This window comes from Rathayibacter sp. VKM Ac-2762 (assembly GCF_009866585.1).
In the GTDB taxonomy this organism is placed as follows: domain Bacteria; phylum Actinomycetota; class Actinomycetes; order Actinomycetales; family Microbacteriaceae; genus Rathayibacter.
Genome location: NZ_CP047419.1, coordinates 3,044,467 through 3,099,631, shown reverse-complemented (window position 1 = coordinate 3,099,631; position 55,165 = coordinate 3,044,467). Strand labels below are relative to the sequence as shown.

The following is a 55,165-nucleotide window of genomic DNA, read 5'->3' as shown; positions in this document are numbered from 1 at the left end:
CGCGGAGGCCGGACGCGTAGCGCTCGAACGCCTCGCACACCTGCAGCGCGAGCTCGCGGGTCGGGGCCAGCACGAGGGCCTGCGGCGTCTTCTGCGAGACGTCGAGGCGCGAGAGGATCGGCAGCGCGAACGCCGCGGTCTTGCCGGTGCCGGTCTGGGCGACGCCGAGGACGTCGCGGCCGGAGAGGAGGGACGGGATCGTCGCGGCCTGGATGGCCGAGGGCGTCTCGTAGCCGACCTCCTTGAGGGCCTTGAGGACCGGGTCGGAGAGACCGAGGTCGGAGAAGGTGAGCGTGGGGGCGCTCTCGGAAGCGGTGTCGGCTTCGGGGGCGGAATCGGGGGTATCGGTGGACGCCATGGTGCAACGGTAGTGCTCCGGCGGCACCGCCGTCCGAGGGAACCCCGAACGCTCGGGCGATCCCGACCCTCCGGAGGCGCCTCGAGCGCCCGTCACGGGGTGAAGTCGAGCAGCACCTTGCTCGAGCGCGAGGCGTCGCGGGCGAGCTCGAAGGCCTCGAGCGCGCGCTCCAGCGGCACCACCTGCGTGACCACCGGCGCCACGGCGAGGCTCCCGTCGGCGAGCGCCGCCAGCACCTCGTCGATCTCGTCGACGAAGCGGAAGGAGCCGATCAGGCGCAGCTCCCGGGTGATCGCGAGCGAGATCAGGGCCGGCTGCTCGCCCGAGGGGAGGAGTCCCACCATCACGACGGTGCCGCCGCGGGCGGCGCCCCGGACGGCCGAGGCGAGGCCGCGCGGGCTGCCCGAGGACTCGAAGACGACGTCGGCCGCGACCTCGGCGATCGCGTCGGCGTCGGTCGCGCGGATCGTCCGGGTCGCGCCGACCGCCCGGGCGATCGCGAGGGGCTCCTCGGCCAGGTCGACGGCGACGATGTCCGCCGCCCCCGCCCGCTTCAGCACGGCGACGATCAGCGCTCCGATCGGGCCGCTGCCGATCACCAGCGCGCGCCGTCCCGACACTTCACCCGCGCGCGACACCGCGTGCCAGGCGACGCTCGCCGGCTCCGCGAGCGCCGCCTCCCGGAGCCCGAGACCGGCGGGCAGCTCGCGGAGCATGCGCGCCGGCAGCACCGCGTGGCGGGCGAACGCGCCCTGGGTATGGGGCATCCGCGCGGCGCTGCCCAGGTAGGTGCCCTCGGTCGCGAGGTTGGGGCGCCCGTCGGGCCACTCGCCGCGAGCGGTCGCGGGGTGCACGGCGACGGCCGCGCCGACAGGGGGTCCGGAGCCGTCCGCCGCTGCCTCGACGACCGTGCCGACCACCTCGTGGCCGAGCGTCAGCGGCTCGCGGAGGATCGACTCGCCCGCGGCGCCGTGCGTCCAGTAGTGCAGATCGGAGCCGCAGATCCCGCCGTACGCCACGGCGACGAGGGACTCGCCGGGGCCGCGCGGCGCGAGCGGCGCCTCCTCGACGCGGAGGTCGCCGGCGGCGTGGACGACGACGCGGGTGGTGGAGGCGGGGACGAGCGCGGTCATGCGGGTTCCGTTCGGTGGGTCGAGGGGTGGCTCAGACGACGACGGTCATGCCGCCGTCGATGAAGACGACCTGCCCGTTGACGTAGTCCGAGCCGTCGGAGGCGAGCCAGACGGCGGGGCCGATCAGGTCCTCGACGCGGCCCCAGCGCGCGGCGGGCGTGCGGCCGAGGATCCAGGCGTTGAACGCCTCGTCGTCGACGAGGCCCTGCGTCATCTCGGTGTGGATGTACCCCGGAGCGATCGCGTTGACCTGGATGCCGTGCTGCGCCCACTCCGCCGTCATCGCGCGGGTGAGGTTGCGGATCCCGCCCTTCGAGGCGGTGTAGGGCGCGATCGTCGGCCGCGCGAGATCGGCCTGCACCGAGGCGACGTTGACGATCTTCCCGGCGCCGCGCGGGATCATCCGCTTCGCCGCCGCCCGGCCGACCACGAAGGCGCTGGTGAGGTTCGTGCGCAGCACCCGCTCCCAGTCGGCGACCTCGAGCTCGAGCAGGGGCACGCGGTGCTGGACGCCGGCGTTGTTGACCAGGATGCGCAACGGACCCACCGCCTCCTCGATCCAGGCGACGCCCGCCTCGGCGGCCGCGTCGTCGGTGACGTCGAAGGCGCGGGCGTGGATCCGCGGGCGGTCGTCCGTGCCGGGGAACCGCTCCGCGAGCTCGGCGCGGGCGGCCTCGAGGCGCTCGGGGTCGAGGCCGTTCAGGACGACGGTGGCGCCCGCCTCGGCGAGGCCGGTGGCGACGGCGCGGCCGATGCCGCGGCTGGATCCGGTGACGAGCGCCACGCGGTCGGTCAGGTCGAAGAGCACAGTTCCTCCAGAGGGTCGGAGCGGGTGTCAGGGCTGCGGAGGCGCCGCGCGCGGAGGGCCCGCGACGGTGCGGCTCGCGAGCGCGCCGATCCCGTCGAGGGCGATCAGGACCTCCTGGCCGGGCCCGACCTCGACGGCCGTGCCGGGCGAGCCGGTGAGGACGACGTCACCCGGGTGGAGCGTGAGGTGGGAGGTGAGGTGCACCAGGATCTCGGCGGCGCGCCAGCCGAGGCGGTCGGTCGAGGAGACGGCCCGCACCTCCCCGTCGACGCTCACCGTGATGCCGACCGCGTCGACGTCGACTCCGGTCTCGATCCACGGTCCGAGCGGCGTCCAGCCGTCGCCGTTCTTGCCCTGGAGGAAGAGGCCGTCGGCGGCGATCATCCCGGGAGCGGTGACGTCGTTCGCGACCGTCGCTCCGAGCACGTGCGCGAGCGCGTCCTCGGGCGTGAGGTGCCGCGCGGTGCGGCCGATGACCAGGGCGAGCTCGCCCTCGACGACCACCGGGCCGATGCCCTCGTCGAGGACGATCGGATCGCCGGGCCCGGCCAGCGTGTGCGCGGTCTTGTGGAAGGCCTGCGGCGGCAGCAGCCGGTCGGCCGCGGAGCCGTTGTGCGCCATGCCGAGGATGACGCGGGGCTCCACCGGGGCCAGCAGCTGCGCGCCCTCGACGGGCCAGCGGCGGCCCGTTTCGACCGGCTCCGCGGCGAAGGCGTCCTCGATCTCGCGCCACTCCCCCGCGACCTGGAGGACGACAGCCGGTCCGTCCTCGGCCCGGATCCGCGCGAGGCGCATCAGCGGACGCCCCTCGGCTCGACGCCGGTCGTGCTGGTGCTGCTGGTCGCCACGGTGCCTCGCTCACTCCGGCCCGTAGAGGCGGGATGGGCCGAGCGTAACAGCCCAGTGAACGGCATTCAACAGAATGGACGGCGAGGCGTCAGGCGGGTGCTCCGGCGACGAGGGGCGGGCGGCCGAGCGCCGCGGCGGCCTCGCGGAGGGCCGCGACGACCTCCTCCTGATCGTCGCCGACCGGCCGGACCAGTGAGACGCCGACCGCGACCGAGAGATCGGAGCGGGTGGCGGCCGGGACCGCGACGGCGACGCCCAGGACGCTGGGGTGCAGCTCGCCGTCGTCGATCGCGTAGCCGCGCACGCGCGCCGCGGCGACCTTGCGGAGCAGCTCGCGGGTCGAGGACGTGGACCGGTCGGTGAAGACGACGATGTCGCGGTCGTCGGCGAAGCGCTCGGCGATCTCGCTGTCGTCGAGCTCGGCCAGGAGCGCCGTTCCGACGGCCGTGGCGGAGGCGGGGTACCGGTCGCCGACGCTCGCGGAGAGCGCGAACCGCTCCCGCCCCTCGTGCACCGCCAGGTAGAGGACCCGCGTGCCGTCGAGCAGCGCGATCTGCACCAGCTGACGCGAGAGCACCGGCGACTCCTCGCAGAGCCGGTAGAACTCGCGCACCGGGTCGAAGCCGGCGAGGTAGTGGCTGCCGAGCTCGACGGTGCGCCGGCCGAGGAGGAAGCCGGAGCCGACACGGCGGATCAGCCGGCCCTCCTCGAGCGCGGCGCAGAGGTTCGAGGTCGACGACTTGGCGATCCCGAGCTCGCGGGCGATGTCCGTCAGCGTGCGCGGGCCGCCCGCGTCGGCGAGGAGGTCGAGGATCCGCATGGCGCGCGACACGGCCGGGGCGCCCGAGCCCCTGTCGGAGTCGACCGTCGTCGGGGGCGCATCGGGGCGGGCCATGGCGTCCTCTTCCGGGGGCGGGATCAGTAGAACTCCACCGTATCGACTCGGTTGATCAGGGGCTCCCCGTCGAGGAAGCGGGTGGCGTTGCGCGCGAAGAGCTCGGCGATCAGGCGGTCCTCCGCGACGTTCAGCGCCGCGGTGTGGGGGCTGATCAGGACGCTCGGGTGGCTCCAGAGCGGGCTGCTCTGCTCGAGCGGCTCCTCCGCCACCACGTCGAGCGCGGCGAAGCCGACGCGGCCGTCGTCGAGGGCGGCGAGCAGCGCCTCCTCGTCGACGACCGTCCCTCGGCCGACGCTGACGAACGAGGCGCCGGGGCGCAGTGCGGCGAAGAACTCTGAGCCGACCAGCTTCTCGGTGGCGGCGGTGCCGGGGAGCGTGACGACGACCCCGTCGATCCGGCCCGCCACCTCCGCGATCGCGTCGGGGGCGACGATCTCGTCGACGTGCTCCACCTCGGTCTCGTGGCGGCTCGTGCCGATCACGCGGGCGCCGAGCTGCTGGAGCTTGCGGGCCGTCGCGCGCCCGATCGTGCCGAGCCCCACGATCAGGACCGTCTGCTCCGAGATCAGCCCCATCGTCCACCGGCCGCCCCAGACGCGCTCGCGCTGGAGGGACTGGAGGCGCGGGAGGGACTTGGCGCCGGCCAGGAGTCCGAAGACCCCGAACTCGGCGAGCGGCTCGGAATGGACTCCCGCCGAGGTGGAGAACGCGATGCGCTCGAGCTGCGCGTCGTCGAGCCCCGCGGCCCGCACCTGCGCGCCTCCGCCGGCGGGCATCGTCTGCACCCAGCGGAGGCGCGGATTCGCGGCCGCCGTGCGCGCGAGGGCGGCGGGGGTCTCGTCCGGCACGCCGTAGAGCACGTCGGCGGAGTCGACGAGCTCGTCGAAGGCGCGCTGCTGCTCCGGGGTGCGCCGGAAGGAGGGGTCTCCGCCGTGGTCGCCGGGGTGGCGCATCGGAGGGAGGAGGCTCTGGTCGGCGATGACGTCGAGGCGCGGCTCGAGCTCGACGATGCGGGCGATCAGCTCGGGGCTGAGCGGCGAGGCGATGACGACGCGGAGGCGATCGGTCACAGGTGTCCCTTCGCGGGACGGGGCGGGAGGCTCTCCCCCGGATCGGCCCGCGCCCACCCTACTTCACTCCTGTGAACCCTGTTCGATATGCTGGGCGCATGCCGGACACCACGACCGCCGCCCTCCCGCCCGTGCGCACCGGCTTCATCGGGCTCGGGAGCATGGGCGCCCCGATGGCCCGGCGCCTCGTCGCCGCCGGCGTCCCGCTCGGGATCACGGCGCGCCCCGCGTCCGCCGACCGCGCCCGCCGCGCCGTCCCCGAGGCGCAGTGGCACGACTCCGCCCGCTCGCTCGCCGCCGCCTCGGACGTGCTGATCGTGATGGTGCCGGACCTGCCGCAGCTCGAGGAGGTGCTCGAGGGAGAAGAGGGAGTGCTCGCCGCGGGGTCGGACCTCGTGCTCGTCGTCTGCTCCAGCGTGTCCGCCTCCGGCCTGCGCGAGCTGGCGGGGCGCCACCCGCGGCTCCGCCTCGTCGACGCCCCCGTCAGCGGCGGCACCGAGGGCGCCGAGGCGGGGACCCTCTCGATCATGGTCGGCGGGGCGGAGGAGGACGTCGCCCGGGTGCTGCCCGTGCTGTCCGCCTGCGGGACCGCCGTCCGCCTCGGGCCGCTCGGTGCCGGCGAGGTGGCGAAGGCCTGCAACCAGCTCGTCGTCGCCGCGACCATGACCGCGATCGCGGAGGCCGCCGTCATCGCCGAGCGCTCCGGCCTCGACCTCGACACGCTGCTCGCCCTGCTGGAGGGCGGCTACGCGGGCAGCCGCGTGCTCGAGACCAAGCGCGCCGCCCTGGTCGCCCGCGACTACACGCCGACCGGCGTCGCCTCCTTCATGGACAAGGACCTGCGGGCCGCGGCCGACGAGGCGGAGGCGACGGGCACCTCCGCTCCGCTGCTCGGCACGCTCCGAACCGTGTTCCGCGACCTGGTCGACGCCGGCCTCGGCGACGAGGACCTCGCGGTGGTGCACCGCTTCGTCGCCGAGCGCTGAGGCGGGGAGCGTTCGCGAGGAGGCCGGGCGGAGACGTCCCGCTGCGCGCCGAGACGCCGGCGAGGGGCGGTGTCTCGGCGGAGAGGCGCCCGCGCGAGAGCAGCCTCCGCGCGTCGGCGCAAGGGCCCCCGCTCCGGGCGTCCCCGACCTAGCGTCGGAGGAACGGCATCATCGAGCGAAGGAGCACGACATGGCATCAGGAGTCGCAACGGTCTGGGTCCCCGTCACGGACATGGAGCGGGCGGTCGCGTTCTACCGCGACACGCTCGGCCTCGAGGTCAAGGACACCTCGGACGACTGGTCGGAGCTGGACGCCGGCGGGCTGATGATCGGCCTGAACGCCCGCGAGTCGGCCACGGTCGCGGAGCAGGGCGGGGCGGTCATCTCGTTCCAGCCCGAGGGCTCGATCGAGGACGAGCTGGAGCGCCTCACGGCGCGGGGCGCGTCGATCGAGGGTGAGATCAGCGACCACGAGTGGGGCCGCATCCTCCCCTTCAAGGACTCGGAGGGCAACGACCTCCAGTTCTACTCGCCGCCGCAGGGCTGAGCGGAGGACCGCCGTCGAGGCGGCCGCGACGAGCGGCGGGCGGGCCGGAGCCGGAGGGCTGCGGTCCGCCCGCCGCTGTGCGTCGCGCGGCCCGTCGGTCCTCGCGCAGGCGCGTCGCCCGGCCGGTCCGATCCTCGGATCGTCTCTCCGCCGCACGTGAGGCCCTCCTCCCAGCTCGGCTCCGCACCTGAGGTCTTAGGATCAGCTGTCCGCCGCATCTGCGGACTCCTGATCCGGAGGTCCCCGTGCGTCGTCGCCTGCTCCCCCTCGTCCCGGCCGCTGCCGCGCTCCTCCTGCTCGCGGGCTGCTCCGCTCCGTCGACCCCCGCCGGCGATGCGGCCACCGGCGGCGCGACGTCCTCGGCCGGCGGCTCCATCACGGTCTTCGCCGCCGCCTCGCTGAAGGGCGCGTTCACCGAGCTCGTCACGGGGTTCGAGGCCGCCGAGCCCGGAGCCGAGGTCGAGCTCTCCTTCGCCGGCTCCTCCGATCTTGCGACGCAGATCGTCAACGGCGCCCCGGCCGACGTCTTCGCCTCCGCCGATGAGCGCACCATGTCCACCGTCGCCGAGGCCGGGCTCGTCGACGGGAACCCGGTCGACATCGCCACGAACACGCTCGAGATCGCCGTGCCTCCCGGCAACCCGGCGCAGGTCGCCTCGCTCGCCGACCTCGCCCGGCCCGGGACCGCCACCGTCGTCTGCGCGCCGCAGGTGCCGTGCGGAGCAGCGGCCGTCGCGGTCGAGCAGGCCGCCGGGGTCGACATCTCCCCCGTGAGCGAGGAGTCGTCGGTCACCGACGTGCTCGGCAAGGTGTCCTCGGGCGAAGCGGACGCCGGGCTCGTCTACGCGACCGACGTCCGCGGGGCCGCGGGCTCGGTCACCGGCATCCCCTTCGCCGAGGCCTCGGAGGCGGTGAACACGTACCCGATCGCGGCGCTGACCGGAGCGGGCGACCCGGCCACGGCGGCGGCCTTCGTCGCGTACGTCGCCTCCGACGCCGGACGCGCGGCGCTCGCGGCGGCCGGGTTCGGAGCGCCGTGAGAGGCGTCGCGGCGTCGGAGGAGGCCTGCAGGGCGGTCGGCAGGTCGGTCATAGGAGGGTCGTAGGACGGTCATCGGAGGCGCAGAGCCCCGGCCGCCAGGGTTGCCCGCGACGGACACCACGATCGACGAGGAGCACGACCATGACCCGCATCCCGGAGCCCCGCAGCACGCCCGACGGACCGGCCTACGAGGGCCGCCGGCTCGACCGCCCCGAGGAGGAGGTGGTCGACCAGGGCCTCCCGTTCGACGTGGGGACCCTCTTCTCGCGGCGCGGCGTGCTGACGCTGGTCGGCGCGGGGGCGGCGACCCTCGGGCTCGCAGCATGCGCCACCGGAGGATCGGGATCCGCCTCCTCCGCCGCCGCGACCGCCACCGCGACTCCCACCGCGACCGCCACGGCCGGGGCCGGCACCGCGGTCGCCGGCGAGATCCCCGACGAGACGGCCGGCCCCTACCCGGGCGACGGCTCGAACGGGGTCGACGTCCTCGAGCGCTCCGGGATCGTCCGCAGCGACCTGCGCACCAGCATCGGCGGCGGCGCGACGGCCGACGGGGTCCCCCTGGCGCTCACTCTGACGATCCTCGACGCGGCGAGCGGGGGCGTGCCGTTCGCCGGAGCCGCCGTGTACGTCTGGCACTGCGACGCGAACGGGGACTACTCGATGTACTCCAGCGGCGTCGAGGACGAGACGTACCTCCGCGGCGTGCAGGTCGCCGACGCGTCGGGCGTCGTCTCCTTCGCCTCGATCGTCCCGGCCTGCTACTCCGGCCGCTGGCCGCACATCCACTTCGAGGTGTACCCGGGAGTGGACTCGATCACCGACGCGTCGAACGCGATCGCGACCTCGCAGGTCGCCCTGCAGGAGGAGGCGTGCACCGCGGTCTACGCCCTCGAGTCGTATGCGGGCTCGGCCGCGAACCTCGCCCGGGTCGGCCTGGACACCGACTCCGTCTTCGGCGACGACGGCGGAGCCCTGCAGCTCGCGACGATGTCCGGCAGCCCGGCGTCCGGCTACTCCGCGGCACTCACGGCGAGCGTCGACACCCGCACCGCGCCGACCGCGGGCGCCGCGCCCCGCAGCCGCTGACCCCCGTCCTCCTCCGCGGGACGCGGCTCCGGTCCGCGACACGCCGACGGCGGCGTACCGGAGCGGCCTCTCGCGAGAGGGGAACGGGCGTCAGCGCAGGAGGCGGCGGGCGACGGCCACGGCGCCGAGGGCGGCGAGGACCCAGGGACCGCCGACGAGCAGTGGGTCGAGGATCTGGTGGCGCACGTCGGTCCGGCCGCGGCGCGAGGCGATCGGGTGCGCGTGCGCCTCGGCCAGCACACCGGTCTCGGTGATCGGATCGTCCGGCCGTGTCGTGAGCAGCGAGCGGAGGTGCGCCCCGGTCGACTCCACCCGGTCGCCCAGCACGAGCAGCAGCCAGTGCGCGTGGCGCCCCTCGCTGAACCGGTCGTAGGCGTAGCGGCGGATCGCGCCCGAGAGGCCGTGGAGGGGCTGCGCCGTGCCGAAGACGGCGGGCAGCTCGAGGTGCTCGATGCTCTTCTCGCGACGGCCGTGCGTCCGCATCCTCTCCGGGCGCTCCCAGTGCGCGCCCGACACGAGGTCGCTGCGCTCGCGGGGGAAGGCGGGCCGGTCGGCGGGATCGAGGTCGGCGCCCCAGCCCGGGATGCGGGCGCGCAGCTCCTCGGCGGTCGGCACGCGGACGGGGCGGTCGGCGGTGTACGGCACGGGATCCTCCTACGGGACGACGACGGTCTTGATGCAGCCGTCGAGCTTGGACGAGAACAGGTGGTACCCCTCGGCGATGTGCTCGAGCGGGATGCGGTGCGTGATCAGGTCGCTGGGCGTGATGTGCCCGGCCCGGATGTGCTCGAACAGGCGCGGCCACTGCCGGGTGACGGGGGCCTGGTTCATCCGCAGGGTGAGGCCCTTGTTGACGGCGTCGCCGAACTTGACGGCGCTCGCGAGCGGACCGTAGGCGCCCATCACCGAGACGGTCCCGCCCTTGCGGACGCCGTCGATCGCCCAGTTGAGCGCGATCGGCGAGCCGCCCTGCAGCTTGAGCTTGGCGCCGGTGACGTGCTGGAGGAGGTTCCCGTCGGCCTCCGCCCCGACCGCGTCGATCACGACGTCGGCGCCGAGCCCGCCGGTGGTCTTCTTGAGGGTGACGACGAGGTCGTCCTCCTCGGTGTAGTCGATGGTCTCCGCGAAGGCGAACTCGCGGGCCTTGGCGAGGCGGTAGTCGATCTGGTCGACGACGATGACGCGGCCGGCGCCCATCAGCCAGGCGGACCGCGCGGCGGCCAGGCCGACCGGTCCGGCTCCGAGCACCACGACCGTGTCGCCCTCGACGATGTCGCCGAGCTGCGCGCCGAAGTAGCCGGTCGAGAAGGCGTCGGTGAGCATCAGGGCGTCCTCGTGCGGCAGCCACTCGGGGATCCTCGTCGGGCCCACGTCGGCGAACGGGACGCGCACGTACTCCGCCTGCCCGCCGTCGTAGCCGCCCGCCGAGTGCGAGTAGCCGTAGATGCCGCCGATCGCGGTGGCGTTCGGATTCACGTTGTGGCAGTTGGAGTAGAGGCCGCGGGAGCAGAACCAGCAGGAGCCGCAGTAGATGGTGAAGGGGACCATCACCGTGTCGCCGACGCTGAGGTTCTGCACCGACGAGCCGACCTCGTCGACCACGCCGATGAACTCGTGGCCGAAGGTGTGGCCGATCCGGGTGTCCGGGAGCAGCCCGTGGTAGAGGTGCAGATCGGATCCGCAGATCGCCGCCATCGTCACCCGGACGATCGCGTCGTTCGGGTGCTCGATCCTCGGCCGGTCCTTCTCCTCCACGCGGACCTTGTAGGGCCCCCGGTAGACCATCGCGCGCATGCCGCCTCCTGTGTCGTCGTCCCTTCAGCGTGCGTCGTGCTCCCACCGGTCCTCCAGGGGGTTGCGCGCGCGGCCCGGGATCCCCAGCGTCCGTCCCTCCGCGTTCCTCTCCTCCCTCTCCGCGAGATGCCGTGCGGGTACGCGGCGCGCCGGAGGAGGCGCACCGCGGCGGCGCCTCGTGGAGAGGAGAGGGACACGGCACAGGCTCAGCCGCGGACGTAGGATCGACTCCATGCCGCAGATACGGATCAGGGACGCCGCCGCCGCGCTCGGCGTGAGCGACGACACGCTGCGGCGCTGGATCGAGAACGGGACGCTCGAGAGCGCGAAGGACGCGTCCGGGAGACGCGTCGTCGACGGCCTCGAGGTCGCCCGGCTCGCCCGCGCGAACGCCGTGCTGCCGGAGGATCCGTCCCCGGTCGCGCGCTCGGCGCGCAACCGCTTCGTCGGGATCGTCACCGGCATCGTGATGGACACCGTGATGGCGCAGGTCGAGCTGCAGTGCGGTCCGCACCGCGTGGTCTCGCTGATGAGCAGCGAGGCGGTCCGCGAGCTCGGGCTCGAGCCCGGATCTCCCGCGGTGGCGGTGGTCAAGGCGACCACGGTCATCGTCGAGACGCCGCTCGCCCGCGGCTGATGCGCACCGGGTCCGGCCTGCCGCGCTGGGTCGTGGCCGTCGCCGCGCTCGGCGCCCTGCTGGTGCTGCTCCCGCTCGCCGCGATCCTCGCCCGCGTCGACTGGCCGCAGTTCCTGCCGCTGATCACCTCCGACTCCTCCGTCGCCGCGCTCCTGCTGAGCCTGCGCACCTCCGCCGTCGCGACTCTGCTGTGCCTGCTGCTCGGCACCCCGATGGCCCTCGTGCTCGCCCGCACGGCCTTCCCCGGCCAGCGCCTGCTCCGCTCGCTGGTGCTGCTGCCGCTGGTGCTCCCGCCGGTGGTCGGCGGGCTGGCGCTGCTCTTCACCTTCGGGCGGATGGGCCTGCTCGGCGGCGCGCTGGAGGCCCTCGGCGTCCGCATCGCGTTCTCGACCACCGCCGTCGTGATCGCGCAGACCTTCGTGGCCCTGCCGTTCCTGGTGCTGACGCTCGAGGGCGCGCTGCGCAGCGCCGGCGCGCGGTACGAGTCGGTCGCCGCGACGCTCGGTGCCTCGCCCGGGACGGTGCTCCGGCGGATCACGCTGCCGCTGATCCTGCCGGGCCTCGCCTCGGGCGCGATCCTCTCGTTCGCGCGGGCGCTCGGCGAGTTCGGGGCGACGCTGACCTTCGCCGGCAGCCTCGAGGGCACGACGCGCACCCTCCCGCTCGAGATCTACCTGCAGCGCGAGAGCGATCCGGACGCGGCGGTCGCCCTCGCGCTGGTGCTCGTGGTGGTCGCGGTGCTCGTGATCGGTCTCGCGCACGGCCGCTCCGCCCGAGGGGTGCCGCGATGAGCCTGCTGCTGGAGGCGCGGCTCGCGGCGCGCGGGATCGACGTGCGGATCGACGTGGCCGAGGGCGAGACGATCGCGCTGCTCGGGCCCAACGGCGCGGGCAAGTCGACCGTGCTCGAGCTGATCGCCGGCCTCGTCCGCGCCGACTCCGGGCGGGCGACCGTCGGCGGCGACCTGCTCTTCGACGACCGCCGGTGGACTCCTCCGCACCGCCGCCCCGTCGCCCTGCTGGCGCAGGACCCGCTGCTGTTCCCGCACCTCAGCGTGCGCGAGAACGCGGCGTTCGGTCCGCGCAGCGCCGGCGCCGGACGGGCGCGGTCCCGCAAGCGGGCGGAACGCGAGCTGGCCGCCGCGGGCGTGGCCGACCTGGCCGACCGGCGCCCGGGGAGCCTCTCCGGCGGCCAGGCTCAGCGGGTCGCCCTCGCCCGGGCCCTCGCGACCGACCCGCGCCTCCTGCTGCTCGACGAGCCGCTGGCCGCGGTCGACGCCCGGACCGCCCCGCTCCTCCGCCGGATGCTCCGCGAGGCGCTCGCCGACCGCTCGGCGATCGTGGTCACCCACGACGTGCTCGACGCCTGGACCCTCGCCGACCGGGTTCTGGTGCTGCACGGCGGCCGGGTGGTCGAGGAGGGGCCGACCGCCCGCGTCCTCACGCGCCCGCGCACCGCATTCACCGCCGAGCTCGCCGGGCTCGAGCTGCTCGAGGGCGTCCGCACCGCGACGGGTCTGCGCACCGCCGACGGGCACGAGCTGTCCGGAGTCGCGGCCGAGCCGGTCGCGGTCGGTGCCGCGGTGCTCGCCGCGGTCCGTCCCTCCGCCGTCTCCGTCGGAGAGGGAGGCCTCCGCGCCGTGATCACCGATGTGGAGCAGCGGGGAGACGCGGTGCGGGTGCGCAGCGCGCTCCTGACCGCCGACGTCCCGGCGGCCGACGCGGCGCGCCTCGACCTCGCGCCCGGCCGCGAGGCAGGCTTCACCGTCGCTCCGGAGCACCTGCTGGTCTACCCGGCGTGAGGGGCGCGCACGAGGAGACGGCTCGCTGTCCGGCGTGAATCCGTCCCTCGGACCGCCCTGTGCTCGACGCGAGGGACGGCGGGAGCGCCCGTCCCGTTACTCCGCCCCGCCGCCGTCCGCGTCGGACAGCGGGAGCCGCGCCCTCACCCGCGCCCCCGCCAGCACGGGCGAGTCCGAGAGCTCCAACGAGCCCCCGTAGACCGCGAGCTGCCGCTCCAGCCGCGCCAGGCCCGAGCGCGTCGACCCCTCGACGAGTCCGCGGCCGTCGTCGTCGAGGGTGAGCACCACGACGCCCGCCTCCTCGTCGCCGCGCACCCGCAGCGAGGAGGCGCCGCCGTGCTTCAGCGCGTTGGTGACCGCCTCCTCCAGGAACCGGACCAGGAGCATCCGCTGGTCGAGCGGCGGCTCGGCACCCTCGGCGGCGAGCGCCGGGATGCGGCCGAGGTCGAGGTCGACGGCGATCTCGGGAGGGAGGCGCGCGACGAGGTCGCGGACGGCGGGGACCAGGCCGTGGTCGATCTCGACCGGGTAGAGGGCGTGGCCGACCGCGCGCACCTCGTCCTCGCGGAGCCGGTCGAGCCGGGCGGCGATGGCGAGCAGCCGCTCCGAGGCCGCCTCGTCGGATGTGCTCGCGACCGCGTGCAGCTCGGCGGTCAGCACCACGAGTCCGTTCTGGAGGCCGCCGTGCAGGCTCTGCGCGACGTCGCGCCGCACCCGCAGCTCCTCCCGCTGCAGGGCCTGCACCGCCTCGAGCGCCTGCACGGAGGCGCGGGCGTGCTCCCGCTCCTTCTCGCGCACCCGCCGCGCCGCGCGCACGAGCAGGTAGCCGTAGGCCGTGATCAGCGCGATCACCGTGGATCCGACGACCAGCTCGACCGCGAGAGCGGGGAGGGCCGAGAGCGGGTAGACGCCGGTCAGCACCTGGAGGCAGCAGCGGACCAGGCCCATCCCCACGGCGATGACCGCCGTCCGGGCCACGCGGGCGCCGCCGGTCGCGCGCTCGGGACGCAGCACCGCGACCAGGGCGATCGCGAGCCCGATCGTCGACACGTTGACCAGGACGCGCGTCGTCACGTCGAGCAGCGGCCCCGGATCGACCCCCCGCAGCGTCCGCGACAGCATCCCGAGCGCGAAGACGGCCTGGAGCGCGGCCAGCAGCGAGAGGACGCCGCCCAGGAGGGCCATCGCTCCGAGGACGATGCGGTTGTCCTCGCGCGCGTCGCGCGGGCCGGCGCTCATCCGGTGTGCTCGAGGAAGAGGAGCGTCGCGTCGACCCGCGGGTTGCGCTCGCCGTCCGAGCGGACGCCGAGGGACGCGTAGACGGCGTTGACGTGGTTGTCGACCGAGCGGACCGCGATGCCGAGGCGCTCGCCGATCGCGGCGTTGGTCAGCCCCGATGCGAGGCCCGAGAGCACCTCGTACTGGCGCGGGCTCAGCGCGGCGACCGGGGAGTCTCGGCGGGCGGCGCGGGCGGCGACCAGCGCCGGATCGAGCACGGTGCGGCCGTCCGCCGTCGCGCGGACGGAGGCGAGCAGGGCGGGGGCGGAGAGGGAGGAGGTCTTCGAGAGGTAGCTCCAGCCGCGGGCCTCGGCGCGGTCGAGGCGGAGGAAGCGGTGCATCGCGTCGACGGCCGAGAGCAGGACGATGCCCAGCCCGGGCGCGGTGGACCGCAGCCGGCGCCCGAGCTCGATGCCGTCCCCGTCGCCGAGCTCGATGTCGAGGATCGCCACGTCGAGCTCCGCGGGCCGCAGCACCGACCGCGCCTCCGTGGCGGATCCGGCCTCCATGACGCTCCGCACGCCCGGCACCGCGCGCAGCAGCGAGGACAGCATGTGCCGGTAGAGGGGCTGGTCGTCGACGACGGCCAGCCTGAGCTCCGGAACGCCCCCCACGGATGTCATCCGCCCATCTTCACCCATGCTCCGGAGGTCGAGGCGTCCCTCGACCGGGGGTCACCGCGCGAGGATCCGCGTCGGCTCGCGGGCGGCGGCGGGCGCCTGCCCCGTGAGCGGGGGGATCAGGAGTGACGGGGCGGGGTCGATGAGGCGGGCGCGGAGGGGCGTGGGGTGGGCTCCGGGAAGGGCGGTGAGGAGCAGAGCCGCACGCCGCTCCGGTTCGCCCACCGCGCCGCGTCGGAGTGCCCACCGCGCCGCTCAGGACAGCCGGACGCCCGTCAGCGCGAGGCCCGCGGCGGCCGCCGCGACGGCGAGCGCCGCCGTGCCGACGCCGTACCCCAGGCCGGCCGCCCAGCGCCGGTCGAGCAAGAGCCGCGCGGTCTCGACGCTCGCCGTGCTGAACGTGGTGAAGCCGCCGAGCACGCCCGTCCCGAGCACGGCCCGCCACACCGGGTCGAGGACGCCGGCCAGCACGAGCCCGGTGACGACTCCGAGCAGCAGCGACCCGCTGACGTTGATCAGCGCGGTGCCGACCGGCCAGCGCGCCGGCACGAGCGACCGCGCGACCCCGTCGACGACGAGCCGTGCGGCCGCTCCGACTCCGCCCGCGAGAGCGACCGCGAGCAGCAGGCCGGGCGTCACGCCGCCGCCCTCCGCCGCCCCGCGACCGCGATGCCCAGCGCCGCGGCGAGCACGCCCAGCACCAGCGTGCCGCCGGTGTAGAGCAGGTACTCCACGACGTGGCCGCCCTCGAGCAGCGCGACCGTGTCGAGCGAGAAGGTGCTGTAGGTCGTGAATCCGCCCAGCACGCCGGTGCCGAGCAGGAGGCGCAGGGTGCGGCGCCCGCCCTCGTCCGGCCCGCGCCGTGCCAGCGCCTCGAGCAGGAGGCCCAGGAGGAACGCGCCCGGCAGGTTCACGGCGAGCGTCGCGACCGGCACGACGCCCAACGGGGGCAGTGCGGCGCCGATCGCGGCGCGAATCGCCGTGCCGACGGCACCGCCCGCCGCGACGAGGAGGATCGCGGAGGGGCGCAGGTGGAGGGGTCGCGTCACTCCGCGAGGTCCCAGGGCGCCGGGCGCGACGGGTCGCGGTCGGCGCGCGGGACGACGAGCACGGGGCGGTGCTGGCGGTGCGCGAGGTGGGCGGCGACGCTCCCGCTGAGGAACTCGGCGATGCTCGCGAGCACGCCCGCGTCGCGGGTGCCGACCACGATCATCCGCGCGTCGACCTCCTCGGCGACCTCGGCGAGCGCCAGGGCGGGCTCGCCCCGCGCCGCGCGCAGCGACCACTGCACGGTGCTGCCGTCCAGCTCGTGCTCGACCGTCTCGCGGAGCCCGGGCGGGAGGGACGGGCCCTCGCCGCGGTCGGCCGCGGCGCCGACGAAGCCGAGCGGGATGCCGCCGGTCATCGGATCGACGTACTCGCCGACGAGGTACGGATCGGCCGAGACCGACACGAGCAGCAGGGCGGCTCCGGCGTCGGCGGCGACGCGGGCGGCGGTGCGCAGGACCTCGGGTCGCTGGCCGTCGACGATGCCGACGAGGACGGGCCCGGTGGGGGTGGGTGCGGTCATGAGGAGCTCCTTCCCGGTTGCGCCCCATCCTGGCACCGCGCGGGCGCGAGCGGTCGGAGCATCCGTGCCGGATCCGTCGTGATCGTTCCGTTATGCGCGGGCCTCGGGCTAGAGTGGCTCGTCGCCGGATCCCCACCGGCCCCCGACCCCCCGTCACCACCGTCATCCGAGGAGAACGCACGCGTGTCGAAGCCAGGCATTCCCACCCCTGAGGAGAGTGCCGGCACCCCGACCACTGCACCCCTGACCCGGCGCGAGGCCCGCGAGGCCGAGCGCCGTGCGGCCCGGGCCGAGACGGAGACGGGCGCGGCGACCGCCGGTGGTGCGGTCGAGAGCAGCGGATCGGACGACTCCGCCGCTTCCGCAGGCGCTGGCGACTCCGTGGACACCACCGTCGACGCCGCATCGGCCGTGGCGACCGCTCCGACCGTGTCGGTCGAGATCCCCGCCGTCGCCTCCCCCGCCTCCCGGTCGATCCCGGCCTCTCCGCGCCGCGCGTCCGCCTCCCGCCCCGTCGCTCCTCGCGTCGCCGAACCCGCCAGGGCCCGCGGCCTCAGCCGCCGCGCCCTGGCGTTCGGCACCTTCTCGGTGGTCGGCGGCCTCTTCGCCACGGCCGCGATCCCCGCGTACGGCGCCCGCAGCTCCTCCGCCACCGCGACCGGCCGCGCCGCCGCGAACCGGGTCGGCCTCCAGAACCTCACCGTCTCCTCCGACGCCGCCGGCCAGACCGCCGTCCGCGACGCCTTCGCCGCACCGACCCAGGCGCAGCTCGACGAGGCCAGCCGCCAGGCGGCCGTGCTCTCCGGATCGAACGGCGGAGAGTTCTCGACCGTGCAGACCCGCGCGGTCGGCGACGACTACCCGTGGCCCTACGAGACCATCGACGACGACGGCGGCGGACTCTCGCCCCTCGGCTACTACTACCGCGAGTGCGTCGACTTCGTGGCCTGGCGCCTCAACCGCGACGCCGGCCGCACCTCCGCGCCGTGGAAGTACACGTGGGGCAACATCACCCCGCTCGGCGGCAGCGCCTACGAGTGGCCGGACAACTGGGCCGCGAAGGGCTGGGCGACCAGCAGCGTCCCGATCGTCGGCTGCGTCGCGTGGTGGACCTACAACCACGTCTCCTACGTGCAGAAGGTCAACGACGACGGCACCGTGCTCCTCGAGGAGTACAACTACGGCGGCAAGCACAGCTACGTCACCCGCACCTTCCCCACCGCGCAGGTCCCGCTCTTCCTGTACCCGCCGGTCCTGTAGGGGGCCTGTTCCCGTCGCGCCTCGGCGGGCGGAGCGTCGCAGTCCCGCTCCCGGCGCGCGTCAGCCGAGCGCGGCGAGGAGGATCGCGAAGGCTGCCGTCGTCGGATCGACGAGCGCCATGTGGTCGGCGTCGGCGAGCTCGTGCAGCTGCACGGCGGGGTGCCGGTCGGCGTATCGGCGGCTGTAGGCGACAGGGACGTCCTCGTCGAGTACGCCGTGGATCAGCGTGGTCGGCTGCGGCGGCGCGGGCAGCTGCGCGGGGTCGGCGCCCGGGAGCAGCGCGAGGTCGCCGCCGAGGAGCTCCCCCACGGCGTCGTCGCTGAGGCGGTCGGCGGAGGCGGCGGCCAGGTCGAGCACGCCCGCCAGCGCCACCACGGCCGCGACGAGCGGCGACGAGCGCGCGGCCTGCGACCAGACGGCGAGGTGGCCGCCGGCGGAGTGGCCGACGAGGGCGACCGGTCCGGCGCCGGGCAGCAGTGCCGGGAGCGCCGCGAGCACGGCCAGGACGTCGTCGCCGGTGCCCGGCCAGCCGCCTCCCGTGTCGCCCGTGCGCCGGTACTCGGGCAGGAGCACGTCGTGCCCGCGGTCGGCCAGCGCCGCCGCGAGCGGCCGGGCGTGCCGCCGGTCCCACCGCGCCCGCCAGAACCCGCCGTGGACGAGCACGACCGGCCGGCGCGCCTCGCCGGGCGCCCCGCGGAAGACGTCGGCGATCTGCTCCGGCGCCTCCCCGTACCGGCGCACCTCGTCCGGCTCGCGCCCCTCCGCCTGCTGCATCCCCCCAGTACCTCCCCGCGGGACGCCACGTCGGTACGCCCGGCACGGCGTGTCGCGTACCGGAGCGGCATCCCGCGGAGAGGGAGGGGACCGCGTCAGGACTCGAACCAGCCCCGGGGGTGGTGGTCGGCCGTGAGGGGCGTGCGCGGGCGGGTCGGGCGGGCCCAGCGGACGGCGTTCGCCAGCACGCGCCGGATGTCCGGGTGGTGGTAGACGGGGTAGTCCTGGTCGCCGGGCGAGAAGTAGAAGACCTTCCCGAGACCGCGGGTGTAGGTCACGCCGGAGCGGAACACCTCGCCGCCGGTGAACGTCGACAGGAACACCGTCTCCTCCGGCACCGGGATGTCGAAGTACTCGCCGTACATCTCCTGCTCGGGGATGATCAGCGGGCTGGGCACGCCCTCGGCGATGGGATGCGTGGGCGCGATCGTCCAGACCAGCTCGCGGTCGCGGTCGTTGCGCCACTTCAGCGAGCAGGTCGTGCCCATGAGCGCCTTGAAGATCGACGAGTAGTGGCCCGAGTGCAGGACCAGGATCCCCATCCCCTCCTGCACGTGCCGCTGAACCCGCTGGACGACCTCGTCCGACACCTCCTCGTGCGCGATGTGCCCCCACCACAGGAGCACGTCCGTCGTCGCGAGCGCCTCCTCGGTGAGCCCGTGCTCGGGCTCGGGGAGCGTCGCGGTGCGCACCGAGACGGCGTCGCCGAACGACTCCGCGAGTCCGTCCGCGATGACGCGGTGGATGCCGTCCGGGTAGTGGCGCAGCACGGTCTCGTCGCCGCGGGTCTCGTGGCGGAACTCGTTCCAGACGAGGACCTCGATCGGGGCGCTCATGCGACCGCCACCTCCTGCTTCTCGGCGGCGGAGCGGTAGATCGCGTCGACCACCCGGCTGCGATGCAGCGCGTACTCGCCGTAGTGGCCGGAGTAGCGGGGTCCGCCCGCGGGCGCGTCGGCTCCCGAGGCGATCGCGTCCAGGAACTCGGCGATGACCGAGCGGTGGTGCCCGGCAGGGACCTCCACGTCGGGGCGCGAGACGGTCGGCGCTCCGGCGACCTCGGAGTAGAGCGTCAGAGTCCCCTCCGTGGCGTAGTCGGCGATGTGGAGGCGCGCGCCCCCGGCCGAGCCGAGCAGCTCGACCTCGATGTCCTCGTCGACCTTCGAGTAGCTGGCCCAGGAGGCGTCGAGCTGGAGCGAACGGCCGTTGTCGAGGCGCAGCAGGGCGCTCGAGAAGTCCTCCACCTCGAACGCGTGCGTGCCGGTGGCGGCGACGCCGTGCGGGCGCCCTCCGCGGCCGGAGCGGCCGATCTCGCCGTACGCGACCGCCGAGACGCTGGTCACGCGCGGCTCGTCGAGCAGGTGCAGCGCGATGTCGAGCACGTGGGAGCCGAGGTCGATCAGCGGGCCGCCGCCGGCGAGCTCCTTGCTGGTGAACCAGGAGCCGATGCCGGGGATGCCGGTGCGCCGCTGCCAGCTCGCGCGGGCGTGGTAGACGTCGCCGAGCGGTGCGTCGTCGAGGTAGTCGCGGAGGAAGGCGACGTCGGCGCGGCGGCGGTGGTTGTAGGCGATCTCGAGCACGCGGTCGTTCGTGCGGGCGGCCTCGACCATCTCGGCCGCCAGCTCGGCGGTGGTGGCGAGCGGCTTCTCGCAGAAGACGTGCTTGCCGCTCGCGAGCGCGGCCACGGCGATCGGGTGGTGCAGGTGGTTCGGGACTCCGATGGAGACGACGTCGAGGTCGTCGCGAGCGACGAGGTCCTCCCAGTCGGCGTAGAGGTCGGGGACGCCGCGGGTCGCGCCGAGTTCGTGCAGGCGCGCCTCCTCCTGGCCGGCGAGCGCGACGACGCGGGCGCCGGGCAGGGACTGGAAGGCGTCGAGGTGGGTGGTGCCGGCGAAGCCGAGGCCGACGACCCCCACGCGCAGCTCAGTGGTGTTCTCTGTCATGCGCCGAGCCTACTCGAATCGATTCGAGCACTCCACGGGCGGGGCGGCTTTCCGGAGCATTGGGCAGGCCGGGCGTCAGGCCGCGAGGCGCGCCTCGAGCGCGGCGAGCGACGCGTGCAGGGCCGGCGCCTCGAGGGCGTCGCCGTCGGCGGCGGCGTGCGCGGCGGCGAACGCCTGGACCTGGCGGTGCAGCTCGACGCGGGTCCCGCCGCGGGCGACGACCGCGAGCCGCTCGGCGAGGCGCACGCCGGCGCGGACGACGAGCGGCTGCTCCATCGCGTACGAGCGCAGGGCGAGGAACACGTCGGCCAGCAGCTCGCCCGCTCGGGGCCACGGGACGACCAGGCGGACGACTCCGTCGGCGTCGGCGTAGCGGCCGCGCGCCTCCGGACGGCCGCAGAGGTCGACGAGCGCGCTCGTCAGGGCCTCGACGGCGCCGACCGCGGTGTACGGGTCGTTCGTGCCGGTCGCGAGCCCGCGGACTCCGATCTCGACCACCTGCTGGACGGCGTAGCGGAGGTCCTGGTGCGGGGTGCGCGCGTCGGCGACGACGACCGCGGCGACCGCCTCCTCCTGGGCGACGGACCCCTCCAGGACCTCGAGCACCGGGTCTCCGACGAGGACGTGGTCGCCGGGCAGCGCGAGCACCCGGAGCCGCGCGTCGCCGCGGCGGGCCAGGGCGACCAGCCGCTCGATCTCGAGCTGCTCGACGTAGCCGCCGCGCACCGCCCGCAGCACGACCGGCTCGCGCCCCGCCGGCGGCAGGGCCTCCTCCGCATTCGTCGGCTCCTCCCCGTCCTCCGGGTGCAGCCGCTCGATGACGTCGACGAGCTCGCCGAGCACCCGCTGCTGCAGCGTCGTCACCTGCACCGACAGCGCGATGTGGTGGATGAAGTAGACGAGCACCGCGACGTCGCCCACCGCGAGCAGCACCGAGAACGAGACGGCCACCACCGGCACGAACGTCAGCGACGCGTCCTCCTCCGTGTGCACCGCGCGCAGCACGATCAGCGAGTAGAGGAACGTGGAGGTGAGTACCGCCAGGACGACCTGGTTGCCGCGGTCGGCCATGAAGTTGCGGACCAGCCGGGGCCCGTAGGCGGAGGACGTGGTCGCCAGCACCGAGATCGTGATCGAGAACGAGGTCGCGGCGACGCCGAGCATCGTCCCGCCGATCGCCGAGAGGATCGCCCGGCCGCCGGTCGGCGACAGGTCCTCGATCAGGGGGATGTCGCTGACGCCGGCGCGGACCAGCAGGTGGTCGACCTCGACCAGCCCCAGCGCCAGCCCGACGGCGAGGACGCCGAACAGGGCCGGGAGGAACCAGAAGGATTCGCGGAGGTGGAGGAGCCGGGAGCGCATCCTCGAAGGCTAGAGCGGCGCCTCCTCGCGGGCCGCGCCGCCGCGGAGGCTTGCGCGCCGGGCCGGGACGTGCCGCGGTGCCTGCCGCCAAGGCGACGTCGCGTCAGGGCCGTCCGCACTGCGGGGGCGTTGTCGCGACGGACGCCGGACGCACCGGAGGCGCCGACCCCCGGGGATCGGCGCCTCCGCCGGGCGTCAGGTGACGTTGATGAGCGTGCGCTGCCAGCCGGAGGATCCGTCGGGCGCGACCGGCGCGCGGTCCTCGATCTGGACCATGCCGTTCTTGTCGACCGCGCGGACCGCGACGTAGTGCGAGCCGGGCTGGGCGTCCCAGTCGACGAACCACTGCACCCAGGTGTCGAGGTTGACCGGGGTCGAGAGCGTCGCCTCCTGCCAGTCGCCGTTGTCGATGCTCACCTCGACCTTCTCGATGCCGATGCTCTGCGCCCAGGCGACGCCCGCGATCTTGAGAGCGCCCGAGGTGACGGGGACGCCGATCCGCGGGGTGTCGATCCGCGAGGACATCTTGATGGGGGCCTCGGCGGAGTAGCCGCGCGGGGTCCAGTAGGCCTGGTCGGCCTCGAAGGTGGTGACCTTGAGCTCGGTGAGCCACTTGGTGGCCGAGACGTAGCCGTAGAGGCCGGGCACGATCATCCGCACCGGGAAGCCGTGCTCGAACGGGAGGGGCTCGCCGTTCATGCCGACGGCGAGGATCGCGTCGAGGTTCTCGTCCGTGACCGCGGTGATCGGGGTGGACGCCGTGTAGCCGTCGCTGCTGGTCGAGAGGAGCATGTCGGCTCCGCTCTGCACGCCGGCCATCTTCAGCACGTCGCGCAGGGGGACGCCGAGCCACTTGGCGTTGCCGACGAGGTTGCCGCCGACCTGGTTCGAGACGCAGGTGAGGGTGATGCCGTACTCGTCGAGGCCCATGTCGAAGATCTGCTGGAGGTTGAGCGTCACCTCGCGGTCGACCATGCCGGTGATCTTCAGCGACCAGGCCGACGGGTCCAGGTTGGGCACGGTGAGGGCGGTGTCGACGCGGTAGAAGTCGGCGTTCGGCGTGTAGAGCGGGGTGATGCCCTCGATGTCGAGCTCGGCGCCCGCGGGGACCGAGACGGTGCTGCGCGGGGACGGCAGGCGCAGGGCGTCGCGGACACCGGCGAGGGAGGAGGTCGCCGCGTTGACCAGGCGGGCACCCGTGCCGACGACGGCCGCGCCGACGGCGGAGATCAGCGCGATGCGGAAGAAGCCGCGGCGCTCGAGAGCGCCCGGACGGGCCTCGGAGGATGTTCCCCTGGCCTCCGAGGCCCGGGCCGCACGCCAGCCGCGCAGGCGCGTGAAGAGGAGGTGCATGACGACGACGGCGACGACGAGTCCGACCAGCGTGGGCACCGCAGCGAGCGGCGACGCTCCGGTGCGGGTCACGATGGCGGCGATCGAGAGGCCGCCGGCGATCACGAGCAGCACCTGGCCGAGCGGCGGGCGGACCAGCTGGAGCACTCCGGCGATCGCGGCGGCGACGACGACCGCGGCGCCCACGCTGCCGAGCAGGAAGGTCTTGTCGTTCTCGCCGAACGTCTCGATCGCGAACTCCTTGAGCGGGCGCGGGACGATGTCGACGATGAAGGCGCCGAGCGCGAGCACGGGGCTCGCGGTGCGGGCGACCGCGAGGGCGATGAGCTCGGCGACGGCGAGGAGGACTCCGCCCGTGACGATGCCCGCGAGGGCTGCGAGCAGGAAGTAGAGAGCTCGATGCTCGCGCACGGGTGCCGCTGTCTGGTTCATGGAGGAGAGTTTTCTCCCGCGACCTGCCGTTTCCCAGGGTGTCCCTGGTTTGGTCGTGTAGGCGCCTTTTTCATAACGAACAGGTAACGCACAGCGGCGGCATCTCGACGGGATCACCTCTCGCTCGGCCCGCCGCCGGGCCTCACCGCGCGCGACGCCCCCGCCGGAGGACCGCCGCGTTCGCGATGACGATGAGGGCGATCCCGATCCATCCGGCCGCGCCGACGTCCTGCCCGAGCACGACCGCGCCGATGAGGGCGGCCAGGACGGGGTTGGCGCTCATGAGCGTCCCGAACACGCTCGCCGGGAGCCTCCGGAGCGCGATCACGTCGGCCACGAACGGGACGGCCGTCGCCAGGACGCCGGCGCCGACCGCCAGGAGCACGGTGCCCGCGTCGGGGCGCGTCGAGACGAGCGTCCAGACGGCGACGGGCAGGAAGACGGCGGCGGAGATCCCGGTCGCCGTGGCGGTCCCCTGCGCTCCGGGCAGACGGAGTCCGATGATCCGGTTGAGCAGGATGTACGCGGCCCAGCAACACGCGGCCGCGAGACCGAGCGCGATCCCCAGCTGGTCGGACGAGGGCCTCGGCCCGGCGATCGCGACGACGCCCGCTCCGGCGACGAGGGCGCAGAGCGCGCTGATCCTGCTCCGGGAGCCGAGGAGCGCGACCGCCAGCGGCCCGCAGAACTCCAGGGTCACCGCCAGCCCCAGCCCGATGCGGTCGATGGCCGCGTAGAGCGTGAGGTTCATCGCTCCGAACACCACGGCGAGGAGCAGGACGGGCCACCACTGCGCGCGGGTCAGGTCGCGGATCCGCGGCCGCACGACCGGGAGGAGGATCAGCGCGGCGACGATCTGCCGGACGGCGACCACTCCGACGGATCCCAGGACCGGGAAGGCCAGAGTCCCGGAGGCCGCCCCGAGCTGATTCGAGAGGGCGCTCGCGAGGGCGGTCGCGACGCCGACGGTCCGGCCGTCGCCGGGGAGCTGCTTCGTCATGCCGGAAGTCTGCGAGCCGTCCGGCCCCGGCTCACAATGCATAACCGGTCCGATCGATGCGGGAACCGCATGAATAGGATGCGGTCATGGATCTGGAACTGCGCCACCTCCGGTCGTTCGTCGGCGTCGTGGACGCCGGGACCTTCACCGACGCGGGGATCGAACTCGGCATCTCCCAGACGGCGGTCTCCCGCAACGTCGCGGCGCTCGAGTCCGTCCTCGGACGAAGGCTCCTCCACCGGACGACCCGCAGCGTCGAGCTCGCGCCGGCGGGCGAGCGGGTGCTGCGGCACGCCCGCCGCGTCCTGGCCGTCGTCGACGATCTGCGCGAGGAGGCGGCGGCCGGGACGGACACGATCCGGATCGGCTACGCCTGGTCGGCTCTCGGCGAGCACACCCAGGAGTTCCAGCGCCGCTGGGCGGCCGCGCTCCCCCGGCACGAGCTGCGGCTGATCCGCTCCAACACGCCCACCGCGGGGCTCGCGGAGGGCCTCAGCGATCTGGCGATCCTCCGGCGCGGATCCCCGGCTGCGGACGTCGAGTCGGCTCTGATCGGCACCGAGAAGCGCTACTGCGCGCTGTCCGTCGACGACCCGCTCGCCGCGAAGCGCACTGTCACCCTCGCCCAGGTGGCGACCGCTCCGCTGGCGCTCGACGACCGGACCGGGAGCACCCGGCTCGACCTCTGGCCCGAGCACGACCGGCCGCGGATCACCGTCCCGACGACCGACGTCGACGACTGGCTCACGGTGATCAGCAGCGGCTCCGCCCGCGGAGTGACCGCGGAATCGACGGTGAGCCAGTACCGACGGCAGGGCCTCGCCTACCGGGTCGTCCGCGACGCCCCGCCGGTCCCCGTGCACGCCGCGTGGATCCGGAGCGACCCGCCGCCCCTCCTGGGCGACGTCATCGGGCTGCTCCAGGGCCTCTACCGCACCTCCGACTGACGACGACGGCCGCCGGGGGCTAGCCCCGGCGGCCGTCGTCGTCAGTCACGTCACTTGCAGGCGAGAGCGGAGTAAGCGGCCTGCTTCGTGGTCGTCACTGCGGCTCCGTCCAGGGTGGCCGTCGCGGTCACCGTCGCCGAGCCCGCGGCCACCGAGGCGGCGCGGGTGGTGAAGGCGTGGGACGCGCTCGACCCCGGAGCGATCCCGGTGAACGACTTCGAGCCCCAGGAGGACGCGATGGCGATCGCCGCCGGGACCTTCGCGTCGTTCCGAGCGGAGACCGTCACCACGACCTTGCCCGCCACGCAGCGGCTGGTGGCCGTCACGGTGGTCGGCACCGTCGCCGCGGAGGCGCGGACGATCGAGAGGCGGTAGGTCGCGGTGGTCGTGTGGTCCTGCGCCGACGACTCGACGACCACGCTCGTCGTGCCCGACGCCGCGAGCGGCACCGTGCGGCGGAGGGTGTCGTCGATCAGCACGCCGTCGACCTTCACCAGACCGCTGGGCACGGCCGGGTCGAGGTCGAGCGAGACGCTGGTCGTGCCGGCCGGCACCGTCAGGGTGTGGTCCCGCACCCCGGCGGCGAGCGCCGGCGAGAGCGTCCCGACGTCGGAGGAGAGCTTCGTCAGCTCCGGGTCCACCGCGTAGGTGGTCGACTCCGTGGTGTAGACCCCGAAGACGCCGCCGACGTAGCTGGACCCGGTGCCCTGGAAGCGCACCGTGACGACGGGGATCTTGCGCCCCTGCGCGTCGAGCACGTACTTCCCGCTCTGGTCGCGCTTGTAGCTGTCCTTCGCGGCGAGGCCGCTGAGGACGGACGCCGGGATCCGGTCGTACTGGACGTACCAGCTCGTCGCTCCGGCCGCTCCCGAGACCACCTCGGTCTTGAGCTTCACGTCGTTGAGGTAGACGTCGAAGGTGCGTCCCGCGTCGCCGCCATAGTAGCGGACGCCGAGGTGGTTGGCCGGCAGGGTCGGGTCGACGATCATGTCGTACTGGAAGTACGCCTCCGCCGAGCGCTCGCCGTCGCGGTAGCCCTCCCCGCGCCAGGTGCCGACTCCGGACCGCGCGGTCTTGTAGTTCTTGTCGGCCTCGCTGTTGTTGTTGTCGAACGAGGTGAGGGAGTCGATGGTCGTCTCGTCGACGCGCAACTGCTCCTTCTGAGTCCGGATCAGCGCCTGCGCCGCGGCCGAGTCGGGCTCGATCAGGGTCATGTACGTCGCGTAGCGGGCGTTGTAGAGGCTGTAGTACGGGGTGAAGACCCGGGCGGCGGAGGCGGCGTCGACGTTCTTCATGCCGAAGCGCATCGTGGTGCGGCCGTTGCCGTCCGCGCCGTCGGGCAGGCGCACCAGGTTGTCGCGGATCGCCGAGGTCCAGGCCGCGGAGTCGCCGACGACGATGTTCGAGTTCACGGACTTGTCGGCCGTGCCCATCCGCACCAGGACGCCGGCGACGTAGGACGCCTCGACGTTCGAGCGGTTGAGCTCGGTCGCCAGCAGCACCGGTCCGTAGCGGAAGGCGGTCCAGTCGGCGCTCTCGGTGTCCGCGACGGCGGCGACCGCGGCGGGCAGCGTCCAGGTGAGGACGTCGCCGGCCGCGACGGCGACGGAGACGTAGCCGGCCTCGGCCGTGACCGTGCGGGTCGCGCCGTTCACGGTCAGCGTCGGTGCTCCGTCGATCCAGGACGGGACGCGCAGCTTCAGGGTCGTGCCCGCGGCCACGGCTCCTCCCGCCAGCGCCTCGACCCGCAGGGTCGCGGTGTCGGTGGCGGGGATGTCCGCCGTCTGGCTCAGCCTCAGGTTGTTCGCCGGGGAGCGGAGCACGGAGGAGCGGAACTGGTTCACGAAGACGGTCTTCGGCTTCTCGAAGTAGATCGAGTCGCCGAGCTTCGTGAAGCTCTCGATGCCGGTGCCGTGGTCGCACCAGAACTCGTCGTGCTCGTGCCCGAAGACCTTCGCGTAGCCCGCGGTCTGCGGCTGGAAGTAGGTCACCATGCCCGTGTCCGGGTTCTGCACCGAGAGGACGCCGTTGATGAACGCCTCCTCGTAGAAGTCGGCGTACTTCACGTCCTCCGTCACCTGGAACAGCGACCGGGTGAGCTTGAGCATGTTGTGGATGTTGCAGCCCTCGGAGGTGGAGTTCTCGCCGTAGCCGGTGGTCTGGCCGTTGGTCGCGTACTCGTGGAGGGTGCCGGGGGCGTGGAAGTGCTCGGACTGGCTGTTGCCGCCGTTGGCGTAGGTGTGGGTCTCGTCGACCATGCGCCAGAAGTTCTCGGCGGCGCGGCGGTACATGTCGAGGTCCGACTTCTCGGCGTCGGTCAGCGTCGCGTAGAGCGCCGGGTCGTCGGTGAAGACGCGGTAGCGCTTCAGCGCGCCGATCAGCTTCGGGATCGTGGTGTTCGCGTGCAGCCCGTTGAGGACGTCCTCGTTGTCCGCCAGCTTGCGGAACAGCGCCGTCTCGTCGAAGTACTCCGCCGCGCGCTTGTGCGCCGGGTCGTGCGTGGTCTCGTAGAGGCGGTAGAGCGCCTCGTTCATCCCGCCGTACTCGGTGTTGAGGAGCTGACCGGGGTTCGCCTGACGGCCCGCCCAGGCGGTGATCCAGCTGCCGAAGCCGCCGGCGACGACGAGCGCCTTCTGCGAGACGGCGTCGGGGGCGTGCTCGTGGGCGTCCAGGAGGCCCGCGAGCACCTTGTGCAGGTTGTAGAAGGGGACGAGCAGGCCGTCGCCGCCCGAGGGGAGGTAGCGGGTCGGGAACGGCGAGACGTAGCCGGCGTTCGCGGGGTCCTTCAGCGCGTAGGCGTCCTGGACCTTCTTCAGCCCGTCGACGGAGGCGGTGAGCTTCGCGAGCAGGGCGGCCTTCGTGGTCGGGTCCTCGGTGGTGGCGTAGGCCTGCGAGAGCGCGGACACGTAGTGGCCGAAGAAGTGGCCCTGGAACCGGGTGCCGTTCTCGCGCTCCCAGCCCCCGTATCCGCCGCTCGTGGTCGGGGCGAGCCCGGCCTCGCGGTAGAAGGAGTAGAGGAACATCTCGGGATCGAGGCTCAGCAGGTACTCGACGGTCTGCTGCTCCCCGTTCTCGAGGTACGGGTCCTGCACGGAGACGTCGGACAGGCCGGCCTCCAGAAGGTAGTTCGACGTCTTCACTCCCCGGGGCTGCACCTGGAGAGTGTAGGTCTTCGTGACCGCGGTGCTGCCCCCGTAGGTGGCGGAGCCGGTGAGGACGACCTGCGTCGCGGAGCCGGTGGGCGGCGTGACCGCGGCCGTGCCTCCGCTGATCGCGACGGTCGCCGGGTCGGAGGAGGTCCAGCTGAGGGCGGACCCCTTCGCGCCGACGGTGGGCAGGGTGAAGCCGGTGCTGGTGCTCGCGGGCGGGGCGACCAGCTCGAGGTCGGCCCGGGCGATGCTCGCGGGGTCGAAGGAGGGGTTGCCGGCCTTCGTCAGGGCGACGACGTCGGTGGTGGTCGCGACGCCGTTGTAGAGCGCGTAGTCGTCGAGCAGGCCGCGCAGGTGCGCGCCGTTGTACTGGGGGCCGTTGAAGCCGAGGGTCTTCGTCGAGGTGCTCTCGGAGCCGAGGACGCCGGATGCGGAGGAGGACGGCGCGGTCTTGACGACGGCGGTCTGCTTCACCCCGTTGCGGTAGAAGGCGACGGCCTTGGTGCTCTTGTCGTACGTGGCGACCACGTGCGTCCACTCCCCCGCGGGGAAGAAGCCGGAGCGGGCGGTCTCGACGGCGACCTTGTACGGCTGACCGCCGGACGGGCCGATCGAGAGGGCGAGCGGAGTGCCGTCGCCCTCGGAGGTGAGGTACCAGCCGTCGGAGTTGTAGGCGGTCTTGTTCCAGGTGAAGACCTGCTCACCGGTCATCGCGCTGGTCGGCTTGTACCAGAACGAGACGGTGAGGTCGGCGGGCTGCAGCGCCGCCGCAGTGCCGAGCGAGATCGCGTTCGATCCGGTGAACTCGAACGCCCGGCCGTTCAGGCCGGTGCCGTAGGAGGCGGTGCCCTTCTGCATCCCGAGGGCGGTACCACGACCGCTGGTGTCGGCGAGCGACCCGTCGAACGGGAGCTCGAGCACCTTCGCGGCGTCGAGCGAGGTGGTGGGGGCGGCCTGGGCCGTGGGGCCGACCGACAGGAGACCCGCCGTCAGCGCCATCACCGCCACGGTGGCCAGGGGGAGTCGTCGTCGCATTCGTAAGGCCTCTCGTCGTTGAGAAATCCGGCCCAGGGGGGCGGGCCGCCTCGAATGTTACCGTGAACACTAGTTTTCGGTGAGGTTTCGGTGAGAGGACTGACAGGGTCCTCGGGCGCTCAGCGGCGCCGGTCCAGAGCCGCCCGGAGGTACGGAGCGGTGCGGCTGCCCGCGGCCTCGGCGACCTCCTCCGGAGTGCCCGTCGCGACCACCGAGCCGCCGGCCCGGCCCGCTCCCGGGCCGAGGTCCACGACCCAGTCCGCGTCGGCGACGACGCGCATGTCGTGCTCGACGACGATCACCGTGTTGCCCGCGTCGACCAGGTGCTGCAGGTGCTCGAGCAGGCGGTCGGCGTCGGCGGGGTGCAGGCCCGACGTCGGCTCGTCGAGCAGGTAGAGCGTGTCCCCGCGCTGGGCGCGACGCAGCTCCGAGGCGAGCTTCACCCGCTGCGCCTCTCCCCCGGACAGCTCGGGCGCCGGCTGGCCGAGCGAGACGTAGCCGAGCCCCACGTCCACCAGCGCGTCGAGGTGGCGGGCGACCTCGCGGTCCTCGGCGAAGGCCTCGCGCGCATCGGCGACGCTCAGCGCGAGGACGTCGGCGATCGTCCGGCCGCCCAGGGTGACCTCGAGGGTCTCGTCGTTGTACCGCGTGCCGCCGCACGCCGAGCAGGGCGCCTCGACGGTCGGGAGGAACAGCAGCTCCACCTCCACGGAGCCCTCGCCCTTGCAGACGGGGCAGCGCCCGCTGGGCAGGTTGAAGGAGAAGCGGCTCGCCGAGAAGCGGCGGCGCTTCGCCTCCGGGGTGGCCGCGAAGAGCGTCCGCACCCGGTCGAACAGGCCCGTGTAGGTCGCGACGTTCGAGCGCGAGGTCCGGCCGATCGGGGTCTGGGTCACCTGCACCACGCGGCGCAGGCGGTCCGCGGGCCCGGAGGCGGTGCCGCGGGTCGCCGCCGCGGCCGCGTCGAGCAGCGGGTCCGCCTCCCCGCCCTCCTCGGCCGGCGCGTCCTCGGCGACGTCGGCTCGGAGCGAGGCGCGCAGCAGATCGGGCAGCGCCTGGTTCACGAGCGTCGACTTGCCCGATCCGGAGACGCCGGTGACCGCGGTGAGAACCCCGACCGGGAACGCGACGGAGAGGTCGTCGAGGGTGTGCCGCGAGACGCCGGCGAGCTCGATCCACTGCTCCGCGGTGCGGCGGGAGCGCAGCGGCGCCGGGTCGCCCTCGGGGAAGAGGTAGCGGCGGGTGACGGAGTCGCGGGCGCCCGGCAGGCCGTCGAGCGGGCCGGAGTAGACGACGGTGCCGCCCCCCGACCCCGCGCCCGGGCCGATGTCGACGATCCAGTCGGCCTCGCGGATGACGTCGAGGGAGTGCTCGACGAAGAAGACGGTGTTGCCGGTCGCCCGCAGGGTCCGCAGGATGCCGAGCAGCGCCTCCGTGTCGGCGGGGTGCAGGCCCGTGGACGGCTCGTCGAGCACGAAGACGACGCCGAAGAGGCCCGAGAGCACCTGCGTCGCGAGGCGCATCCGCTGGAGCTCCCCCGAGGAGAGCGTCGGCGTGGAGCGGTCGAGCGAGAGGTGGCCGAGGCCCAGGTCGACGATCGGCGCGAGGCGGGCGACGAGGTCCTCGACCAGCCGCTGCGCGGCCAGGCGGGTCTGCGGAGCGCCGTCGGCCGGGGTCCAGCCGGGCTCCAGCACGCGCCGCGCGACGACGACCAGCTCCTCGAGCGGGAGCGCCGACAGCTCGGTGATGTCGAGCCCCTCGAAGGTGACGGCGAGCGCGTCGGGCTTCAGCCTCCGGCCGCCGCACACCGGGCACGCGACGCTGACGACGAACGAGGCCGCGCGCTCGCGCATCCGGGCGCTCTTCGAGCCGGCGAAGGTGTCGAGCACATAGCGGCGCACCCCGAGGAACGTGCTCATGTAGCGCGGCTCGTCCCCGGCGGCCACGGACGCGCGCACCTCCGCGGGCGAGCGGTCGGTCCACACGGGAACCTGCGGGGAGTCGGGAGTGTGCAGGATCCAGTCGCGGTCCTCCGCGGGCAGGTCGCGCCACGGAGCGTCGATGTCGTGTCCGAGCGAGATCAGGCTGTCGCGCAGCTGCTTGCCGTGCCAGGCGGTCGGCCAGGCGGCGAGCGCCCCGTCGCGGATCGAGAGGGAGTCGTCCGGCACCATCAGCTCGTCGGGGACGTCGTAGACCCGGCCGATGCCGTGGCAGCTGGGGCACGCGCCCTGCACGGTGTTGGCCGAGAAGTCCTCTGCGAGCAGCATCGGCGCGCCCTCGGGGTAGGCGCCGATGCGCGAGAACACCATCCGCACCACGCTCGAGAGCGTCGTCGCACTGCCGACCGTGGAGCGGGCCGAGCCTCCGGAGCGCCGCTGCGGGAGGGCGACGGCCGGCGGCAGGCCCTCGATCGAGTCGACGTCCGGCACGCCGACCTGGTCGATCAGCCGCCGCGCGTAGGGAGCGACCGACTCGAAGTAGCGGCGCTGCGCCTCCGCGTAGAGCGTGCCGAAGGCGAGCGAGCTCTTGCCCGATCCGGAGACCCCCGTGAAGGCGACGAGGGCGTCGCGCGGCACGTCGACGTCGATGCTCCGGAGGTTGTTCTCGCGGGCGCCGCGCACGCGGACGCGGTCGAGGGGATCGGTGTTTCCAGGCGCGCTCATCCGTACAGCCTGCCGTGCCGGGATGTGGGGCGGCCCGCGCGGAGCGCTGAGGCGCTCGACGCCGAGACGGCCCGCTCCCGGCCGGGGCACCGCGGTGGGGCGGTGTCTCGGCGGGGGCGGGCCGTCTCGGCGTCAGCGGCGCGCGTGCGTCAGCAGGTGCGCGCCGGGTAGGCCGCGGTCAGGGCGCCCGCGGTGAGCGAGGCGGCCGGGACGGAGGCCTGGCGGGTGGTGAAGGCGGCCGAGGCGCTGGCGCCGGGGGCGGCGGTCAGCGTCTGCGAGGCGCCGAACGGCGAGCGGATGACGACCGAGAGGGGCGTCGTGCCCGTGTTCTTCACCACTCCGGAGAGGACGACCCTGCCCGCGACGCAGCGGGTGGACGCGGTGAGCGTCGAGGTCGGTGCCGTCACCACCACGGTCGCGGTGACCGTGACGGCCGTGGAGCTCGAGAGCCGGCGGTCGGCGGCGTTGTAGGCCGTCGATCCGTTCGCGCCCACCCACTGGTTGTCGTTCGCACCGATCGTGCGGACGACTCCGGTGACGGAGTAGCGGCCGGGCGCCGTCGCCACCGCGGAGGTGTTCCAGGTGACCGGCTGCGAGGCGGTGCCGCGGTTGTAGGCGAGCACGACGTCGGCGCGGGCGGGCAGAGCCGCCGCGGCGTCGCCGCCGGAGGCGACCGTCACCTCGCCGAGGTCCGAGCGGACCGCGGAGGCGGCGTCGGCCGAGCGGACCTCGGCGTACTGCCCCGCGGTCAGCGAGACGATGCCGCCGTGCTTGGTCGACGAGGCGAGCGAGAAGCCCGGGTCGGTCAGCTGGGTCCAGCCCGCGTCGAGGTCGTTCGTCACCATCGGCCTGTAGCCGGTCGCGGGGATCACGTCGACATACAGGTACCAGGTGTCCTCGCCGTGGTCCTTGAACACCGCGGGGCCCTCGACCCCGCCGGGGTCGCCGCCGGACCACACCGCGCCGATGCGCGACTGGATCTGCGTCCACGAGGTCGTCGGCAGCCACCAGGTCGCCGAGGTGGTCGACTCCATGTAGATGCCCTTGCCGGTGCCGTTGTCCTTCGAGATCCGGTAGGTCGTGCCGGAGTCCTGGATCAGCGTGGTGTCGATCGTGTCGGCCCCGGTGTCGATGAAGGTGCCGCCGTACGAGTAGGTGGCCTGCGTGAAGTCCGTGGTCGCTCCCCAGAGCACGCGGGAGGATCCGGTGCCCGGCGTGTGCGCCGCGGTCGGGTAGACCGTCGAGGACCAGTAGACGACGAACGCGCCCTTGCCGGGTCCCGCGTAGTCCGGCACCCACGTGGCCTCGGGAGCCCACATCATGCCGGCTTCGAGCTTCTTCGTCCCCGCGGCGTCGAGCGCCACGTCGAACTGGCGGACGTCGCTCCACGACACGAGGTCGCTCGACTCCCAGACGTTCATCTTCGTGCTGCCCTCGGTGGTCCAGTAGCACCAGGTGTCGCAGGTGCTGGGGCCCCGGTCGCCGCCGAAGACGCGGAGGTCCGTGGCGATGATGTAGTACTTCTTCGTGTCGGGGTTGTAGGTCAGGTACGGGTCCCGGACGCCGGTGGTGCCGAGGTCGGAGGCCAGGATCGGCTTCGCGCCGTTCAGCGGGTCCCACTTCTCGGGGTCGTCGCCGCGGGAGACGTCGAGGTAGATCTTCTCGGCGTAGCCCTCGGAGTCCTCGACGAAGTGGACCATCAGGTAGCCGTAGGGGGTGTCGACGCCGACCTGCGGCTCGACGGTCACGGCGATCGAGCGGGTCTGCACGACTCCGCGGATCGACGCCGTCGCGGTGAGCGTCGAGGCGCGCGCGGCCTGGCCCACGGCGGGGCGGTCGGCGCTGAGGGTGCGGCCGTCGGCCGAGACGCGCAGGGTCGGGTCGCTGGAGGACCAGGTCACCGCTCCCCCGTAGTCGGGCAGGTTCGTGGTCGAGTCGTCGACGGTGAGCGGGGCGACCCCGGCCAGCACGGCGGCGGCGATCGGGGAGAACGTGGAGGCGTGCGGCTTCGCGTCGACGGTCGACACGGCCACCACCTCCGCCCCGGTGAGCGCGCGGTCGTAGACGCGGAACGCCGAGACCTCGCCCGTGTAGAACGGGTCGGGGTACGGTGCGCGGCCGATCGTGTTCAGCGACTGGTCGGCCACCGACGAGGGGCGCAGGGCGGTGGGCGCCGAGGCGACCCGGACGCCGTCGACGAAGAACGAGATCGTGCCGGCGCTGCCGTCGATCACCGAGGTGAGGCTGTACCAGCGGTCGGCGGTGAGGGCGGAGGCGCTGCGGGCGTTGTTCTCGCCGTTCCCTCCGCTGGTCGTGATCGCGGTGCGCACGCGGTCGCGGACGGACGCGAACCAGTACTGGTTCGTGCTGTCGCTGCCGATGTTCCACAGGAAGTGGAAGTTCGAGAGCATCGACGCGTCGGCGCGGGTCTCGATCGTGACGGTGGCCGACGAGCGGCCGGTCAGCAGGTTCGCGGGCAGCTGCACCCAGGGGGCCGTGGTGCTGCTCTTGGGGCCGCCGGTGAGGCGGAGCGACGTGCCGGTCCAGAGCGCGTCGGTCGCGTTGCGGACGGTGGCGGCTCCCACGCCTCCGCTCACGGTGTTCGGGACCGTGCTGCCGGTGGTCTGGGTGAACCGGTAGTCGGCGAGGAGGCCCTGCTGCGGGATCACGGCATCGGCCGCCTGCGCGGCCGGAGCAGGGGCGACGAGGCCCGAGAGCAGCACTGCTCCGAGGCCGAGCGCGGCGAGCGCTGCGCGCAGCGGCGCTCGCCGCGCGGGTGTGGTGGTGGGGGGCATGGTGCTCCTTCAGTGGAGTGGTGCTGTTCGAGGGGAGGGTCTCGGGGTGCAGGGCCCTGCTGGGTCGAGCAGCGCCGTCAGGGACGTGTCGGGACCTGCGTGCGGAGCACGGGGGTCCCGACACGCCGCTGAGCGGCTGCTCGACCGGCAGAGGGGGCGGCTCAGACGGCGGAGTCCTTGCTGGTGCGGAGCCCCGTGAGGGGCGTATCGAGACCCGTGCACGGAGCAGGAGGTCTCGATACGCCGCTGCGCCGGCTGCTCGACCGGCAGGAGGGGGTCAGCCGCAGGTGAGCGCGGGGTGGCTCGCGGTGACGGTCGCGGTGCGGCCGGCGTCGTCGGTGCCCGCGACGGCGACCGTCGTGGATCCGGCCGGGACGCTCGTCTGACGGGTCGTCACGGCGGTCGACGTGCTCACTCCGCCGGCGAGCGCGGTGACCCGCTTCGCCGCGGTACCGGTGCCGATCGTGACGTCGACGGGCAGGTCGTCCGCGTTCCTCACGACCGTGGTGACGACGACCTTGCCGGCGACGCACCGCGCGGCCGAGGTCGCCACCGGCTGCAGCGGCACCGTCGACGCCGGGGCGCCGAGCGAGACGCGGAAGCGCTGGCAGTCGTTGTTCAGGACGCTCCACTGACCGATCCTGGTTCCGTTCTGCGCGGAGCAGTTCGACAGGTCGAGCGCCTTGCCGCTGTGCGCGGCCCGCAGCTCGACGGTGCCGTCGTTGCCCGGGCGGAGGCGCCAGCTGCTGCCCGTGACGCCGCACGCGCCCTGGGTGACGGTCGCGCCGTCGGCGGTGGAGCCTCCGGTGACCGCGAGGCACTTGGCGGCGGCCGAGACGGGGTGCATCTCGAGCGCGCCGTCGGCGGCGGAGCCGAAGGTGACGCGCTGGCAGGGCGAGCCGAGCCAGTCCTGCTGCTGGAGCAGGGCGCCGTCGGCCGTGGAGCAGTTCGGCAGGTCGAAGGACTTGCCGGTGACGAAGGACGTGACGGCGACGGGTCCGGCGGGGCGCAGCACCCACTCCTGAGCCGCGGCGGAGGTGGCGGCCGCCTGGCGGACGGTCGAGCCGGACGCCTCCAGCAGCTTGCCGCTGGTGCGGTTCGTCAGGGTCGAGTAGCCGCCGGTGGCCGGGGCGACCGTCCACTGCTGGCAGCTCGTGGTGAGCCATGCGGACTGCTGGAGCCCGGCGGTTCCGGTGGCGCAGCCGACCGGTCCGAGCGCCTTGCCGCTCGAGGCGTTCATCACGCGGAGGGTGCCCTCGCCGGTGGCGTCGAGCATCCAGTTCGCGCGCGGGGTCGAGCAGGAGCCCTGCACGACGCCGGCGCCGTCACCGCTCTGCGCGGAGGAGACGGTGGCGCAGAGGCCGGTGCTGCGGCTGACGAGCTGCCACGGGGCGCCCTCGACGCGAGCGGTGATCGGGGCGTTCTCGCCGCTGGGGACGGGGATGCGGGCCGCGGTGCCGAGCGGAGCGCCGAAGTCGGGCTCGCCGGTCGCCGTCCACTCCACGATGTGCGCGCGGGCCGAGCGCTGGCGGCTGCAGCCGTCGTTCGGGCCGGGGTTCGCGTGGTACAGGTTCCAGGTCTCGGTGCCGTCGGGCGAGTCGAAGAAGTCGTTGTGACCGGTGCCGTACTCGCCGTTCGCCTTCGAGAAGACGGGTCCGTCGCTCTTGGTCCAGGAGGAAGCGAGAACCGGGTCGCCGGTGCCGTCGTACTCGAGGGTGCCCAGCTGGTAGTCCTCGGTGCCGCAGAAGCTCGCCGAGTAGACGATCCAGGTGCGGCCGTCCTTCTGCAGCGGGATCGGTCCCTCGTTGACGGGCATGCCGATGGTCTCCCACGGCTCGACCGGCTCCGAGAGGACGGTGCCGGTGCTGGTCGCGGTCCACGGGTCCGACATCCGGGCGATGTAGTTGCTCTGGAGGCCGTTCCCGGGCTGGAACTCGGACCAGGTCATGAACAGCTCGCCGTTCAGCTCCAGGTACGCGCCGTCGATGTTCCACCGGTCGGTCGGCACGGGGCGGCCCTTGTAGGTGTACGGGCCCATCGGGTCGTCCCCGGCGCTCTCGATCACCTGCAGGTGCTGGCCGTCGAAGTTCCCCGCGGTCCCCATCGTGTACATGAGGTACCAGCGCCAGCCGTTCGGGCCCTGGAGCCGCTGCAGCTCCGGCGCCCACATGTTGGCGTTCCGGCCGGGGTTCGTGTCGGTGTAGACGGTGGTCGGGGCGGTGGTGCCGAGCGCCGCGAGGGTGGGCGCCTTCCGCATCACGACGCGGTTGTCCCAGGTCGTCGCGACCATGTAGTAGTTGCCGTCGTGGAACTCGATCGTGGGATCGGCGGTGTCCGGAGCGATCGGGTTGGTGAAGGTCGGCTCGCCGAGGGCGACGGCCGGGGAGGCGGCGGTGAAGGGCAGGGCCACCACCGCGGCGAGCAGGATCAGCAGCCCGGCCGTGAGGCGGCGCCGGAGCCCCGCGGATCGGGGGCGCTCGGTGTCGGCGGGCGTCGGTGCGGTCGTCATCGTGACTCCATCGTCAGGGGGCGGCGTGGGGCCCGGAGACGCACCGTGAGCGGCGCGCCCCCGGGGGCGGAGGGCTCCGGGGAGGCGCCGGAGGGCGCCGCGGAGAGAGGCGCCGGAGGGCGCCGCGGAGAGAGGCCCGGTGGACCTCGGAGAAGGACTGGCCGTGACTCGCAGGATCCGGCGCGACCTCCACCTCGAGGTCTCCGACGCCGCCGGCTGCACGGTTTGTTCACGGTAACAGGACGTTTGCGCAAACTCAACGGCCCCCGTCAGAGGGGGTGGCATCGGCTCGCGGCACCTGCGGTCCCCGCGGTCGCGTTCGTCACGGAGGAAGGATTCGCGGTGCCCCGCGGAACGGCGCGGATCAGGAGGGCCGGATAGGACGTTCGCCCTTGAGTTGCGAACAGCACTGCCTTCCCGAGCCGCCGTTCCCGGCCCTCCTCTGCCGCCACTCCGCACCTCCGCCGCCGCTGTCAAGAGGGGAGAGACGGGCCGCGCCCCTCGCCTAGGGTGCCGGGATGCCCCGCACCCGGACGTCCCGCGCCGCCCTCGCCTGGCGGGAGGCGGTCACCGGCTCGCGCCTGATGCTGGCTCTCAAGACGGCGCTGGCGGTCGGCATCGCCTGGGCCGTCGCGCCGCTCGCTCCCGGAGTCGCGGAGCAGTACCCGTACTACGCGCCGCTCGGCGCCCTGGTCAGCATGTACCCGACCCTGATGGGCTCGGTCCGCACCGGACTGCAGACCCTGCTCGGCCTGGCGGCGGGGATCGGGCTCGCCGCCCTCGTGGTGGTCACCGTCGGCCCGACCTGGTGGACGATCCCGCTCGTCGTCGGGATCGGCGTGGTCCTCTCGGGGACGGGGTGGTTCGGCGCGGGCCGCGAGTACGTGCCGATGGCGGCCCTCTTCGTGCTGATCATCGGCGGGGCCGACGCCGAGGACTACTCCCTCGGCTACCTCGTGCAGATGGCGGTGGGCGTGGCGGTGGGGCTGCTGGTGAACGTGGTCGTCGCCCCCGGGCTCACCGTCGAGGCGGCGTCCGCCCGGGTCGACGCGTTCCAGCGCGAGCTCGCGGAGCACCTGCGCCAGCTGGCCGCCGCGCTCGAGGAGACGTGGCCGCCCGAGCACGAGGCGTGGGCGCGCAACGGCGAGGAGCTGGCCCGGACGGCGGAGGAGGTCCGCGCGGCCCTCGCGGACGCGGACGAGAGCCGCAAGGGCAACCCGCGCGCGCTGCTGCACCGGCGCGACTCCCGACCCGACCACCTCCGCCTCGAGACGCTCGACGCGATCCTCTTCCACGTCCGCGATCTGAGCGGCGCCCTCGCGGACACCATCTGGGAGCGGCCGGGCGCGCTCCCGTTCGATCCGGCCCTCGGCCCGCCGCTGAGCGAGGCCTGCCGGGCGGTCGCCGACGCGATCGACCGCGACGACGCCGGCTCCCCCGCCGCGCACCGGGCGATCGGGGGCGCGGCCCGCGCGATCCGGCACCTCGTGCAGGTCGTCGACGAGCGGACCGCCGCGACCTCCCGGACCCTCGGGCCCGGCGTCCTCGCGGCGATGCACCTCCGCCGCGTCCTGGTGCGCCTGCAGCACGACGGCGCGGAGCCGCAGGAGGAGTGAGGGCTGGCGCCTCCTGTCCCATACTGATATGGTGATGAGACATCAGGAGGACGGGGACGACGTGGAGCGGACGGTGACGACGACGAGCCTCCGTGGTCGCACGCCGGAGCGTGCGACCACGGAGGCTCACCTGGCCTTCGGGCAGGCGCTACTCGCAGACGAAGAAGGCGACCTCCACGTAGCCCATCGTCTGCGAACGGGTGTCGACGTCGGAGTTCTCGACGGTCACGCCGGACGCGGCGAAGCTGCTGCCTCCTGCGCCCGTCGACGCGTTGGCCGCGTAGGAGCCGCCACCGCGCACCCACAGGGAGGTGCCGCCGCCGGCACCGCCGAAGTAGCCGCCGCCGCCACCACCGGACGCGTAGGTCACCTGGCGGCTCGCGTTCGTCCTGGCTGCGCCGGCACCGCCGTCGCGCCCGGAGCCCGGGCTGCCGAGAACCGTCTCGGTCACGTTGACCGTCGTCACACCGGGCTGCCCCGGCCCGGTCTGGCTTCCGCCAGTGCTCCGGGCCTGCTCGGTGGAGCCGGTGCTGCTGTCCGCGCGCGAGACGGCGCTCTCGTAGCCGGAGCCGCCGGCGGGACCGCCGGACCCCGCGTTCGGCCCGACGCGGGCGGACCGGGTGAAGTCGTTCGAGGTGAAGCCGGCTGCGCTACCGCCGCCGCCGCCCGCGATGACGAGCAGGGAGCCCGCGGCGGTGATCCCGCTGGCCCCGCCCCCTCCTCCGGAGCCGATGTAGCCCGGAGTGCCCGGAGCCCCGCCGTTGCCGAGCCCCCGGCCGCCGGCCTGGTTGCTGCCGCCCGAGCCCGCGGTGATGACGATCTCGGACGCTCCGCCGAGCGCGTCGACGGGGATGGTGCCCGTCACCCGCGCACCGGCGCTGGTGACGTCCGACCCGGTGCGGACGCCGCCGCCGTCTCCGCCGACCGCCGTGAAGCGGACCCACTGGGTTCCCGCGGGCACGGGGATCGTCCGGGCCGCGAGCGCGGTGGTCGAGGTGGCGTCGATGCGCTGCGCGTCCTGCAGGGCGCACTGGGGGGCGGTTGAGGCCGACGCCATCGGAGCGGCGATCGAGGCGGCCACAACAGGAATCGCCCATGCGGCGCCCTTCACCACGGTTCGGCGCTGGGTCAGACGATCGGGGGCGCCGGTCGGCGTGCTGGTGTCTTCGTTCTGCATCGGAGTCCTTCTGTCATCGTGCACCCCTGGGTATCGGGGGCAGAGTCGGGTGAGAGGCGCGGGAGGATGCCCGTGCCGCTCCGACAGAGTCGCCTGCTCCGCGACGGGGCACGCCGCTCGAGGCCGCTCTGGCGCGAACCTGCCCTGAGGCGGCGCGCCGCGCCTCCCGCGCCTCATCCTCAGCAGCTTCTCCGCAGCGCCGACCAGTCGTGGACGACGTCACAGATGCCCCGTCGGACTCGCCGATACGGACCCTCCGAGCGGGCGGCCCGACTCGCGAGCACCCCGGACCGAGCGGCCCGGAGAGCCCGCGACGGCCGAGCGCAGAACCCGACGTCAGTCCGGCGCCGGCCCGCGACGGCCGAACGGGCAGCCCGGCGTCAGCCCGGCGTCACGCCCCGACGGCCGAACGGCCAGCCCGGCATCAGCCCAGCGCCAGCCCGGCGTCAGCCCGCGTCGGCGAGCAGCGCCTCGCGGTCGAGCCGCTTCGCGTAGCAGCGCGCGCTCGGCTCGTCGCCCCAGTAGCCGTAGCCCGCGATCGGGTCGTAGCCGGCGCTCGCGTAGAGCGCCATCGCTTCCGGCTGCTCCGTGCCGGTGACCAGTCGGAGCAGCTCCACGCCCTCGCGGGCCGCCAGCCGCTCGACGCCGGCGAGCAGCACGCGACTGAGCCCGCGGCCCCGCGCGGCGCTCACCACGAACATCCGCTTGATCTCGCCGATCCCGTCCTCGACCGCGAGCGCCACGCAGCCGACGAGCCCGCCGTCGACCTCGAGCAGCAGGGTCGGAGCGTCGGCGGGCGGACGCGGACCGGTGTCGTCGCCGCCGTAGCGGGCGAGGAGGTCGGCCTCCTGCAGGGCGAAGAGGTCCGTGGCTGCCGGGTCTCCGGCCGTGGTCTCGATCAGGCGGTGCACGGCACGATGCTACGGCGCGGCGGCGAGCCCCGCGGCGATCCCGGTCAGCTGCTCGAGCACGGCCCGCACGGCCGAGCGCTCCAGCGTCTCGGGCCGGGCGAGGCAGTCGATGTGACGGCCGAGCCCCGGGATCCCGAGCGGCCGCAGCACCACCTCCGGCGTGCGCCGCAAGTCGGTCGTGTACCGCGGCAGCAGCGCGACGCCGTCGCCCGCCGACACGACCGCCGCCGCGACCAGGAAGTCGTTGATCCGGTGCGGGATGCGCGCGTCGCCGCCCGCGAGGACCGCGATGGCGTCGATCGCCCGCTCCAGGGGGAAGCCCTCGTGCACCGCGACCCACTCCTCGTCGCGGAGGTCGGCGGGACGGACGACGTCCTTCGCGGCGAGCGGATGGTCGCGGCGGAGCGCGAGGTCGAGCGGCTCGAAGAGGAGGGGCGTGGAGCGCACGGTCCCGGGCCACTCGGCGCTGCCGGCGAGCCGGTGCGCGACGACCAGGTCGTGATCCGCGGTCAGCCCGGCGAAGGCGCTCTGCGCCACGTCGAAGTCGGCGAGCGCGACGCCCGGCCGACCCGGTGCGCGCAGCGCCTCCAGCAGCGGGCCGAACATCGCCAGCCCCGCGCTGTGGAACGCGGCGACCGAGACGGTGCCGCTCGGCTCCCCCTCGAAGTCCGCGACCGCCCGGGCCGCGCGCTCGAGCGCCACCTCCACCTCGACCACGGCCGCCGCGAGAGCGCGGCCGGCGGGGGTCAGCGCGGTCCGGCGCCCGTCGCGGAAGGTCAGCGCCGTCGGAGTGCGGCGCTGCAGCGCGCTGATCTGCTGCGAGACGGAGGAGGGGGACACCCGCATCGCGGCGGCGACGGCGGCGATGCTCCCGCGCTCGCCGAGCTCCCGCAGAGCCCTGAGCTGTCCGAGTTCCATGAGTTCCAACTTACGCGTCGGCGAAGAAGATGCAGTCTTGTCCTTCGGGTCTCCGTGCCGCCACGATGAGCCGTGCGCGCTCTCCTCTCCCGCTTCCGGGTCGACCTCCTCCTGCTCGTGGTCGCCGCCTCCTGGGGCTCGACCTACTTCGCGGCGAAGGAGCTCGTCACCGACTTGAGCGTGATGGCGCTGCTCGGCTCGCGGATGACCCTCGCCGCGCTGTGCCTGGCCGTGATCGTCGCGGCGCGGCGGCACCGGATCACCGCGGCGGAGTGGCGGGTCGGCGTGACCATCGGGGCGCTGCTCGCGACGATCTTCGCGCTCGAGACCTACGGCATCGCCGGCACCTCCGCCACCAACGCGGGCCTCATCATCAGCCTGACGATCGTGATCACGCCGATCCTCGACTCCGCCGTCTCGAAGCGCCGGCTCCCGGGCCGCTTCCTGCTCGCATGCCTCGTCGCGGTCGTCGGGGTCGCGCTGCTCGCGGGCAACGGCGCCCTCCGCCCGCTCTCCCCCGGTGACCTGCTGATCCTCGGCGCCGCCGTCGTGCGGGCCGTGCACGTCACGTCGATGCACCGCCTCTCGGCGCGGGCGCCGATGGACTCCCTCCGCCTGACCACGGTGCAGCTCGGCACCTGCGCCGTCGTCTTCAGCGCCGCGTCGCTCGTCGTCGGCGTGCCGATCCCCGAGTACGTCGCGGGGCTCGACCCCGTGGGCGCCGGCCTGTTCCTCTACCTCGTCCTGGTCTGCACCGTCTTCGGCTTCCTCGTGCAGACGTGGGCGGTCCGCCGCACCTCCCCCTCCCGCGTCAGCCTCCTGCTGGGCACCGAGCCGGTGTGGGCCGCGGTCGTCGGAGTCGCGCTCGCCCGCGACCCGATCGCGCCGGTCGGCTTCCTCGGCATCGCGCTGATCCTCGCGGGCACGGCCTGGGGGCGCTCCCTCGAGCAGCGGACGGCACCCGACGTGCCGACCGTGGCGGCCGCTCCGGAGGCGCTGCTCGCCCCCGAGCCGGAGGACGAGCACCGGCGTCCCGTCGAGCGGTAGCCGGGTCAAGGGACTCGCGTGCGGCGCCCCGATGTGGGGGAATCGGATCGGGAGGCGTCCGCCGCGGGCGCCGCCGGAGGAGGATCCATGTCGCTCAGCGTGCTGTTCATCGGCGGGACGGGCATCATCAGCGCCGCCTGCGTCCGCGAGGCGCTGCGGCTCGGCCACGACGTGACCGTGCTGAACAGGGGGCGGACGTCGCTCCGCCCGCTGCCCGACGGCGTCCGCGAGGTGCAGGCCGACGGCCGCGACCGCGACTCCGTCACCGCCGCCCTCGGCGACCGGAGCTTCGACGCCGTGATCGACTTCGTCGCCTTCACGCCTGAGCACGTGCAGCAGGACATCGACCTGTTCGCCGGCCGCACGGGCCAGTACGTCTTCATCAGCTCGGCCTCGGCCTACCAGAAGCCGCCGCGCAGCCTCCCGGTCACCGAGTCGACTCCGCTCCGGAACCCCTACTGGCAGTACTCCCGCGACAAGATCGCGTGCGAGGACCTGCTCGTGGCCGAGTACCGCGCGAGCGGCTTCCCGGTCACGATCGTCCGCCCCTCGCACACCTACGACCGCACCGCGCTGCCCGTCGACGGAGGCTGGACCGTCGTCGACCGGATGCGCCGCGGCCAGGAGGTGGTCGTCCTCGGCGACGGCACCTCGCTCTGGACGCTCACGCACGCCGACGACGTCGCTGTCGGCCTGGTCGGTCTTCTCGGCGCCTCCGCCGCGATCGGCGAGGCGTTCCACATCACCGGCGACGAGACGCCGACCTGGGACGAGATCCACCGCGACCTCGCCGCGGCGGCCGGAGTCGAGTCACGCCTCGTGCACGTCGCCTCCGACGCGATCGCCGCGGCCGACCCCGAGCTCGGTGCCGGGATCATCGGCGACAAGGCGCACTCGATGGTGTTCGACAACGCGAAGATCCGCCGCCTCGTCCCGGCGTACTCCCCCTCGGTGCGCTTCCGCGACGGCGCCCGCGAGATCGTGGAGTGGTACGACGCCGACGAGTCGCGCCGCGTGGTCGACGAGCGGATGAACGGCCTGTTCGACGCGCTGATCGAGCGGTACCGGCCGCGCCCGCTGTGAGGGTCGGGCGGAGGGGGTGCGCGAGTCCGCCGGCTCCGCCCCTCCCGGCCGCTGCACCCCGCTCGGCTCCTCCACCTGCGCCGGCGCCCCCGTTCAGCCGATCGGCTCGAGCCGCACCAGGAACCCGCCCGGCACTCCCGGCTGCAGCTCCTGGTACTCGGACGGCACGCGGTAGGAGCCCTCGCCGACCGCGGTCACGGTGAACGCGTCGTCCGTGCGGGTCCCCGCGAGGAAGACCGTGTAGACGTCGGTGCCGTCCTCGGTGGTGCGCTTCCCGGCCGCCGCGCCGACCCAGCGGTGCCCGCCCGGATCGGCCGTCGCCGTCTCCCCGAGGGTCGCATCGATCGCGGCCGGGTCGACGCCCACAGTGCGGATCCCGTCCTGGCACTCGCGCCAGACGCCCGTGAATCCCGGGTCGGGGTCGGAGTAGCAGAACATCATCGACCCGTCGGGCGCGACGTGCAGGTCGCCGTAGCCGCCGACCACCGGCCCGGAGACGGGGGCGGTCGTGGGCCCGGTCGTCGGCTCGGGGTCGGCCGGCGCGGTGCACCCGGCGAGCGCGAGGACGAGCACCGCCACCGCTCCCGCTCGCCACCTCATGTGCGCAACCTACTGGAGCCGCGCCCCCGCCCGTCCGTGTGCCGGGCCGGAAGTCGGCCGAGCGTCCGCCGGGAGCCGGACCGCCCTCAGACCAGCCGGCGGCCGCTGAAGCGGTCGACGGGGGCGTCGTGCCGCATCGCCCGCTCGTACATCCGCCGGAACGGCTCGGTGAGCACGCCGTTCGTGCGGTCCAGCGAGTCCTGCCAGGCCACGATCTCCCCCAGCTGCGCGGCGAGATCCGCGCGGAGGGCCGCCTCGTCGACGGTGGTCGAGACGCCCTTCGAGACGACGACCCGGCCCGCGACGATCACGGTGTCGATCGACGAGCCGTTCTCGGAGTAGACGAGCTGGTTCTCGAGCCGCTGGCGCGGGGTGAAGTTCAGCGTCTCGAGGTCGTAGACGACGAGGTCGGCCTGCTTGCCGACCTCGATGCTGCCGGTGACGTCGTCGAGCACGGCGCTGCGCGCGCCTCCGATCGTTCCGGCCGTGAGCACCTCGGACACGGTCGGCCAGGTGGCGATGTCCGGATCCGTGACCTTGTGCAGGAGCGCCGCGGCCTTCACGACGTCGAGCATGCGCGGAGAGTCGCTGCTCGAGCAGCCGTCGGTGCCGAGGCCGAGGTTCACGCCCGCGTCGTGCAGCGCGCGCCACGGGGCGATGCCCGAGCCGAGCTTGAGGTTCGAGATCGGGTTGTGCGAGACGGACGTGCCGGCGGCGGCGATCCGCTCCATGTCGGAGTCGGTGAGCCAGATCCCGTGGGCGAAGGTCGTGTTCGGCGAGAGCGCGCCGATCCGCTCCATGTACTCGACCAGGGTCGAGCCGTAGGACAACTCGCCGGTCACCAGCTGCGTCTTCGTCTCGAGGACGTGGATGTGGCACTCCGCCCCGTGCTCGAGCGCCAGCTCGGTCGCCCCCACGAGCAGCTCGGGCCCGCACCGCTGAGGAGCGGACGGGGCGACCATGTAGCGCAGCCGCCCGCCTCCCCTCCCGTGCTGGGTCGCGAACGCCTCGCGGCTGAAGGCGAGGTAGCCCTCCGTCGTCGGGCGCGACGCCGACCGCGCTTGGTCGAGGATCTCCGCGGGCACGTACTCCTCGAGGAACGGCATCGTCTCGTGGAAGGGCCTGCTGATCACGTGGCCCGAGATGTTGGCGCGGACTCCGATCTCGTCGTACGCGTCGAAGACCGCGGCGAGCTGCTCCGCGTCCTGGTCCGGGTTCTCGAGCACGTCGTCGACCAGGGTCGTGACCCCGGCCTTCAGCGATTCGAGGGCGAAGAGCGACGAGCGCAGCCGCACCAGATCCGGAGCGACGCGGCTGTTCCCGAGGATCGGGTACGACAGCAGCATCCACAGCTCGAGCGGCAGGTTGTCGTAGCGGCCCTTGTAGAGGTACTCCCACGAGTGGGTGTGGGCGTTGACGAAGCCGGGGACCACCAGGCGGTCGCGCCCGTCGATCACCTCGTCGCCCGGCTCGGGGACGAGGCCCGGGCCGATCGCGACGATCAGCTCGTCGACGATGCGGATGCTCGCCGTGATCGGGACGGCGCCCGAGACCGGGTCCATGGTGATCACGGCGGCGTCGGAGAGGAAGAGGGGCATGGCGGTTCCGTTCGTGGTGCGGGGTGGGACGGGGCGGGCCGGCTCGCGAGGGGGCCGGCCCTCGGAGGGGCTCGGGTTCAGCCGCGGACGGGCTCGGGCTCCGCGGCGACCGGCGCGGCCGACTCCCGGCGCTCGACCCAGGCGGGAGCGTCCCGGCCGAGCAGGAGGTAGGCGATGCCGGCCGAGACTCCGCCCGCGAGCCACGAGACGTCGACGCCGCCGAGGGCGGTCGCGGCCGGACCCTGCAGGGCGGGCACCGAGCCGTTCATGAACAGCCAGGTCAGGGTCGCGCCGATCGCGAAGGAGAGCAGCGCCCGCCAGCGGACGTCCGGCAGCAGCGGCGAGCCGACCGGGGCGAACAGGTGCCCGAACGAGCGGACGCGCGGCTCGAACACCGTGTAGTGCACCAGCACGATCGCACCCCACGGGGCGACCCAGCCGACGAGGCCGACCAGCCACGCGTCGAGCGTGGTGGCGAGGTCGTCCTGGAAGACGAAGAACACCGCGGCCGCGAAGGCCAGCACGCCGACGATGAGGCTGAGCGCCCGGCGCCCGAGCCTGATGTCGAGGGCCTGGGTCGCCATGCCGAACGAGTAGATGTTCAGGACGTTGGTCGCGATCGGACCGTGCACCACCAGGAGCAGCACGGGGATCGCGAGGGCGCCGAAGTTCTCGACGATCAGCTCCCCGGGATCCACGGAGCCGTTCTTCGTCGCGAGGGTCGCGCCGAGGACGCCGAGCCAGACCACCGGGATGAACTGGCCGAGGACGCTGGCGAGGTAGAGCCCCCGCTTCGAGGAGCGGGGGCCGACGAAGCGGGAGTAGTCGCCGGCGTAGGCGAGCCAGGTGAGGCCCCAGCCGATGCCGATGGCGGTCATCACGATGGACATGGCCGCGATGCGGTCGCCTCCGGTGAGCGCGCCCTCCGCGGGGCCGGCGTAGGACCAGTCGATGTCGAGGAAGAACCAGGCGACGACCGACATGATCGCCAGCACCAGGAGGGTCGGCGGCACGGTCCAGCGCTCGAAGGCGGCGATCGCGCGGTAGCCGAGGAAGGAGATCGCGACCTGCACCGCCATGATCACCGCCGCCACCGCGATCTTCCAGCCGACGTTCGCCTGCTCCGGGTCGACGACGCCGACGGAGCCGAGGAGCGCGATGACCAGGTCGAGGACGATCCAGGTGTTGATGGCGCACCAGCCGATCACGACCACGGCCTGGATCGCGGCCGGGACGTAGTTGCCGCGCCGGCCGAAGATCGCCCGTCCCACGAGCATCCCGGTCGCCCCCGTCCGCTGGCCGAGGAGGACGAAGAAGCCGAACACCGCCATCCCGACCACGTTGCCGAGCACGAGGACGGTGACGGTGTCCGCCAGGCCGAGGCCCATGTTCACGCCGAGGGCGCCGAGCACCCAGTTGATGGGGGCGATGTTGGCGCCGGCCCAGATCCAGAACTGCCCGTCGAGCCGGGCGGTGCGCCGGGAGTCGGGCAGGGGACTCAGCGCGTCCTCGGCGTCGGCGGTGCCGTGCAGGGTGTCGGTGCTCATGGCGGATCCTCTCGGGGAGGGGGATGAAGGGGAGGGCGGGGCGCCCGGTGAGGCTCCACTCTCGTGCGGACCCGTTTCGGGCGGCGCGTCCGCGTGTAAATTCGCCGTGACGCGAGAGGACGTTCTGTATGGCCTACCTGCTGTCGGACGCGATGCGGGATCCGCGCCTCGCCGCCATGCTCCCGGTGGTGGCCGCCGGGCACGCGGCCGCCGAGCGCGCCGTGATCCGCTGGGCCCACACGAGCGAGCAGCTCGACATCGCGCCCCTCCTCCTCGGAGGCGAGCTGCTCCTGATGGAGGGCGCGCTCCTCTCGACCGACCAGGACCCGGCGGAGTGCCGCGAGTACGTGCGGTCTCTGGTCGACGCGGGAGTCGGCGCCCTCGCTCTCGAGCTCTCGCCGCGCCTGCCCGCGGTGCCGCCGCCGATCGTCGCGGCGGCCGACGAGCTCGGCCTCCCCGTGCTCGCCCTGCCCCGGCGCGTCCCCTTCGTGCAGGTCTGCGAGAGCATCAACACCCACCTCACCGAGCAGAAGTTCCGGAGCATCCGACTGGCGGACAGAGTGTCCGGTCTGCTGGCCGACGCGGCCTCCGGTGACGCCGGCGTCGACGAGCTCCTGCAGGTCGTCGCCTCCGCGACGGGCGCCTCCGCCTCGCTCGTCTCGCTCACGGGCGACGAGATCGCCCGCGCCTCGCCCGGGCCGGGCGTCGACACGGAGCCGACGGCCGGGACGTTCTCGAACGTGCTGCACGCGGGCGACTCCCTCCTGGGCACCCTGCATCTGCGGGCCCACGCCGACGCCGACCTCCACGCCGTCGCCGTCGCGCTCGACCGGGCGCCGGACGTCCTCGCGATCGCCGTGCTCCGGCACCGCCCGCCGTCGGTCACCGAGCGGCTGACCGCCCAGCTCTTCGCGATCGCGTCCGTCGAGCGTGCGGACCCGGCGGCCGACCTCCAGATCGACGCCTTCCTCGGCCGCCTCGGCGCCGGCTCCCGGGAGCGCTACCTCGGCGTCCGGGCCGACACCGGTCACGACGACCGGCGGCTCCGCGCTCTGCTCCGCCTCCTGACGGGCGCGGGAGCGGATCCCGGCCCGGTGCTCTGCGTGGTCGGCTCCGAGCTGCTGGCGCTGCTGCCGTTCGCCACCGCCGCCGCGATGGAGGAGGGCCGGACGGAGCTGCTGCGCCTCGGCGCCGCCCTCGACTCGGACGCTCTGCTCTGCGTCGGAAGCGGGCTCGGCGGGCAGGAGCGGGTGCCCCGGGAGCTGGCGGAGGTGCGCGGCGCGCTCGAGTGGGCGCCCGCGGGCGGAGTCGTCGACTCGCGCCAGTACCGCCTGGAGCGGTTCGCGAGCTCCCTGCAGGACGATCCGGAGGCGGACGACCTCGTCGAGGAGGTGCTCGGGCCCCTGCGCGCCCAGCGCGGCGAGCTGCTCGCCACCCTCGAGGCCTTCGCGTCGCTGTGGGGGAGCAAGACGGCGACGGCGTCCGCGCTCGGCATCGGCCGGCAGACCCTCTACGACCGGCTCGCGCGGATCGAGGAGCTGATCGGCCCGCTCGACTCGTCGCCGGCCCGCGCCCGGGTCGTCATGACCGCCGTCTTCCTGCACCGGGCGCGCGCGGCGCTCCCTGCGGGCTCGCCTCCGGTCGGGCGGATGTTCCCGCCTCGCGCCGAACGCTGACGCGGCCGGACGGGATCGACCGGCTCAGGCGGGCAGCAGCTCCGCGACGAGCGCCTGCACGCGGGCCCTGATGTCGTCGCGGATCGAGCGGACCTCCTCGAGCGGCCGGCCCTTCGGGTCGGCGAGGTCCCAGTCCTCGTAGCGCTTGCCGGGGAAGACGGGGCAGACGTCGCCGCAGCCCATCGTGATCACGACGTCGGAGGCCTGGACCTGCTCGGTGGTCATCAGCTGCGGGACGGCCTGCGAGATGTCGACGCCCTCCTCCGCCATCGCCTCGATCGCGATCGGGTTGATGCTGTCGCCGGGCTCGGAGCCGCCGGAGCGGACCTCGACGGCGCCGCCGGAGAGGGCGCGGAGGTAGCCGGCGGCCATCTGCGAGCGGCCGGCGTTGTGGATGCAGACGAAGAGGACGGTGGGGGCGGCCATCGGGGCTCCTGGTGTCGAGGGGCGGTGCTCGGAGGAGCACGGGGCGAGGGTAGCGCGCCCGGGCGAACGGCTCGCGCGCCTGCGGAGCCGGAGGAGACTCCGACGGCCGGGTCGGGAATATACCCCCCGGGGGTATGTTGCACTCCCCTGGACCGAACCGGAGGAGACACCATGACCGACCACGCCCACCACCACCCGACCACCTGGCGCGCCGCCGCCCTCGCGACCCTGCACTGCCTGACCGGCTGCGCGATCGGCGAGGTCCTCGGCATGGTGATCGGCTCCGCCCTGGGGCTGCCCGCCCTGGCGACGGTCGCCCTCTCGATCGTCCTCGCGTTCGTGTTCGGCTACGCGCTCACGCTGCGGGGCGTGCTCCGCTCCGGAGTGACGTGGCGCGCCGCCGTCGGCATCGCGCTGGCGGCCGACACCGTCTCGATCGCCGTGATGGAGGTCGTCGACAACACCGTGGTGCTCGCGATCCCCGGAGCGATGGACGCGGGCCTCTCGTTCGGCCTCTTCTGGGGCTCGCTCGCCGGCGCCCTGGCCCTGGCCTTCGTCGTCACGACCCCGGTGAACCGCCTGCTCATCTCCCGCGGCCGCGGCCACGCGGTCGTCCACGGCCTGCACGGCTGAGCCGCGCGGGCCTCGACAGGGCGCCTGCAGCGGCTGCTCGACCAGCAGGAGGCGCGTGCCGATCGAGCCGCCCGGGCCGCGAGCGCCGCGAGATCCCGTCGGCCGTCAGTCCTGCAGGCGGCGGTAGTGGCGGTTGCGGACCGAGAGGATCGCGCCTCCGATCACCGCCGCGAGGAACGAGCCGGCCAGGACGCCGACCTTCACGTGGTCGTCGGACTCGCTGCCCGCGCCGAACGAGAGCTCGCCGACCAGCAGCGACACCGTGAATCCGATGCCGGCCACGAACGCCATGCCGATCACGTCCACCCAGCGCAGCGACGGATCCAGGCCGATGCCGCGGAACCGGGTCAGGAGGAAGGTGCTCCCGGCGATGCCGAGCGGCTTGCCGAGCACGAGGCCCGCGATGATGCCCACGGCGATCGAGTCCTGGAACGAGTCGACCAGGCCCGCGACTCCGCCGACCGTCACTCCGGCCGAGAAGAACGCGAAGACCGGCACCGCGACCGCGGTCGAGAGGACGCTCCAGCGGTCGGCGAAGTGGGCGGCGAGACCGTCGTAGACCGGGCGCCCCTCCGCATCCGACCCCACCTGCACCCGGGCGCGCCTCGACGCGACGACCGGCACGGTGAAGCCGAGCAGCACGCCCGCGACCGTGGCGTGGATGCCCGAGGCGTGCACGAGCGCCCACGTCGCCACTCCGAGCGGGATCAGCACCCACCAGGCGCGCACGCCGCGCTGCACGCAGACCGCGAAGACCGCCAGCGGCACCAGCGCGAGCAGGAGCATCAGCACGTCGATGCCGGCGGTGTAGAAGACGGCGATGATCGTGATCGCGATGAGGTCGTCCACCACGGCGAGCGTGAGGAGGAACGTCCGCAGCGCCGGCGGGAGGAAGCGGCCGACCACGGCGATCACCGCGACGGCGAAGGCGATGTCGGTGGCGGCGGGGATCGCCCAGCCGTCCAGCGCGGCTCCTCCGCGGGGCAGGTTCACCGCGGTGAAGATCAGGGCGGGGACGGCCACGCCGCCGACGGCCGCGACGATCGGCACGAGCGCCGTCTTCGGGTCGCGGAGCTTGCCGGCGACGAACTCCTCCTTGAGCTCGAGCCCGACGACGAAGAAGAAGATCGCGAGCAGGCCGTCGGCCGCCCACGACCCGACGCTCAGCTCGAGGTGCAGGGCCTCGGGGCCGAAGCGGAAGTCGCGGACCGCGCTGTAGAGCGCGGACGCGGGGCTGTTGGCGACGATCAGGGCGAGGAGGGTCGCGGTGAGCAGGAACGCTCCGCCGACCGTGTCCTTCTGGAGGGTCTGGCGGAGTCCCCGCCAGATCGAGTGGGGGGCCTGATCGGCGGGCAGGGGCTGGTGCGGCATGAGGGGTTCCGTCCGGAGGGGTGGGCGTGCGCGGGGACGCGGCCGCGGGCTCCGGAGGAGGGGCGGTCGCGGGTCAGCCGCGCGGCGGGGGGCAGCCGGCGATCTCGCCGTGCGCGTTCGTCCCCCACGAGCTGAGCCATCCGTTCGTGCCCGAGGCGCGCTTGGTCAGCAGCAGCCGGGTCGGGTACGCCGCGGCGGCGCGCGCGCGGGCGCGGCTCAGCGGAGGGAGGGTCAGGGGCACCGGGCCAGGGTACCGGTGGCACCCGCGAGGGGGCCGGGTGTGCACGAGCGCTCGGAGGAGGAGCCGCCCCTCCCGCAGCCGAGCCACCCCGCCCCGTCCGCTCAGGGGACCTCGTGCCCCGGGCCCGGCTACCCGCCGAGCAGCGGGCGCAGCGCGGTCGCGACGGCGTCGGCGCGCTCCTCGCCGCCGAACCACGCGTTGCCGGCCCGCACGAGCGGGTAGGCGGCCGCGAGGAGGTCGCGCCCCGCCGGGGTCAGGGCGATCCGGGAGTGACGGCCGCGGCCGCGCTCGGCGCCCCGGTCGAGCAGGCCCCGCGCCGCCAGCCCGGCGACCAGGGCGGTCATGCTCTGCGGGCGGACGCCGACGGCGCGGGCGAGGTCGGCCTGCGTCAGCCCGTCGGCCGCCGAGAGCTGCGCCAGCACGCCGAACTCGACCGGGCTGAGCCCGACCGGCGCGAGCGCGTCGCCGACCCGCCTCGCCAGATCGCGGGCGGCGCGGATGACCGTCCAGGCGGCGATCGCGTCGACGTCGTCGCGGGTCAGGGAGAACTCCGAGGACATGGACCGAGCGTAGCGGCGTAGTCTTCGAGTATCAGTTAGTTGATACCTGGGAGGAATCATGAGCGACGTGATCGCGATCACCGGAGTCACCGGCGACGTCGGCGGCAAGACCTTCGAGCGGCTCGTGGCGGCCGGCGCGCCCGTCCGGGCGATCGTCCGCCAGCCGGAGCAGGCGGCGGCCCTCGCGGCCCGCGGCCTCGACGCGCGGATCGCCGACCTCGGCGACGGGGCCGCATTGACCGCCGCCCTCCGGGGCGCCGACCAGCTCTTCCTGGTCACCGCCGCCACCCCGCGCCAGGCCGAGCACGGCGCCACCGCCGTCCGCGCCGCCCAGGAGGCGGGCGTCCGCGCGCTCGTGCAGCTCTCCGGCGGCGACGCGGCCGAGCACTCGCCGCTCCCCTGGGGCCGCGCGATCTGGCGGACCGACGAGCGGGTGCGCGCCTCCGGGCTGCCCGCGACGATCCTCCACGCCTCGGGCTTCCTGACGAACCTCGAGCCCTCGGCACCCGCGATCTCGCGCGGTCTGCTCCCGCAGACGATGGGGCGCGGCGTCATCCCGTGGATCGACACCGCCGACATCGCCCGGGTCGCCGCGCGCGTCCTCGAGGCGGGAGGGCACACCGGCGCCGAGCCCGTCCTCACCGGACCGGCCCTGCTCGACGGGCCCGGCGCCGCCCGCGAGCTGACCGCGGGGCTCGGCCGCCGCGTCCGCTACCTGCACCTGCCCAGCCGCGTGTTCGCCGGGGTCCTGCGCCTCACCGGCATGTCCGCGTGGCAGGCGGAGGGGCTCCGCCGGCAGTTCGGAGTCGTCGCCCGCCGCGGCCTGGACGGCGTCGACGTGCTCACCGACGAAGTCGAGCGGATCACGGGGACGCCGGCCCGCTCGACGGCCGACTGGGCGCGGTCCCGCCGCTCCGTGCTCCTCGGGCGGGAGCAGCCGCGACCCCTGCACGCTCCACCCGGCACCGGTACCCCTACCCGTGGATCCGCCGCAGGCGCATCGTAGGGCTATGAAGCAGATCCAGTACGCCGGCGCGACCTTCCAGGTGGGGGACGCGGTCGCCGACGCACTCGTCTCCTACGCCTCCGGGCTCGCCGCTCACGGCCGCACCGACAGTGTCGAGCTCCCCGTGCTCGGCGGCGACGGCCACGCGACGGTCGTGACGCTGCTGCTCAACTCCGCGACGAGCCTCTTCGTCTCCGGCGCCGCAGGCCTCCTGCCCGGGCTCGACGAGAAGGCGGTCGCCGCCGACCTCCGCCAGCGGACGCAGTGGCTGGACGCGGTCCCGGCGGTCACCGCCGTGGAGCCGAGCGCTCCGGAGGACCTGATCTGGCTCGAGTTCCCGGAGGTCGCGGCCCTGATGGACCCCGAAGCCGGCGCCCACTCCCCGGCGACGCTCCACCTCGTCGAGCACTCGCCGCGGCGCGACTCCCTCGTCTTCACCGTCGTCTACGTCAGCACCCTCGACCGCGACCTGGGCTCGGGGGAGATCCGCCGGCTGCTCGAGACGAGCCGCCGCAACAACGTCGAGCACGGCGTCTCGGGGATGCTCGTCTTCCGCGGCCGCCGCGTGATGCAGCTGCTCGAGGGCGAGGAGTCGGACGTGCGCTCGCTCTACGCGCGGATCCTCGCCGACCCGCGGCACGAGGGCGTGGTCACCGTCTGGACCAGCGTGCACGAGCAGCGCCGCTTCCCGGACTGGTCGATGGGCTTCGACGAGCTCGACCTGCCCGTCGAGCGGCCCGCCTCCTGGCCCGAGCCGGACCTCCCCGAGCAGTCGATCGACGCCGTGGCGGACGACTACCTCCGCCGCCGGTCGGAGGCGCTGCGGAGCGCGCTGGTGAGCAGCGACCCCCTCGTCGCGAGCCTCGCCGTCATCCTGCACGGGCACCGCCCCGAGCGCGTCCTCGAGGGCGGCGCCGGAGTGCGGCTGCGCTGCGCCGAGTGCCGCGCCTTCGACGCCCACGACGGGTACGACTCCTACCCCTGCGCGACCGCGAGGACCGCGATCCAGGCGCTCGAGGCGGCCTGACGCGAGCCGGGCGGCCGTGCGGGATCACCGT

49 protein-coding genes (1 of these 49 cut by a window edge) are annotated in these 55,165 nt (G+C 74.0%); 16 read left to right on the top strand and 33 right to left on the bottom strand.

Features of this window, described 5'->3' with window-relative positions:
• The 6 genes from GTU71_RS14560 to GTU71_RS14535 form a co-directional block, all read right to left on the bottom strand.
• Nucleotides 1-358, bottom strand: partial view of a DEAD/DEAH box helicase gene (locus tag GTU71_RS14560; protein ID WP_104237941.1) — the start only. Its footprint begins 1,478 nt before the window's first position; 358 of the gene's 1,836 nt are visible here — the first part of the coding sequence; the start codon lies at nucleotides 356-358; the stop codon falls past the left edge of the window.
• A 92-nt stretch (nucleotides 359-450) separates the two neighbouring features.
• Nucleotides 451-1,491, bottom strand: a complete 1,041-nt coding sequence (locus tag GTU71_RS14555) for an L-idonate 5-dehydrogenase (protein ID WP_159940749.1) — start codon at nucleotides 1,489-1,491, stop codon at nucleotides 451-453.
• 31 nt (nucleotides 1,492-1,522) lie between these two features.
• Entirely contained in the window at nucleotides 1,523-2,299 is a 777-nt protein-coding gene (locus GTU71_RS14550) for an SDR family oxidoreductase (RefSeq protein WP_159940747.1), read from the bottom strand.
• A gap of 27 nt (nucleotides 2,300-2,326) precedes the next feature.
• On the bottom strand, nucleotides 2,327-3,094 hold the full coding sequence (locus tag GTU71_RS14545) for a fumarylacetoacetate hydrolase family protein (RefSeq protein ID WP_104296006.1): 768 nt from the start codon (nucleotides 3,092-3,094) through the stop codon (nucleotides 2,327-2,329).
• Nucleotides 3,095-3,236: 142 nt separating this feature from the next.
• Nucleotides 3,237-4,043 (bottom strand): IclR family transcriptional regulator, encoded by an 807-nt coding sequence (locus GTU71_RS14540; RefSeq protein WP_104233523.1) that lies wholly within the window; start codon nucleotides 4,041-4,043, stop codon nucleotides 3,237-3,239.
• Between the two features lie 23 nt (nucleotides 4,044-4,066).
• On the bottom strand, nucleotides 4,067-5,116 hold the full coding sequence (locus tag GTU71_RS14535; protein WP_244230572.1) for a D-2-hydroxyacid dehydrogenase: 1,050 nt from the start codon (nucleotides 5,114-5,116) through the stop codon (nucleotides 4,067-4,069).
• Nucleotides 5,117-5,214: 98 nt separating this feature from the next.
• Between GTU71_RS14535 and GTU71_RS14530 the strand changes: the two genes are divergently transcribed.
• From GTU71_RS14530 to GTU71_RS14515, 4 genes are all read left to right on the top strand, one after another.
• Nucleotides 5,215-6,102: an NAD(P)-dependent oxidoreductase gene (locus tag GTU71_RS14530; RefSeq protein WP_159940743.1), complete on the top strand. Its 888-nt coding sequence runs from the start codon at nucleotides 5,215-5,217 to the stop codon at nucleotides 6,100-6,102.
• A 190-nt stretch (nucleotides 6,103-6,292) separates the two neighbouring features.
• The gene (locus GTU71_RS14525; RefSeq protein WP_104233520.1) at nucleotides 6,293-6,649 is read left to right on the top strand and encodes a VOC family protein; all 357 of its coding nucleotides are present in this window, start codon (nucleotides 6,293-6,295) and stop codon (nucleotides 6,647-6,649) included.
• A gap of 245 nt (nucleotides 6,650-6,894) precedes the next feature.
• The gene (gene modA / locus GTU71_RS14520; protein WP_159940741.1) at nucleotides 6,895-7,689 is read left to right on the top strand and encodes a molybdate ABC transporter substrate-binding protein; all 795 of its coding nucleotides are present in this window, start codon (nucleotides 6,895-6,897) and stop codon (nucleotides 7,687-7,689) included.
• Between the two features lie 142 nt (nucleotides 7,690-7,831).
• On the top strand, nucleotides 7,832-8,779 hold the full coding sequence (locus tag GTU71_RS14515; RefSeq protein ID WP_159940739.1) for an intradiol ring-cleavage dioxygenase: 948 nt from the start codon (nucleotides 7,832-7,834) through the stop codon (nucleotides 8,777-8,779).
• A gap of 90 nt (nucleotides 8,780-8,869) precedes the next feature.
• Here the strand turns inward: GTU71_RS14515 and GTU71_RS14510 are convergent, their stop codons facing one another.
• Nucleotides 8,870-9,424: a hypothetical protein gene (locus GTU71_RS14510; protein WP_104233517.1), complete on the bottom strand. Its 555-nt coding sequence runs from the start codon at nucleotides 9,422-9,424 to the stop codon at nucleotides 8,870-8,872.
• A gap of 9 nt (nucleotides 9,425-9,433) precedes the next feature.
• Complete coding sequence (locus GTU71_RS14505; RefSeq protein ID WP_104353464.1) at nucleotides 9,434-10,573, bottom strand: zinc-dependent alcohol dehydrogenase; 1,140 nt, start codon at nucleotides 10,571-10,573, stop codon at nucleotides 9,434-9,436.
• A gap of 232 nt (nucleotides 10,574-10,805) precedes the next feature.
• Here GTU71_RS14505 and GTU71_RS14500 point away from each other — a divergent pair, with 232 nt between their 5' ends.
• The 3 genes from GTU71_RS14500 to GTU71_RS14490 are packed head-to-tail and all read left to right on the top strand — an operon-like array spanning nucleotide 10,806 to nucleotide 13,011.
• Nucleotides 10,806-11,210, top strand: a complete 405-nt coding sequence (locus tag GTU71_RS14500; protein ID WP_104222447.1) for a TOBE domain-containing protein — start codon at nucleotides 10,806-10,808, stop codon at nucleotides 11,208-11,210.
• Nucleotides 11,210-12,001 (top strand): ABC transporter permease, encoded by a 792-nt coding sequence (locus GTU71_RS14495; RefSeq protein ID WP_104222446.1) that lies wholly within the window; start codon nucleotides 11,210-11,212, stop codon nucleotides 11,999-12,001. The genes GTU71_RS14500 and GTU71_RS14495 overlap by 1 nt, the downstream gene beginning before the upstream one ends.
• On the top strand, nucleotides 11,998-13,011 hold the full coding sequence (locus GTU71_RS14490) for an ABC transporter ATP-binding protein (RefSeq protein ID WP_159940737.1): 1,014 nt from the start codon (nucleotides 11,998-12,000) through the stop codon (nucleotides 13,009-13,011). The genes GTU71_RS14495 and GTU71_RS14490 overlap by 4 nt, the downstream gene beginning before the upstream one ends.
• Nucleotides 13,012-13,107: 96 nt before the next feature.
• Here GTU71_RS14490 and GTU71_RS14485 read toward each other — a convergent pair whose 3' ends face one another.
• The 5 genes from GTU71_RS14485 to GTU71_RS16325 all read right to left on the bottom strand — a co-directional run bounded on the left by GTU71_RS14485 (nucleotide 13,108) and on the right by GTU71_RS16325 (nucleotide 16,479).
• Nucleotides 13,108-14,250, bottom strand: a complete 1,143-nt coding sequence (locus GTU71_RS14485; protein ID WP_159940735.1) for an ATP-binding protein — start codon at nucleotides 14,248-14,250, stop codon at nucleotides 13,108-13,110.
• Complete coding sequence (locus GTU71_RS14480) at nucleotides 14,247-14,912, bottom strand: response regulator transcription factor (protein WP_159940733.1); 666 nt, start codon at nucleotides 14,910-14,912, stop codon at nucleotides 14,247-14,249. The genes GTU71_RS14485 and GTU71_RS14480 overlap by 4 nt, the downstream gene beginning before the upstream one ends.
• Nucleotides 14,913-15,164: 252 nt before the next feature.
• On the bottom strand, nucleotides 15,165-15,548 hold the full coding sequence (locus GTU71_RS14475) for a CrcB family protein (RefSeq protein WP_104226584.1): 384 nt from the start codon (nucleotides 15,546-15,548) through the stop codon (nucleotides 15,165-15,167).
• On the bottom strand, nucleotides 15,545-15,958 hold the full coding sequence (locus GTU71_RS16330) for a CrcB family protein (RefSeq protein ID WP_104288951.1): 414 nt from the start codon (nucleotides 15,956-15,958) through the stop codon (nucleotides 15,545-15,547). Before GTU71_RS16330 ends, GTU71_RS14475 begins: the two co-directional genes overlap by 4 nt.
• Nucleotides 15,955-16,479, bottom strand: a complete 525-nt coding sequence (locus GTU71_RS16325; RefSeq protein ID WP_104239244.1) for a universal stress protein — start codon at nucleotides 16,477-16,479, stop codon at nucleotides 15,955-15,957. Before GTU71_RS16325 ends, GTU71_RS16330 begins: the two co-directional genes overlap by 4 nt.
• Before the next feature lie 183 nt (nucleotides 16,480-16,662).
• On the opposite strand from GTU71_RS16325, the gene GTU71_RS14465 reads away from it, so the two are divergent.
• Nucleotides 16,663-17,739, top strand: coding sequence for a CHAP domain-containing protein (locus GTU71_RS14465; RefSeq protein ID WP_159940731.1), 1,077 nt, complete (start codon nucleotides 16,663-16,665; stop codon nucleotides 17,737-17,739).
• A 60-nt stretch (nucleotides 17,740-17,799) separates the two neighbouring features.
• Here the strand turns inward: GTU71_RS14465 and GTU71_RS14460 are convergent, their stop codons facing one another.
• The 6 genes from GTU71_RS14460 to GTU71_RS14435 all read right to left on the bottom strand — a co-directional run bounded on the left by GTU71_RS14460 (nucleotide 17,800) and on the right by GTU71_RS14435 (nucleotide 24,602).
• Nucleotides 17,800-18,513: an alpha/beta hydrolase gene (locus tag GTU71_RS14460; RefSeq protein ID WP_159940729.1), complete on the bottom strand. Its 714-nt coding sequence runs from the start codon at nucleotides 18,511-18,513 to the stop codon at nucleotides 17,800-17,802.
• A 95-nt stretch (nucleotides 18,514-18,608) separates the two neighbouring features.
• Nucleotides 18,609-19,349 carry a ThuA domain-containing protein gene (locus tag GTU71_RS14455; protein ID WP_208543595.1) on the bottom strand — a complete coding sequence of 247 codons (741 nt, stop codon included), beginning with the start codon at nucleotides 19,347-19,349 and terminating at the stop codon, nucleotides 18,609-18,611.
• The gene (locus GTU71_RS14450; protein WP_159940727.1) at nucleotides 19,346-20,455 is read right to left on the bottom strand and encodes a Gfo/Idh/MocA family oxidoreductase; all 1,110 of its coding nucleotides are present in this window, start codon (nucleotides 20,453-20,455) and stop codon (nucleotides 19,346-19,348) included. Before GTU71_RS14450 ends, GTU71_RS14455 begins: the two co-directional genes overlap by 4 nt.
• Before the next feature lie 75 nt (nucleotides 20,456-20,530).
• Nucleotides 20,531-21,817 carry a DUF2254 domain-containing protein gene (locus GTU71_RS14445; RefSeq protein ID WP_159940725.1) on the bottom strand — a complete coding sequence of 429 codons (1,287 nt, stop codon included), beginning with the start codon at nucleotides 21,815-21,817 and terminating at the stop codon, nucleotides 20,531-20,533.
• 195 nt (nucleotides 21,818-22,012) lie between these two features.
• Nucleotides 22,013-23,602 carry a molybdopterin-dependent oxidoreductase gene (locus GTU71_RS14440; protein WP_104226578.1) on the bottom strand — a complete coding sequence of 530 codons (1,590 nt, stop codon included), beginning with the start codon at nucleotides 23,600-23,602 and terminating at the stop codon, nucleotides 22,013-22,015.
• A gap of 142 nt (nucleotides 23,603-23,744) precedes the next feature.
• Complete coding sequence (locus GTU71_RS14435; RefSeq protein WP_159940723.1) at nucleotides 23,745-24,602, bottom strand: EamA family transporter; 858 nt, start codon at nucleotides 24,600-24,602, stop codon at nucleotides 23,745-23,747.
• Nucleotides 24,603-24,688: 86 nt separating this feature from the next.
• Between GTU71_RS14435 and GTU71_RS14430 the strand changes: the two genes are divergently transcribed.
• Nucleotides 24,689-25,549: a LysR family transcriptional regulator gene (locus GTU71_RS14430; protein ID WP_159940721.1), complete on the top strand. Its 861-nt coding sequence runs from the start codon at nucleotides 24,689-24,691 to the stop codon at nucleotides 25,547-25,549.
• Between the two features lie 50 nt (nucleotides 25,550-25,599).
• Here the strand turns inward: GTU71_RS14430 and GTU71_RS14425 are convergent, their stop codons facing one another.
• The 4 genes from GTU71_RS14425 to GTU71_RS14410 all read right to left on the bottom strand — a co-directional run bounded on the left by GTU71_RS14425 (nucleotide 25,600) and on the right by GTU71_RS14410 (nucleotide 37,697).
• Nucleotides 25,600-29,733 (bottom strand): beta-L-arabinofuranosidase domain-containing protein, encoded by a 4,134-nt coding sequence (locus GTU71_RS14425; RefSeq protein ID WP_159940719.1) that lies wholly within the window; start codon nucleotides 29,731-29,733, stop codon nucleotides 25,600-25,602.
• 119 nt (nucleotides 29,734-29,852) lie between these two features.
• Entirely contained in the window at nucleotides 29,853-32,393 is a 2,541-nt protein-coding gene (locus tag GTU71_RS14420) for an excinuclease ABC subunit UvrA (RefSeq protein ID WP_159940717.1), read from the bottom strand.
• A gap of 149 nt (nucleotides 32,394-32,542) precedes the next feature.
• Nucleotides 32,543-35,188, bottom strand: coding sequence for a LamG-like jellyroll fold domain-containing protein (locus GTU71_RS14415; RefSeq protein ID WP_159940715.1), 2,646 nt, complete (start codon nucleotides 35,186-35,188; stop codon nucleotides 32,543-32,545).
• Nucleotides 35,189-35,465: 277 nt separating this feature from the next.
• Nucleotides 35,466-37,697, bottom strand: a complete 2,232-nt coding sequence (locus GTU71_RS14410) for an RICIN domain-containing protein (RefSeq protein ID WP_104283015.1) — start codon at nucleotides 37,695-37,697, stop codon at nucleotides 35,466-35,468.
• Nucleotides 37,698-38,215: 518 nt separating this feature from the next.
• On the opposite strand from GTU71_RS14410, the gene GTU71_RS14405 reads away from it, so the two are divergent.
• Nucleotides 38,216-39,313 (top strand): aromatic acid exporter family protein, encoded by a 1,098-nt coding sequence (locus GTU71_RS14405; protein WP_159940713.1) that lies wholly within the window; start codon nucleotides 38,216-38,218, stop codon nucleotides 39,311-39,313.
• Nucleotides 39,314-39,461: 148 nt separating this feature from the next.
• Here the strand turns inward: GTU71_RS14405 and GTU71_RS14400 are convergent, their stop codons facing one another.
• The 3 genes from GTU71_RS14400 to GTU71_RS14390 form a co-directional block, all read right to left on the bottom strand.
• Nucleotides 39,462-40,490: a hypothetical protein gene (locus GTU71_RS14400; protein ID WP_159940711.1), complete on the bottom strand. Its 1,029-nt coding sequence runs from the start codon at nucleotides 40,488-40,490 to the stop codon at nucleotides 39,462-39,464.
• 446 nt (nucleotides 40,491-40,936) lie between these two features.
• Nucleotides 40,937-41,401, bottom strand: a complete 465-nt coding sequence (locus GTU71_RS14395) for a GNAT family N-acetyltransferase (protein ID WP_104226986.1) — start codon at nucleotides 41,399-41,401, stop codon at nucleotides 40,937-40,939.
• Between the two features lie 9 nt (nucleotides 41,402-41,410).
• The gene (locus GTU71_RS14390; protein WP_104222489.1) at nucleotides 41,411-42,319 is read right to left on the bottom strand and encodes a LysR family transcriptional regulator; all 909 of its coding nucleotides are present in this window, start codon (nucleotides 42,317-42,319) and stop codon (nucleotides 41,411-41,413) included.
• A gap of 72 nt (nucleotides 42,320-42,391) precedes the next feature.
• On the opposite strand from GTU71_RS14390, the gene GTU71_RS14385 reads away from it, so the two are divergent.
• On the top strand, nucleotides 42,392-43,366 hold the full coding sequence (locus tag GTU71_RS14385; RefSeq protein WP_208543594.1) for a DMT family transporter: 975 nt from the start codon (nucleotides 42,392-42,394) through the stop codon (nucleotides 43,364-43,366).
• Between the two features lie 87 nt (nucleotides 43,367-43,453).
• Complete coding sequence (locus GTU71_RS14380; RefSeq protein WP_159940709.1) at nucleotides 43,454-44,449, top strand: SDR family oxidoreductase; 996 nt, start codon at nucleotides 43,454-43,456, stop codon at nucleotides 44,447-44,449.
• A gap of 93 nt (nucleotides 44,450-44,542) precedes the next feature.
• Here GTU71_RS14380 and GTU71_RS14375 read toward each other — a convergent pair whose 3' ends face one another.
• From GTU71_RS14375 to GTU71_RS14365, 3 genes are all read right to left on the bottom strand, one after another.
• Complete coding sequence (locus tag GTU71_RS14375) at nucleotides 44,543-45,049, bottom strand: hypothetical protein (RefSeq protein WP_146084862.1); 507 nt, start codon at nucleotides 45,047-45,049, stop codon at nucleotides 44,543-44,545.
• Between the two features lie 86 nt (nucleotides 45,050-45,135).
• The gene (locus GTU71_RS14370; protein WP_104269297.1) at nucleotides 45,136-46,647 is read right to left on the bottom strand and encodes an amidohydrolase; all 1,512 of its coding nucleotides are present in this window, start codon (nucleotides 46,645-46,647) and stop codon (nucleotides 45,136-45,138) included.
• 77 nt (nucleotides 46,648-46,724) lie between these two features.
• Nucleotides 46,725-48,194, bottom strand: coding sequence for a cytosine permease (locus tag GTU71_RS14365; protein ID WP_104234359.1), 1,470 nt, complete (start codon nucleotides 48,192-48,194; stop codon nucleotides 46,725-46,727).
• Nucleotides 48,195-48,322: 128 nt separating this feature from the next.
• Here GTU71_RS14365 and GTU71_RS14360 point away from each other — a divergent pair, with 128 nt between their 5' ends.
• On the top strand, nucleotides 48,323-49,870 hold the full coding sequence (locus GTU71_RS14360; protein ID WP_159940707.1) for a PucR family transcriptional regulator: 1,548 nt from the start codon (nucleotides 48,323-48,325) through the stop codon (nucleotides 49,868-49,870).
• A 24-nt stretch (nucleotides 49,871-49,894) separates the two neighbouring features.
• Here the strand turns inward: GTU71_RS14360 and GTU71_RS14355 are convergent, their stop codons facing one another.
• Nucleotides 49,895-50,296, bottom strand: a complete 402-nt coding sequence (locus tag GTU71_RS14355; RefSeq protein ID WP_159940705.1) for an arsenate reductase ArsC — start codon at nucleotides 50,294-50,296, stop codon at nucleotides 49,895-49,897.
• Between the two features lie 171 nt (nucleotides 50,297-50,467).
• On the opposite strand from GTU71_RS14355, the gene GTU71_RS14350 reads away from it, so the two are divergent.
• On the top strand, nucleotides 50,468-50,929 hold the full coding sequence (locus GTU71_RS14350; RefSeq protein ID WP_159940703.1) for a DUF4396 domain-containing protein: 462 nt from the start codon (nucleotides 50,468-50,470) through the stop codon (nucleotides 50,927-50,929).
• Nucleotides 50,930-51,034: 105 nt separating this feature from the next.
• Here GTU71_RS14350 and nhaA read toward each other — a convergent pair whose 3' ends face one another.
• The 3 genes from nhaA to GTU71_RS14335 form a co-directional block, all read right to left on the bottom strand.
• Nucleotides 51,035-52,300 carry a Na+/H+ antiporter NhaA gene (nhaA, locus tag GTU71_RS14345; protein WP_104282998.1) on the bottom strand — a complete coding sequence of 422 codons (1,266 nt, stop codon included), beginning with the start codon at nucleotides 52,298-52,300 and terminating at the stop codon, nucleotides 51,035-51,037.
• Between the two features lie 73 nt (nucleotides 52,301-52,373).
• Nucleotides 52,374-52,541 (bottom strand): hypothetical protein, encoded by a 168-nt coding sequence (locus GTU71_RS14340; protein WP_159940701.1) that lies wholly within the window; start codon nucleotides 52,539-52,541, stop codon nucleotides 52,374-52,376.
• A gap of 128 nt (nucleotides 52,542-52,669) precedes the next feature.
• Nucleotides 52,670-53,101, bottom strand: coding sequence for a MarR family transcriptional regulator (locus GTU71_RS14335; protein ID WP_159940699.1), 432 nt, complete (start codon nucleotides 53,099-53,101; stop codon nucleotides 52,670-52,672).
• A 58-nt stretch (nucleotides 53,102-53,159) separates the two neighbouring features.
• Between GTU71_RS14335 and GTU71_RS14330 the strand changes: the two genes are divergently transcribed.
• Together GTU71_RS14330 and GTU71_RS14325 are read left to right on the top strand one after the other, a co-directional pair.
• Entirely contained in the window at nucleotides 53,160-54,107 is a 948-nt protein-coding gene (locus GTU71_RS14330) for an NAD(P)H-binding protein (RefSeq protein WP_159940697.1), read from the top strand.
• 4 nt (nucleotides 54,108-54,111) lie between these two features.
• On the top strand, nucleotides 54,112-55,134 hold the full coding sequence (locus GTU71_RS14325) for a BLUF domain-containing protein (protein ID WP_104250016.1): 1,023 nt from the start codon (nucleotides 54,112-54,114) through the stop codon (nucleotides 55,132-55,134).
• Nucleotides 55,135-55,165: the final 31 nt, after the last annotated feature.

What these genes read in the sequence shown, in the direction of transcription:
- GTU71_RS14555 (WP_159940749.1), bottom strand. Translation starts at nt 1,491, where the DNA reads ATGACCGCGCTCGTCCCCGCCTCCACCACCCGCGTCGTCGTCCACGCC.
- GTU71_RS14545 (WP_104296006.1), bottom strand. Translation starts at nt 3,094, where the DNA reads ATGCGCCTCGCGCGGATCCGGGCCGAGGACGGACCGGCTGTCGTCCTC.
- GTU71_RS14540 (WP_104233523.1), bottom strand. Translation starts at nt 4,043, where the DNA reads ATGGCCCGCCCCGATGCGCCCCCGACGACGGTCGACTCCGACAGGGGC.
- GTU71_RS14530 (WP_159940743.1), top strand. Translation starts at nt 5,215, where the DNA reads ATGCCGGACACCACGACCGCCGCCCTCCCGCCCGTGCGCACCGGCTTC.
- GTU71_RS14525 (WP_104233520.1), top strand. Translation starts at nt 6,293, where the DNA reads ATGGCATCAGGAGTCGCAACGGTCTGGGTCCCCGTCACGGACATGGAG.
- GTU71_RS14515 (WP_159940739.1), top strand. Translation starts at nt 7,832, where the DNA reads ATGACCCGCATCCCGGAGCCCCGCAGCACGCCCGACGGACCGGCCTAC.
- GTU71_RS14505 (WP_104353464.1), bottom strand. Translation starts at nt 10,573, where the DNA reads ATGCGCGCGATGGTCTACCGGGGGCCCTACAAGGTCCGCGTGGAGGAG.
- GTU71_RS14500 (WP_104222447.1), top strand. Translation starts at nt 10,806, where the DNA reads ATGCCGCAGATACGGATCAGGGACGCCGCCGCCGCGCTCGGCGTGAGC.
- GTU71_RS14495 (WP_104222446.1), top strand. Translation starts at nt 11,210, where the DNA reads ATGCGCACCGGGTCCGGCCTGCCGCGCTGGGTCGTGGCCGTCGCCGCG.
- GTU71_RS14490 (WP_159940737.1), top strand. Translation starts at nt 11,998, where the DNA reads ATGAGCCTGCTGCTGGAGGCGCGGCTCGCGGCGCGCGGGATCGACGTG.
- GTU71_RS14485 (WP_159940735.1), bottom strand. Translation starts at nt 14,250, where the DNA reads ATGAGCGCCGGCCCGCGCGACGCGCGCGAGGACAACCGCATCGTCCTC.
- GTU71_RS14480 (WP_159940733.1), bottom strand. Translation starts at nt 14,912, where the DNA reads ATGACATCCGTGGGGGGCGTTCCGGAGCTCAGGCTGGCCGTCGTCGAC.
- GTU71_RS16325 (WP_104239244.1), bottom strand. Translation starts at nt 16,479, where the DNA reads ATGACCGCACCCACCCCCACCGGGCCCGTCCTCGTCGGCATCGTCGAC.
- GTU71_RS14460 (WP_159940729.1), bottom strand. Translation starts at nt 18,513, where the DNA reads ATGCAGCAGGCGGAGGGGCGCGAGCCGGACGAGGTGCGCCGGTACGGG.
- GTU71_RS14455 (WP_208543595.1), bottom strand. Translation starts at nt 19,349, where the DNA reads ATGAGCGCCCCGATCGAGGTCCTCGTCTGGAACGAGTTCCGCCACGAG.
- GTU71_RS14450 (WP_159940727.1), bottom strand. Translation starts at nt 20,455, where the DNA reads ATGACAGAGAACACCACTGAGCTGCGCGTGGGGGTCGTCGGCCTCGGC.
- GTU71_RS14445 (WP_159940725.1), bottom strand. Translation starts at nt 21,817, where the DNA reads ATGCGCTCCCGGCTCCTCCACCTCCGCGAATCCTTCTGGTTCCTCCCG.
- GTU71_RS14440 (WP_104226578.1), bottom strand. Translation starts at nt 23,602, where the DNA reads ATGAACCAGACAGCGGCACCCGTGCGCGAGCATCGAGCTCTCTACTTC.
- GTU71_RS14435 (WP_159940723.1), bottom strand. Translation starts at nt 24,602, where the DNA reads ATGACGAAGCAGCTCCCCGGCGACGGCCGGACCGTCGGCGTCGCGACC.
- GTU71_RS14430 (WP_159940721.1), top strand. Translation starts at nt 24,689, where the DNA reads ATGGATCTGGAACTGCGCCACCTCCGGTCGTTCGTCGGCGTCGTGGAC.
- GTU71_RS14425 (WP_159940719.1), bottom strand. Translation starts at nt 29,733, where the DNA reads ATGCGACGACGACTCCCCCTGGCCACCGTGGCGGTGATGGCGCTGACG.
- GTU71_RS14420 (WP_159940717.1), bottom strand. Translation starts at nt 32,393, where the DNA reads ATGAGCGCGCCTGGAAACACCGATCCCCTCGACCGCGTCCGCGTGCGC.
- GTU71_RS14415 (WP_159940715.1), bottom strand. Translation starts at nt 35,188, where the DNA reads ATGCCCCCCACCACCACACCCGCGCGGCGAGCGCCGCTGCGCGCAGCG.
- GTU71_RS14410 (WP_104283015.1), bottom strand. Translation starts at nt 37,697, where the DNA reads ATGACGACCGCACCGACGCCCGCCGACACCGAGCGCCCCCGATCCGCG.
- GTU71_RS14405 (WP_159940713.1), top strand. Translation starts at nt 38,216, where the DNA reads ATGCCCCGCACCCGGACGTCCCGCGCCGCCCTCGCCTGGCGGGAGGCG.
- GTU71_RS14400 (WP_159940711.1), bottom strand. Translation starts at nt 40,490, where the DNA reads ATGCAGAACGAAGACACCAGCACGCCGACCGGCGCCCCCGATCGTCTG.
- GTU71_RS14390 (WP_104222489.1), bottom strand. Translation starts at nt 42,319, where the DNA reads ATGGAACTCGGACAGCTCAGGGCTCTGCGGGAGCTCGGCGAGCGCGGG.
- GTU71_RS14380 (WP_159940709.1), top strand. Translation starts at nt 43,454, where the DNA reads ATGTCGCTCAGCGTGCTGTTCATCGGCGGGACGGGCATCATCAGCGCC.
- GTU71_RS14375 (WP_146084862.1), bottom strand. Translation starts at nt 45,049, where the DNA reads ATGAGGTGGCGAGCGGGAGCGGTGGCGGTGCTCGTCCTCGCGCTCGCC.
- GTU71_RS14370 (WP_104269297.1), bottom strand. Translation starts at nt 46,647, where the DNA reads ATGCCCCTCTTCCTCTCCGACGCCGCCGTGATCACCATGGACCCGGTC.
- GTU71_RS14365 (WP_104234359.1), bottom strand. Translation starts at nt 48,194, where the DNA reads ATGAGCACCGACACCCTGCACGGCACCGCCGACGCCGAGGACGCGCTG.
- GTU71_RS14360 (WP_159940707.1), top strand. Translation starts at nt 48,323, where the DNA reads ATGGCCTACCTGCTGTCGGACGCGATGCGGGATCCGCGCCTCGCCGCC.
- GTU71_RS14355 (WP_159940705.1), bottom strand. Translation starts at nt 50,296, where the DNA reads ATGGCCGCCCCCACCGTCCTCTTCGTCTGCATCCACAACGCCGGCCGC.
- GTU71_RS14350 (WP_159940703.1), top strand. Translation starts at nt 50,468, where the DNA reads ATGACCGACCACGCCCACCACCACCCGACCACCTGGCGCGCCGCCGCC.
- nhaA (WP_104282998.1), bottom strand. Translation starts at nt 52,300, where the DNA reads ATGCCGCACCAGCCCCTGCCCGCCGATCAGGCCCCCCACTCGATCTGG.
- GTU71_RS14335 (WP_159940699.1), bottom strand. Translation starts at nt 53,101, where the DNA reads ATGTCCTCGGAGTTCTCCCTGACCCGCGACGACGTCGACGCGATCGCC.
- GTU71_RS14330 (WP_159940697.1), top strand. Translation starts at nt 53,160, where the DNA reads ATGAGCGACGTGATCGCGATCACCGGAGTCACCGGCGACGTCGGCGGC.
- GTU71_RS14325 (WP_104250016.1), top strand. Translation starts at nt 54,112, where the DNA reads ATGAAGCAGATCCAGTACGCCGGCGCGACCTTCCAGGTGGGGGACGCG.